The sequence below is a fragment of the Pantoea jilinensis genome (genome assembly GCF_019104105.1).
GTDB lineage: Bacteria > Pseudomonadota > Gammaproteobacteria > Enterobacterales > Enterobacteriaceae > Pantoea > Pantoea eucalypti.
On record NZ_CP077746.1, the window covers coordinates 57,672 to 115,342 of the forward strand.

General features: G+C 54.4%; 44 protein-coding genes, 1 tRNA gene and 3 rRNA genes (1 of these 48 only partly in view). 25 read left to right on the top strand and 23 right to left on the bottom strand.

All coding sequences use genetic code 11. The annotated features are described in order from the left end of the window. Positions 1 to 610 precede the first annotated feature (610 nt). The 7 genes from rsmG to ravA form a co-directional block, all read right to left on the bottom strand. Positions 611 to 1,228, bottom strand: coding sequence for a 16S rRNA (guanine(527)-N(7))-methyltransferase RsmG (gene rsmG / locus KTJ90_RS00270; RefSeq protein ID WP_003849501.1), 618 nt, complete (start codon positions 1,226 to 1,228; stop codon positions 611 to 613). A gap of 47 nt (positions 1,229 to 1,275) precedes the next feature. Continuing rightward, on the bottom strand, positions 1,276 to 3,165 hold the full coding sequence (gene mnmG, locus KTJ90_RS00275; RefSeq protein ID WP_003849500.1) for a tRNA uridine-5-carboxymethylaminomethyl(34) synthesis enzyme MnmG: 1,890 nt from the start codon (positions 3,163 to 3,165) through the stop codon (positions 1,276 to 1,278). 432 nt (positions 3,166 to 3,597) lie between these two features. Next, positions 3,598 to 4,038: an FMN-binding protein MioC gene (mioC, locus tag KTJ90_RS00280; RefSeq protein WP_499025750.1), complete on the bottom strand. Its 441-nt coding sequence runs from the start codon at positions 4,036 to 4,038 to the stop codon at positions 3,598 to 3,600. 154 nt (positions 4,039 to 4,192) lie between these two features. Next, complete coding sequence (gene asnC / locus KTJ90_RS00285) at positions 4,193 to 4,654, bottom strand: transcriptional regulator AsnC (protein ID WP_003849496.1); 462 nt, start codon at positions 4,652 to 4,654, stop codon at positions 4,193 to 4,195. Positions 4,655 to 4,757: 103 nt separating this feature from the next. Continuing rightward, a complete protein-coding gene (ovoA, locus tag KTJ90_RS00290; protein ID WP_499025752.1) occupies positions 4,758 to 6,896 on the bottom strand; it encodes a bifunctional 5-histidylcysteine sulfoxide synthase/4-mercaptohistidine N1-methyltransferase in 2,139 nt (712 codons plus the stop codon). 71 nt (positions 6,897 to 6,967) lie between these two features. After that, positions 6,968 to 8,428: an ATPase RavA stimulator ViaA gene (viaA, locus tag KTJ90_RS00295; RefSeq protein WP_110410895.1), complete on the bottom strand. Its 1,461-nt coding sequence runs from the start codon at positions 8,426 to 8,428 to the stop codon at positions 6,968 to 6,970. After that, on the bottom strand, positions 8,425 to 9,921 hold the full coding sequence (gene ravA / locus KTJ90_RS00300; protein ID WP_033761728.1) for an ATPase RavA: 1,497 nt from the start codon (positions 9,919 to 9,921) through the stop codon (positions 8,425 to 8,427). Before ravA ends, viaA begins: the two co-directional genes overlap by 4 nt. A 291-nt stretch (positions 9,922 to 10,212) precedes the next feature. Here ravA and kup point away from each other — a divergent pair, with 291 nt between their 5' ends. Further along, positions 10,213 to 12,081, top strand: a complete 1,869-nt coding sequence (kup, locus tag KTJ90_RS00305) for a low affinity potassium transporter Kup (protein WP_003849489.1) — start codon at positions 10,213 to 10,215, stop codon at positions 12,079 to 12,081. A 15-nt stretch (positions 12,082 to 12,096) separates the two neighbouring features. Here the strand turns inward: kup and qseC are convergent, their stop codons facing one another. Both qseC and qseB read right to left on the bottom strand, forming a co-directional pair. After that, the gene (gene qseC, locus KTJ90_RS00310; protein WP_499025755.1) at positions 12,097 to 13,452 is read right to left on the bottom strand and encodes a sensor histidine kinase family protein; all 1,356 of its coding nucleotides are present in this window, start codon (positions 13,450 to 13,452) and stop codon (positions 12,097 to 12,099) included. Beyond that, positions 13,440 to 14,111: a quorum sensing response regulator transcription factor QseB gene (gene qseB / locus KTJ90_RS00315; protein ID WP_499025757.1), complete on the bottom strand. Its 672-nt coding sequence runs from the start codon at positions 14,109 to 14,111 to the stop codon at positions 13,440 to 13,442. The genes qseC and qseB overlap by 13 nt, the downstream gene beginning before the upstream one ends. 161 nt (positions 14,112 to 14,272) lie before the next feature. Between qseB and KTJ90_RS00320 the strand changes: the two genes are divergently transcribed. The 7 genes from KTJ90_RS00320 to rbsR all read left to right on the top strand — a co-directional run bounded on the left by KTJ90_RS00320 (position 14,273) and on the right by rbsR (position 20,656). After that, positions 14,273 to 14,680 carry a YgiW/YdeI family stress tolerance OB fold protein gene (locus tag KTJ90_RS00320; protein WP_003849484.1) on the top strand — a complete coding sequence of 136 codons (408 nt, stop codon included), beginning with the start codon at positions 14,273 to 14,275 and terminating at the stop codon, positions 14,678 to 14,680. A 182-nt stretch (positions 14,681 to 14,862) separates the two neighbouring features. Further along, on the top strand, positions 14,863 to 15,282 hold the full coding sequence (gene rbsD / locus KTJ90_RS00325; RefSeq protein WP_003849483.1) for a D-ribose pyranase: 420 nt from the start codon (positions 14,863 to 14,865) through the stop codon (positions 15,280 to 15,282). A 7-nt stretch (positions 15,283 to 15,289) separates the two neighbouring features. Continuing rightward, entirely contained in the window at positions 15,290 to 16,798 is a 1,509-nt protein-coding gene (gene rbsA, locus KTJ90_RS00330) for a ribose ABC transporter ATP-binding protein RbsA (RefSeq protein ID WP_003849481.1), read from the top strand. Then, a complete protein-coding gene (gene rbsC, locus KTJ90_RS00335) occupies positions 16,795 to 17,766 on the top strand; it encodes a ribose ABC transporter permease (RefSeq protein WP_003849479.1) in 972 nt (323 codons plus the stop codon). Before rbsA ends, rbsC begins: the two co-directional genes overlap by 4 nt. A 25-nt stretch (positions 17,767 to 17,791) precedes the next feature. Further along, on the top strand, positions 17,792 to 18,667 hold the full coding sequence (gene rbsB / locus KTJ90_RS00340; RefSeq protein WP_003849477.1) for a ribose ABC transporter substrate-binding protein RbsB: 876 nt from the start codon (positions 17,792 to 17,794) through the stop codon (positions 18,665 to 18,667). A 62-nt stretch (positions 18,668 to 18,729) separates the two neighbouring features. Continuing rightward, a complete protein-coding gene (gene rbsK / locus KTJ90_RS00345) occupies positions 18,730 to 19,659 on the top strand; it encodes a ribokinase (protein ID WP_136197167.1) in 930 nt (309 codons plus the stop codon). Between the two features lie 13 nt (positions 19,660 to 19,672). Beyond that, positions 19,673 to 20,656, top strand: coding sequence for a ribose operon transcriptional repressor RbsR (gene rbsR / locus KTJ90_RS00350; protein ID WP_090966667.1), 984 nt, complete (start codon positions 19,673 to 19,675; stop codon positions 20,654 to 20,656). On the opposite strand, the gene mdtD is transcribed toward rbsR, so the two are convergent. Further along, positions 20,653 to 22,053 (bottom strand): MFS transporter, encoded by a 1,401-nt coding sequence (mdtD, locus tag KTJ90_RS00355; RefSeq protein WP_499025762.1) that lies wholly within the window; start codon positions 22,051 to 22,053, stop codon positions 20,653 to 20,655. The genes rbsR and mdtD overlap by 4 nt on opposite strands. A 534-nt stretch (positions 22,054 to 22,587) precedes the next feature. On the opposite strand from mdtD, the gene KTJ90_RS00360 reads away from it, so the two are divergent. The 4 genes from KTJ90_RS00360 to rrf all read left to right on the top strand — a co-directional run bounded on the left by KTJ90_RS00360 (position 22,588) and on the right by rrf (position 27,639). Then, a 16S ribosomal RNA gene (locus tag KTJ90_RS00360) occupies positions 22,588 to 24,128 on the top strand. 88 nt (positions 24,129 to 24,216) lie between these two features. Continuing rightward, positions 24,217 to 24,291: transfer RNA gene (locus KTJ90_RS00365), tRNA-Glu, on the top strand. 230 nt (positions 24,292 to 24,521) lie between these two features. Next, a 23S ribosomal RNA gene (locus KTJ90_RS00370) occupies positions 24,522 to 27,429 on the top strand. A 94-nt stretch (positions 27,430 to 27,523) separates the two neighbouring features. Next, positions 27,524 to 27,639, top strand: a 5S ribosomal RNA gene (rrf, locus tag KTJ90_RS00375). The 16S, 23S and 5S rRNA genes sit together here with 1 tRNA gene alongside, the layout of an rRNA operon. A gap of 85 nt (positions 27,640 to 27,724) precedes the next feature. Here rrf and mobB read toward each other — a convergent pair. Both mobB and mobA read right to left on the bottom strand, forming a co-directional pair. Continuing rightward, on the bottom strand, positions 27,725 to 28,231 hold the full coding sequence (gene mobB / locus KTJ90_RS00380; protein WP_008926976.1) for a molybdopterin-guanine dinucleotide biosynthesis protein MobB: 507 nt from the start codon (positions 28,229 to 28,231) through the stop codon (positions 27,725 to 27,727). A gap of 1 nt (position 28,232) precedes the next feature. Next, positions 28,233 to 28,799 carry a molybdenum cofactor guanylyltransferase MobA gene (mobA, locus tag KTJ90_RS00385; protein ID WP_375151067.1) on the bottom strand — a complete coding sequence of 189 codons (567 nt, stop codon included), beginning with the start codon at positions 28,797 to 28,799 and terminating at the stop codon, positions 28,233 to 28,235. A gap of 47 nt (positions 28,800 to 28,846) precedes the next feature. On the opposite strand from mobA, the gene KTJ90_RS00390 reads away from it, so the two are divergent. The 5 genes from KTJ90_RS00390 (at position 28,847) to spfP (ending at position 34,306) form a co-directional block, all read left to right on the top strand. Then, the gene (locus KTJ90_RS00390) at positions 28,847 to 29,122 is read left to right on the top strand and encodes a YihD family protein (protein ID WP_003850728.1); all 276 of its coding nucleotides are present in this window, start codon (positions 28,847 to 28,849) and stop codon (positions 29,120 to 29,122) included. 45 nt (positions 29,123 to 29,167) lie between these two features. Then, positions 29,168 to 30,154, top strand: coding sequence for a stress response kinase A (locus KTJ90_RS00395; RefSeq protein WP_499026424.1), 987 nt, complete (start codon positions 29,168 to 29,170; stop codon positions 30,152 to 30,154). 26 nt (positions 30,155 to 30,180) lie between these two features. After that, complete coding sequence (gene dsbA / locus KTJ90_RS00400; protein WP_003850731.1) at positions 30,181 to 30,810, top strand: thiol:disulfide interchange protein DsbA; 630 nt, start codon at positions 30,181 to 30,183, stop codon at positions 30,808 to 30,810. Between the two features lie 377 nt (positions 30,811 to 31,187). After that, a complete protein-coding gene (gene polA, locus KTJ90_RS00405) occupies positions 31,188 to 33,974 on the top strand; it encodes a DNA polymerase I (protein ID WP_499025765.1) in 2,787 nt (928 codons plus the stop codon). A gap of 284 nt (positions 33,975 to 34,258) precedes the next feature. Next, the gene (spfP, locus tag KTJ90_RS00410; protein WP_071892919.1) at positions 34,259 to 34,306 is read left to right on the top strand and encodes a small protein SpfP; all 48 of its coding nucleotides are present in this window, start codon (positions 34,259 to 34,261) and stop codon (positions 34,304 to 34,306) included. An 85-nt stretch (positions 34,307 to 34,391) separates the two neighbouring features. On the opposite strand, the gene yihA is transcribed toward spfP, so the two are convergent. Beyond that, positions 34,392 to 35,027, bottom strand: a complete 636-nt coding sequence (gene yihA / locus KTJ90_RS00415; RefSeq protein WP_039660548.1) for a ribosome biogenesis GTP-binding protein YihA/YsxC — start codon at positions 35,025 to 35,027, stop codon at positions 34,392 to 34,394. Between the two features lie 551 nt (positions 35,028 to 35,578). Between yihA and yihI the strand changes: the two genes are divergently transcribed. Beyond that, a complete protein-coding gene (gene yihI, locus KTJ90_RS00420; RefSeq protein WP_039660549.1) occupies positions 35,579 to 36,103 on the top strand; it encodes a Der GTPase-activating protein YihI in 525 nt (174 codons plus the stop codon). 233 nt (positions 36,104 to 36,336) lie between these two features. Beyond that, positions 36,337 to 37,710: an oxygen-independent coproporphyrinogen III oxidase gene (gene hemN, locus KTJ90_RS00425; protein WP_499025768.1), complete on the top strand. Its 1,374-nt coding sequence runs from the start codon at positions 36,337 to 36,339 to the stop codon at positions 37,708 to 37,710. 41 nt (positions 37,711 to 37,751) lie between these two features. On the opposite strand, the gene glnG is transcribed toward hemN, so the two are convergent. The 3 genes from glnG to glnA form a co-directional block, all read right to left on the bottom strand. Beyond that, entirely contained in the window at positions 37,752 to 39,161 is a 1,410-nt protein-coding gene (gene glnG / locus KTJ90_RS00430; protein ID WP_008926972.1) for a nitrogen regulation protein NR(I), read from the bottom strand. Positions 39,162 to 39,168: 7 nt separating this feature from the next. Continuing rightward, entirely contained in the window at positions 39,169 to 40,218 is a 1,050-nt protein-coding gene (gene glnL / locus KTJ90_RS00435) for a nitrogen regulation protein NR(II) (protein ID WP_008926971.1), read from the bottom strand. Between the two features lie 138 nt (positions 40,219 to 40,356). Beyond that, entirely contained in the window at positions 40,357 to 41,766 is a 1,410-nt protein-coding gene (glnA, locus tag KTJ90_RS00440; RefSeq protein WP_499025770.1) for a type I glutamate--ammonia ligase, read from the bottom strand. Between the two features lie 438 nt (positions 41,767 to 42,204). Between glnA and typA the strand changes: the two genes are divergently transcribed. The 5 genes from typA (at position 42,205) to fabY (ending at position 47,148) form a co-directional block, all read left to right on the top strand. Next, positions 42,205 to 44,028 carry a ribosome-dependent GTPase TypA gene (gene typA, locus KTJ90_RS00445; protein ID WP_003850742.1) on the top strand — a complete coding sequence of 608 codons (1,824 nt, stop codon included), beginning with the start codon at positions 42,205 to 42,207 and terminating at the stop codon, positions 44,026 to 44,028. A 209-nt stretch (positions 44,029 to 44,237) separates the two neighbouring features. Then, positions 44,238 to 44,834, top strand: coding sequence for a glucose-1-phosphatase (gene yihX / locus KTJ90_RS00450; RefSeq protein ID WP_003851357.1), 597 nt, complete (start codon positions 44,238 to 44,240; stop codon positions 44,832 to 44,834). A 3-nt stretch (positions 44,835 to 44,837) separates the two neighbouring features. Beyond that, complete coding sequence (locus KTJ90_RS00455) at positions 44,838 to 45,710, top strand: virulence factor BrkB family protein (protein WP_003851355.1); 873 nt, start codon at positions 44,838 to 44,840, stop codon at positions 45,708 to 45,710. Further along, a complete protein-coding gene (dtd, locus tag KTJ90_RS00460) occupies positions 45,707 to 46,144 on the top strand; it encodes a D-aminoacyl-tRNA deacylase (RefSeq protein ID WP_003851353.1) in 438 nt (145 codons plus the stop codon). Before KTJ90_RS00455 ends, dtd begins: the two co-directional genes overlap by 4 nt. 56 nt (positions 46,145 to 46,200) lie before the next feature. After that, positions 46,201 to 47,148: a fatty acid biosynthesis protein FabY gene (gene fabY / locus KTJ90_RS00465; protein ID WP_003851352.1), complete on the top strand. Its 948-nt coding sequence runs from the start codon at positions 46,201 to 46,203 to the stop codon at positions 47,146 to 47,148. Positions 47,149 to 47,184: 36 nt separating this feature from the next. Here fabY and KTJ90_RS00470 read toward each other — a convergent pair whose 3' ends face one another. From KTJ90_RS00470 to gmk, 7 genes are all read right to left on the bottom strand, one after another. After that, positions 47,185 to 48,864, bottom strand: a complete 1,680-nt coding sequence (locus tag KTJ90_RS00470) for an AsmA family protein (protein WP_499025773.1) — start codon at positions 48,862 to 48,864, stop codon at positions 47,185 to 47,187. A gap of 118 nt (positions 48,865 to 48,982) precedes the next feature. Continuing rightward, positions 48,983 to 50,356 carry a nucleobase:cation symporter-2 family protein gene (locus tag KTJ90_RS00475; protein ID WP_499025775.1) on the bottom strand — a complete coding sequence of 458 codons (1,374 nt, stop codon included), beginning with the start codon at positions 50,354 to 50,356 and terminating at the stop codon, positions 48,983 to 48,985. A 104-nt stretch (positions 50,357 to 50,460) separates the two neighbouring features. Then, a complete protein-coding gene (gene recG / locus KTJ90_RS00480; protein WP_499025777.1) occupies positions 50,461 to 52,539 on the bottom strand; it encodes an ATP-dependent DNA helicase RecG in 2,079 nt (692 codons plus the stop codon). After that, entirely contained in the window at positions 52,536 to 53,234 is a 699-nt protein-coding gene (trmH, locus tag KTJ90_RS00485) for a tRNA (guanosine(18)-2'-O)-methyltransferase TrmH (protein WP_140916510.1), read from the bottom strand. The genes recG and trmH overlap by 4 nt, the downstream gene beginning before the upstream one ends. A gap of 2 nt (positions 53,235 to 53,236) precedes the next feature. Next, positions 53,237 to 55,345, bottom strand: coding sequence for a bifunctional GTP diphosphokinase/guanosine-3',5'-bis pyrophosphate 3'-pyrophosphohydrolase (spoT, locus tag KTJ90_RS00490; RefSeq protein ID WP_003851347.1), 2,109 nt, complete (start codon positions 55,343 to 55,345; stop codon positions 53,237 to 53,239). A 20-nt stretch (positions 55,346 to 55,365) separates the two neighbouring features. Continuing rightward, complete coding sequence (rpoZ, locus tag KTJ90_RS00495; RefSeq protein WP_003851346.1) at positions 55,366 to 55,641, bottom strand: DNA-directed RNA polymerase subunit omega; 276 nt, start codon at positions 55,639 to 55,641, stop codon at positions 55,366 to 55,368. 54 nt (positions 55,642 to 55,695) lie between these two features. Beyond that, positions 55,696 to 56,319, bottom strand: coding sequence for a guanylate kinase (gene gmk, locus KTJ90_RS00500; RefSeq protein WP_033743562.1), 624 nt, complete (start codon positions 56,317 to 56,319; stop codon positions 55,696 to 55,698). A 240-nt stretch (positions 56,320 to 56,559) separates the two neighbouring features. Between gmk and ligB the strand changes: the two genes are divergently transcribed. After that, positions 56,560 to 57,671: the 5' portion of an NAD-dependent DNA ligase LigB gene (ligB, locus tag KTJ90_RS00505; protein ID WP_499025780.1), read on the top strand. The gene runs 640 nt beyond the window's last position; only the first 1,112 of its 1,752 coding nucleotides appear in the window; the start codon lies at positions 56,560 to 56,562; the stop codon falls past the right edge of the window.

Sequence of the window (57,671 nt, forward strand, 5' to 3'; positions counted from 1 at the left end):
AAAGCCGTGCAAATTATACGGGCCGCACCTGCGATTTCAATCGGTAAGTAGCGAAAAGGTGAACAATTATTTAAATTTCTTTCCGGAGGGCTATTTTTCCAAAGATTACCCTGCGGAGATTCGCACTAATCTGACTGAAATTTCACGCGCAACTTGCTTTTAAAGCGTGCTTTAGATCACATAATAAGCACTCACACTACACTGAGTTTTATCTTCAACCTATTTAAGAACAATCTGTAAAACAGATTAAGCCTTAAAAATCATTGTCTTGAAATTATAAAATTGCGTGTGCAAGTCTATTTTCATCAAAAACACGCTATTGACATCGAAGTATGCTTAAGAAACGTGAAATTGATATTACGCACGCAAAGTTATTACCGCGATATATTTTCTGGCGTGACTACTTTTATTCCGCGGCCCACCTATACAAGTGATATTTCTGATAATTAAATGTGAACCAATCGTTAAATGTAACAGAGCTTTTCGGATAATTTCCGTCGCTGTTTTTAACCTTCATTCCGCCAGGGCTTAAACAAAATCTTTTATCGATAGCGCATTATCTGCACTTTTTTCATCAGAACCCTGATAAAAGCCCCTGCTAACTGAAGGGCTACTGATGACGAATGATGACCAGATGACGGTCACCTTCCAGCTGCGGCACCTGCAGCTTAATGACGTCATCAGAAACATAGCCAGCCGGTAATTCCGCAATTTCATCGTCCGGACGCACGCCTTTAAGTGCGAAGAAGCGCCCTTCCCTTCCTGGCAGGTGATGACACCAGTTCACCATATCGGTCAGTGACGCAAATGCACGGCTGATAACGCCATCAAAAGGCGGCTCAGCCGGGAACGCTTCAACCCGACTCTGGACCGGAGTAATGTTAGTGAGTCCTAACTCATGCTGAACCTGACGCAGAAAGCGCACCCGTTTGCCCAGACTGTCGAGCAGCGTAAAGTGCGCATCAGGCATTACGATAGCCAGCGGAATACCCGGCAGTCCGGGACCGGTTCCCACATCAATAAAACGTGAGCCTTTCAGATGCGGTGCCACCACGATGCTATCGAGGATATGACGGACCAGCATCTGCTCAGGATCGCGCACAGATGTCAGATTGTAGGCTTTGTTCCACTTATCCAGCAGGCCGACATAGGCAACCAGCTGCTGTTTTTGTTGATCGGAGAGGGAAATACTGGCTGCCTTTAGCAGCGATGTGAGTGTGTTGATCACAACATAATTCCATTCAGCGGGGGCGTGTCGCCACGCCCCGTTTCAGATCAGGCGCTTTTACGCAGCAGACCCTGTTTTTTCAGATAAATAAGCAGAATTGAGATCGCCGCCGGTGTTATGCCGGAGATACGTGTCGCCTGACCAATTGACACGGGTTTGTGATCGTTCAGTTTGGCGATCACCTCATTCGACAGCCCGTTCACATGGCGGTAGTCGAGCTCCACTGGCAACAGTGTGTTCTCATTACGCAGCTGGCGATCAATCTCTTCCTGCTGACGCGCAATATAACCTTCATATTTGACCTGAATCTCAACCTGCTCAGCGGCCTGCTCATCAGCCAGAGCCGGACCAAAGGCATCCAGTGTCATCAGCTTCAGATAGGTCAGCTCAGGACGGCGCAGCAGATCTTCACCGCTGGCTTCTTTGGTCAGCGGCGCGCTGAGAACCGTGTTCACTTCGGTCACGTGCTCAGACTTTGGATGAACCCAGATATCCCGCAGACGCTGACGCTCCTGTTCAATCGCTTCCAGCTTCTCGTTGAAACGCGCCCAGCGCGCATCATCCACCAGACCCAGTTCACGGCCGGTTTCGGTCAGACGCAGATCGGCGTTGTCTTCGCGCAGCATCAGACGGTATTCAGCACGGGAGGTAAACATCCGGTACGGCTCTTTAGTGCCAAGCGTGCAGAGATCGTCAACCAGCACGCCCAGATAAGCCTGATCGCGACGCGGTGCCCAGCCCTCTTTGTCAGCAGACTGACGAGCCGCGTTCAGACCCGCCAGCATCCCCTGCGCTGCCGCTTCTTCGTAACCGGTCGTGCCGTTGATCTGTCCGGCAAAGAACAGCCCATGAATAAACTTGCTCTCCAGCGTCGGTTTAAGATCGCGCGGATCGAAGAAGTCATACTCGATGGCATACCCCGGGCGCACGATCTTTGCATTCTCCATGCCCTGCATCGATCGGACGATCTGAATTTGTACATCAAACGGCAGACTGGTTGAGATACCGTTCGGGTAGATCTCATTACTGGTCAGCCCTTCCGGCTCCAGGAAGATCTGATGTGAGTTACGATCGGCAAAACGCATGACTTTGTCTTCGATCGACGGGCAGTAGCGTGGGCCGATCCCCTCGATGATCCCGGCATACATCGGGCTGCGATCCAGGTTATTGCGGATCACTTCATGGGTTTTCTCATTGGTGTGCGTGATCCAGCAAGGCACCTGCTGTGGATGCTGAGACGCATTGCCCATGAACGAGAACACCGGCATGGGGTCATCGCCATGCTGCGGGCTAAGCACTGAAAAATCGATGGTGCGCGCATCGATACGCGGTGGCGTACCGGTCTTGAGGCGGTTTACCCGCAGCGGCAGCGCACGCAGTCGTTTTGCCAGCGGAATGGACGGGGGATCGCCAGCGCGACCGCCACTGTAATTGTCCAGACCGATATGAATTTTGCCATCAAGGAAAGTACCGACGGTGAGGACCACCGTTTTGGCACGGAACTTCAGTCCCATTTGCGTGACGGCACCGACCACACGATCGTTTTCCACGATGAGATCGTCAACCGCCTGCTGGAAGATCATCAGATTAGGCTGGTTCTCCAGTGCCGTTCGCACCGCCTGCCGATAGAGCACGCGGTCAGCCTGAGCACGGGTCGCCCGTACCGCCGGGCCTTTGCTGGCGTTTAGTATCCTAAACTGGATACCGGCCTGGTCAATTGCGCTGGCCATCAGACCACCCAGGGCATCCACTTCCTTCACCAGATGTCCTTTGCCAATACCACCAATCGCCGGGTTACAGGACATTTGTCCAAGCGTATCAATGTTATGGGTGAGTAACAGGGTTTGCTGACCCATTCGGGCTGCCGCCATTGCGGCTTCGGTGCCCGCATGACCACCACCAATTACGATGACGTCAAAAGGATCCTGATAAAACATGAAGTGGTACCTCGGTTGATGAACTTGCAGGATCGTCGTCCTGGGGCGTGGATTCTACTCAAATTCCGTCTGGGGTGAAAGCCGCGGGATCGTCCGGTTTTAAAAGAAAGGATCTTAGATCTGTATATGATCTTTCTGTTAGATCTCTTATTAGGATCCCGCTTTTCTGTGGATATGTGCCAGAAGCACCTCAGAAACAACAGGATAGAGAGGATCACTACCTGTGAGTGATCGGTGATCCTGATCCGTATAAGCTGGGATCAAAATGGACTGTTATCCACAGCTCAAAAATCGTTCTCCCGTTGTTATCTGGATAACTACCGGTTATACGCAACAAAACAGGGTAGTTATCCACAAAATAAAAGGAGGGGAAAGGATAAAATCAGCATCTTCCACTGGGGATCGTGACTATTTCGCGATCCCCAGCCCCCTTCAGATCGCGTTTTTCCAGCTTTCCAGCCAGGCTTCTGCGGGATCTTCAGGAATCTCATGCTCCAGCACGTCGATCTCAAGGCGATCGCCGATCTGACAGGCACCCTGAGCAATTAACAGCGCTGTAATCTGGCGGATCGCGCCACAAAAGAGATCATATTCATGATTGCCGAGTCCAACAGCACCAAACCGCACCTGCGAGAGATCGGGTTTGCTTTCCGTGATGGCCTCGAACAGGGGCAGAAGGTTGTCAGGAATATCGCCAGCACCGTGGGTTGAGCAGACCACCAGCCAGATACCCTCGTGCGGCACCTCATCCAGCGCCGGACCATGCAGCATCTGGGTTGAGAAGCCCGCTTCCTGTAATTTTTCTTCGAGATGTTCAGCCACATACTCTGCGCTACCCAGAGTACTGCCACTGATTAAGGTAATATCGGCCATCTTGCTCTCCCGGACATTAAGGCGAGCATTGTACGCTGTGATCAAGCGGTGATCCACCTGTGGACAACAGGGTTAATAGATCAGAAGAAGCGAATGCAGCTGTTGTCAGCCGCCACATTCGTCAGGGATAAGATTATGCACAAGGAATAGAGGATCAGGGCTTGATGGTGCGCATGATCGGGTTTTGCAGGGAGATCAGCGTTTCTGTGGACTGAATTTCATCGATGGTCTGGATCTTATTGATCAGGACCTGCTGCAGGGCGTCAATTGAGCGGCACATCACTTTAATAAAAATGCTGTAGTGGCCGGTGGTGTACCAGGCTTCAACCACTTCATCCAGCGCATCCAGCTTGCTCAGCGCCGCCGGATAGTCACGCGCGCTCTTAAGGATAATGCCAATAAAGCAGCAGACATCAAACCCCAGCTGGCGCGGATCGATATCAACCCGTGTTCCCAGGATGATGCCCGCCTGCTTCATTTTTTCCACGCGCACATGAATGGTGCCCGGGCTGACATTAAACTGTTTTGCCAGCTCGGCGTAAGCGGTGCGCGCATTATCCAGCAGGGCATTCAGAATGCCGCGATCCAGGTTATCGAGCTGCAGATGTTCGGCCATGGCCATCCTCGTTATGGGTCTGCTTAAGTAAACAACGGTGAATGTGCAGCAAAATAACGGTTCAGGCAACTCCCGGCAGCGACGGGCGCCGCTGCCGGTTCACTTAGCGTTTGCGCCAGACAGTGACCTGCGCCAGCGTATGCTGGAACTTGCGGGCCGTTTCACGGATCACAAACGGTTTGTCCTGTGGTTCATCGACCAGGTCGAAGTCGGCCGCCAGCAGACGTTGCAGCGCCTGCAGCGTCGTCAGTGCCTCACCGTTCTCACGTACACCGCCCAGCCAGTTCTCTTTCGGTGTGAAATCTTCCAGCCAGGTATAAGGGGATGAGAGCAGCAGAATACCGCCCTGACGCAGCATCGGCGTGACATCACGCAGGAAGCGCGCAGGCTGGCGCAGACGATCAATCAGGTTGGAGGCAAGTACCAGGTCGTAACGGCCAGGCTGAGGTTTGAGGTTACAGGCATCCCCCTGAACAAACTGAATCCGCTGCGCCAGTTCGCTCTCCAGTGCGAAATCTTTCAGGCGAACCTGACGATACTCCACCAGGTCGCCTTCCTGTGGCAGCAGATAACGGAAGTCTTCGCCGCTGGCCAGCTGCAGCGCCACATCAATGAAGCGCGCCGAGTAGTCCATCCCGGTGACGCGTTCAAAGTGGCGAGCCAGCTCAAAACTGGCGCGTCCGGTGGCACAGCCGATATCAAGGGCTTCGCCACGTGCTGTTGTGTAGTCCAGCGCCAGCTTCACCAGACTTTCGGCATAGTTGTCCACACCGAAATAGCGCGGGCCATACTGGAAGTCGAGGTACTGCGACACCATCGCGTCAGATTCATACGGGTTCGGCGCCATCGTCTCCTGATGGCTGGAAACCACGTAGCGGAAACCGGCATGCTGGAAGAAGTGGCGGCGGAACGCATAGCGGGCTGATTTCAGCGCTTCGTTGCCGGTCGAGATCCAGCTGCCGCCTTTGATCAGCGAATGTTTGCCATCAAAGGTCGGAGTGGAGAAATCATCGTACAGCGGGTGAACGTTGAAGCCTTCAAAGCCATTGGTCGGCGTAGTCGTCCACTGCCAGACGTTACCGACGATATCGAAGAATTCGCCCTGGGCGAAGAGGTCGACCGGCGAGGAGGAAGCCCAGTACGCCAGGTTGATGTTGCCCGGCACCCGATCCCAGTCTGGCTGATCGCCCGCGACCTGTTCGCGTAGCTGAGCCCACTCCGCTTCACAGGGGAGCTGAACACTCATGCCGGTCTGATTCGCTTTCCAGCGGCAGAAGGCCGCCGCTTCCAGCTGATTGACCTCGGCAGGCCAGTCCCATGGCATTGCGACCTCTTCACACATCAGACGCAGTTTAAGCTGATCGGGCATCGCAGGCGTGCCGACCCAGAAGGTGGGCATTTCTGCTTTGGCAAACTGACACCAGCCCCAGCCTTCGTCATCCCACCAGCGGGCATCCTGATAACCGCCAGCCTCAATGAACGCCAGAAATTCCGCGTTGCTGACCAGCATTTTGCTCGCCTGGAACGGCTGCAGCGTAACCTGCTGGCGGCCATATTCGACATCCCAGCCGTAGGTGTCGTCGGTTTTCCCCAGCGTAAGGGTGCCACCGGGCATCGGCAGCAGGGTATTGGCCGGAACAGCCTCGCGCTGGTGGCGTGCCATCCGGCATGCCGGCCACGCGGCCTGTGGTCTGACCCACTCAACGGGTAACTGGCGGATCAGCACGCTGGAGGTTTCCAGATGAATACGCTCATGCTCAATCCCCATCAGGATCACCCACGCCGGGCTCTCCCAGCTGAGTGGCAGCGTGATCGGCATGGTCTGGATCAGATCGCTGACCAGCGCTTTAACGCGCCCGCGGTATGCACGGACTTCCTCAATGGTCGGCCAGTCATAGTGGCTGTCGTTGAGATCATCCCAGCTCATCTCATCAACACCAATCGCCATCATCGCTTCGATGCGATCGTCCAGACGCGCATCAATAAGACGTCCGGCCATCAGCTTATTAATGTAGAAGGTGGCGGTATGACCAAAATAGAAGATCAACGGATGGCGCAGGGGAATAGCTTTAGTAAACCAGGCCTTTGAATCGGCCAGACAGGTGAACAGACTTTCATACTGTTCCCAGGTCTGATGAAAATAGGCCAGCAACTCGGCACGTTTTTGTTCTATGTTCTGGCCGGAGAGCAATAACGTCCGCGTCGGGGCAGGCAAATCGCGGTGAGGTTGAGCAAGCGTCACAGGAAGCTCCAGATTGCTGAGTAAGTGAAACGGTAATTTACTATAGCAAAGAAGCTTTTCTGTCAGATGACTTAACGGCGCCAGTGGCGTAGCAGGCGGCTTTTCATGCCGGTATCGAAGCGCCAGATATGGTCAAAGATGCGCAGAATACCTGGTTTCCCGTGGGTCGACATCGCCACGGCATGAAAACGTTGCTGATTGTGTCGCTGACGCTTTTTAATCGCCCCGATCACCTCTTCCGGCAGACGCTGGGCAATAAAATCGGAGACGATCACCGCATCGGCTTCCTGCCACAGTGCGCCTTCCATTCGGGTGACAACAGAGGATAGACAGGCAGCCAGATCGGTGCCGCCGCGAAAACGTTGACTGAGAAAACGAATCGCCTGTTCCAGCCCGTCATCACCGGTCAGCTCATAGCCAATCACCTCATGGGCAAAGAGCATGATGTAGCAGCGACGACGGTCGGCCAGCGCGACCTTCAGTAGCGCCAGACAAAACGCTTTGGCACAGCGCTCATTGAAGCCACCCATCGAACCGGAGGTATCAACGCAGACGATAAATGGCCCGCGTGGCTGCTCTTCATGTTGCTGGTGGCTGGCCGGACGCATCGTCACCTTTTCATGCCAGGCATCGCCCTGCAGCTTGTAGGTCAGCAGTCGTTTCTCGACCAGCCGCCGATAAAATTCCAGCTCCAGTTCGCTGATGCTCAGCGCCGCTAACTCCGGCGGCAACAGACGCAGTACGTCATCGCTCTGATGAATGCCGCTGACCTCTTCCGGCACGGACGCAGGCTCCTGCACCAGATGGTGAAAAGCTTCCATCGGGGCATCCTGCGACGGCACCGATTTTGCCTCGCGGCTGCGACCCAGCTGCTGGGCCAGTTTCAGCAGCTCCGGCTGCTGAGCCAGAAAGTCACCATATTGCAGCATCAACTGATAGTCGCCAGGCTGCAGTGACGCTTTACTCATGTCCCACAACCGACCCGCGGCAGCTTCATCATCGTCGCCCAGAATCGGTGCCAGCTGGCCGCTCAGTGCCATGCGCTGCTGCAGTTCCGCCAGCAGACGTTCGCGCTGCTGTTCCAGCAACTGCTGATTCAGCGTCAGCGTCTGTAAGGTCAGGCTCAGCCGCCAGCGCTGCAGAAAAAGCTGGTGCTGCGCGCTGCTGAGATGAGCGATATCGGTATGTTGCAGCAGCCGGTTAGCTTCATCCAGAAAGGGGGACGGCAGGCTTTCAAGTGCCTGAAGTGTGGCATTCAGCTGGTGGCTGAAGTCACGATCGCTGAGAAGTTGTACCCGCTGGAACAGCTGAAACTCTTCGGCCAGCGTGGCCGGAACCGGTGTGGCTTTGAGATCGGCTGTGATTTCGGCTCGCCAGCGCGGTACATCGCGCAGCAGCGCTTTCTTCAGCCCGGGAAACTTTTCAAAAAACAGCGCAAGCTGGGGCGACGCCAGCAGAGCAATGATCAGCTCTTCAATCAGTTCGGTTTCCCCCACTGAGAGCAGTGTGCTGAGCGTCTCCACTGAGATCATTTACGCGCCTGTTTCAGCTGTTCCGCCACATCCTGCAGACTGGTTTCAACCCGCGCCAGCCAGTCATCACTGATAAACAGGCAGCGCTGATGCTGACTGAACTGATGTCGCTGCGACCGCAGTTCACTCTCCAGTGCATCCAGCGCGTCGGTGATTTCACCGGGCAGCGGCTCGCTGCTGCTGACGCCTGGCAGTGTCAGGCGCGACGATTGCAGGCTGACATCACGGATAGCCAGACAATGCTGTGCATCCACGTGTAAATCCAGGCTCTGCGCAAAGCCAATCCCATTGAGCTTGCCGCGAACCTCGCCGCCTTTTTGCAGCCACTGATTCAGGGCATCACGCGCGATCACCAGATGACTTACCTGCATGTCATGCAGCATCAGCGGTTTTTGCAGCATCAGCGTCAGTTGCTCATCGGTAAAGCTTTCTGGCAGATCGTAATGGGGTTTGCGGCTGAACATGCCGCTGTGTTTTTCCAGGGTGATTGCCTGCGCGATGCTCTGCTGTTGCTGGAGGGCCATGCGGCGAGCTTTGATCTGCTGCAGTTTCATCAGCATCGGTTGCTGCTGCCAGGCGTGCTGCGTCATTAACAGGTCGATTTCGCGCTCCAGCAGTTGCATGGACGCAACGTCATGCCAGAGACAATCTTTCAGCAGGATCAGGTCTATCGGTGCAATGGTGTTGCGACCGCTATAGAAGGCGCTGGCCTGCAACAGATGAATCGCTTTTTTCCAGCGACGATCGGAAATGTAAGGCGCGGCGGGCTGGCTCTCCAGCTGCTGACGCAGCTGATAAATCAGCTCAAACACCGCATCGGGCAGACTGACCTGGCTGATGCCGAGCTGCCACTGTGCATACTCTTCATCACTGATGCGCAGGGACTCCGCGACCGGATTGGTGTGCTCATCCTGCTGGTGCGTCAGCATGCTGCGGAAGTTCTGTTTCTCATGCACATTATCCAGCCACAGGCGGATCAGCATCCGATCATAGAGCGCTTCAAGACCGCTATCCGCTTCCGGCAGTTCATTGGAGGCGGTGACCAGCAGCCGCATCGGGATGGTCTCTTCGCTGTCGCCATTGCGGAAGCGGCGCTCATTAATAGCTGTCAGCAGCGTATTGAGAATCGCCGGCCCCGCTTTCCAGATCTCATCCAGAAAAACAATCTCGGCGTCGGGCAGATACCCTTTGGTCAGACGCTGATAGCGCCCTTCATCTTTCAGCGCCTGAATGGAGAGCGGACCAAACACCTCTTCCGGTGTGGAGAAACGGGTCATCAGATATTCAAAAGCGCGGGCGTGCTGAAAGGCATATTTGAGGCGACGGGCAATCAGGCTCTTGGCGATGCCTGGCGGTCCCAGCAGGAACACACTTTCACCACTCAGCGCCGCGAGCAGGCAAAGGCGTATGGCATGATGCCGCTCATACAATCCTTTTTCTAACGCATTGCTGAGGCGAGAAATTCTTTCTGCCAAAAGATGGGGTTGAGCCATAATCACTTCACTGTCCTTACGATCGTCGGGCCGCCGCGCTTAAGCAAGCGCTTTACTCTATAGATCATCATGCGTGAAAGCGTTGATAGCTGTCAGCTTTTTTGTTTCAGAAGGTTTGCCTGGATTAAAAGCAACGCTAATTAACGCTTTATCGCCAGAAGTGACCCCGTTACCCTGCCAGCGAGGCGAAGCGGGTATAGGAATTTTCGCTAAACCGTGCATACTGTGCGCTTTTTGATGGCCTGAGCGAGGGGTTTTCGCGCCTCTTAGACTCCAACAAAAGATAACTCTATGAGCTCGGATAATAAGCAGTCACTTCGCGGATTAACGCTGGCCGCCATTGGTGTTGTTTACGGGGATATCGGCACCAGTCCGCTGTATACCTTGCGTGAATGTCTCTCCGGACAGTTTGGCTTCGGCGTTGAGCGGGAAGCGGTGTTTGGCTTTCTGTCGCTGATTTTCTGGCTGCTGGTGCTGGTGGTCTCACTGAAATACATCAGCTATGTGATGCGTGCCGACAACGCCGGTGAAGGCGGGATACTGACACTGATGTCGCTGGCTGGCCGCCATACCGGTGCGCGGGCCACGGCAGTACTGGTGATCATGGGCCTGATTGGAGGCAGCTTCTTCTATGGGGAAGTGGTGATCACGCCAGCCATTTCGGTGATGTCCGCTATTGAAGGCCTGGAGATTGCCGCGCCGTCGCTGGATCCTTTTATCGTGCCGATGTCGATTGCGGTGCTGACGCTGCTGTTTGCGATTCAGAAACATGGCACCGGCATGGTGGGCAAACTCTTCGCGCCGGTGATGCTGGTCTGGTTCCTTGTGCTGGCGATCCTTGGGGTCAGCGGCATCATGAAAAATCCGGAAGTGCTGCATGCGCTGAATCCCGCTTATGCGGTCGAATTCTTCGTGCACTATAAATCTGTCTCATTCTTCGCGCTTGGCGCGGTGGTGCTGGCGATTACCGGGGTTGAAGCGCTCTATGCCGATATGGGGCACTTCGGTAAAGTGCCGATTCGACTGGCCTGGTTCTCGGTGGTACTGCCGTCGCTGGCACTGAACTATTTTGGTCAGGGTGCGCTGTTACTCAGCGACCCTAAAGCGATTAAAAACCCCTTCTTCCTGCTGGCGCCGGAATGGGCGCTGATCCCGATGCTGATTCTGGCGACCCTGGCCACCGTTATCGCCTCGCAGGCGGTGATCTCAGGTGTCTTCTCGCTGACGCGTCAGGCGGTGCGACTGGGCTATCTGCCAGGTATGCGCATCATCCACACCTCTGAGCGTGAATCGGGTCAGATTTATATTCCGGTAATCAACTGGGTGCTCTATTTCGCGGTGCTGATTGTGATTATCAGCTTTGAGCATTCAAGTAATCTGGCTGCCGCCTACGGTATTGCGGTGACTGGCACCATGGTGCTGACGGCGATGCTCTCCTGCACCGTGGCGGTTAAAAACTGGCACTGGAACAAGCTGGCGGTTGCCGTCATCCTGGTATTGATGCTCTGCATTGACGTGCCGCTGTTTACCGCCAACCTGGTGAAAATCTTCTCCGGTGGCTGGTTGCCGCTCTGTCTCGGCCTGGTGATGTTTATCATTATGACGACGTGGAAAAGCGAGCGTTTCCGCCTGCTGCGCCGTATGCACGAACATGGCAACTCCCTGGAGGCAATGATCGCGTCACTGGAGAAATCGCCGCCGGTTCGCGTACCGGGCACGGCGGTCTATATGTCACGTGCACTGAATGTGATTCCATTTGCCATGCTGCATAACCTCAAGCATAACAAAGTGTTGCATGAGCGGGTGGTGCTGCTGACGTTGCGAACTGAAGATGCGCCTTACGTGCACAACGTGCGTCGCGTCACTATTGAGCAGCTGTCGCCGACTTTCTGGCGCGTGGTGGCGAGCTACGGCTGGCGCGAAACGCCAAACGTCGAGGAGATTTTCCACCGCTGCGGTCTGGAAGGTCTTAACTGCCGCATGATGGAGACGTCGTTCTTCATGTCACATGAATCGCTGATCATCGGCAAACGTCCGTGGTATCTGCGCCTGCGCGGCAAACTCTTCCTGGCGCTGCAGCGCAATGCGCTCCGTGCGCCAGACCAGTTTGAGATCCCCCCAAACCGGGTGATCGAGCTGGGCACTCAGGTCGAGATTTGATCTGCAGCGTCCGCCTTACGGGGCGGGCGCTGACCAGCGCAGCGTGACGCATAATCCGCCGCCGGATCGCTGGCTGAAGGTGACGTTCATCCCGTGCAGCTGGGCAATGTTGCGGACTATCGATAATCCCAGCCCGCTACCACTCTTCTCCTGGCCCGGCGGTCTCCAGAAACGTTCTCCGAGCCGTTGCAGATCCGCTGCACTCAGACCCTCGCCATTATCCTCCACCGACAGGCTGTTTGCCTGCAACCGCACATCAACTTCACTGCCTGCTGGCGTGTAGCGAATGGCGTTATCCAGCAGATTCCGCACCAGCAGTGACAGTAACAGCGGATGCCCCTGAATCAGCGGATCGACCTCTGCGAGAAGGCGCAGCGTCACACCGTTTTTGTCCGCCAGAGGCAGCTGTGCGGCGAGCGTGTCCTGCACCGTGCGTTTCAGCGACACAGGTTCGAAGGCGCTGCGCACATCATCGGCTTCAACCCGCGAGAGCGTCAGCAACTGATCCACCAGCCGCGTTGCGCGGACAATCCCGGCATCCAGCTGCTGCAGCGCATGGGTTCGCATGACTTCGTCATCTGCAGTCAGCTGGATCACTTCGCTTTGCACCTGCAGCGCGGCCAGCGGACTGCGCAGTTCATGCGCGGCATCGGAGGTAAAGCGGCGTTCACGCTGCATCATGGCGCTAATGCGGCTGAACAGACCATTGAGCGCGACCATCAGCGGTTGCACCTCTTTTGGCACGCGGTCTGCCTGTAGCGGCGTATCATCATCGGCCGAACGCTGCGCCAGTTGTTTTGCCAGCGTCTTCAGCGGCCGCAGTTCAGACCAGACCAGACCGATAAGCAGAAGCAACATTAAAGGCAGCGCGATTAGCCAGGGCAACATGCTGGCCTTCATCAGATCCCGCGTCATGTCATCGCGGTATTCCGACTCCTGGCCCACCACCACCCGGAACTGCTTATCAGGCGTGGTCAGCCAGACGAATCGCCAGCGATCGTCGTCATTGGTGAGCTGCCCTTCATGAAATCCCTGATGCTCCGCCTCAAACGGCAGATAACGGCCGTTGTCGCCATCATTCATCACCTGCCTGCCGTCACGCGTGAAGACAGCAAAGGCCAGTGCATCATCATCCTGTTCGCCACGATGGTGGCGCAGCATCTCTTTGGTTCTGGGCAGTGTGGTATTGTCCAGCGAGGAGAAATCCAGCGTCAGCAGACGCTTAGCCAGTAGCATCTGCTGGGTATCAAAGAGCTCATCCAGGGTTTCACGCGTCTGATGCCAGGCACTCAGGCTGGCACTGGCCCAGCAGAGGCCGAGCAGCAGCACAAAACCGATGCCCAGCCGCAGAAACAGACTCATTGATCGCATTCGGCGGCCCCCAGCGTATAACCGACGCCATGCAGCGTGCGGATAAATGTGCTGCCCAGCTTTTTACGCAGATGATGGATATGCACTTCCACCGCATTGCTGGAGACGTCGGCGTCCCAGCTGTAGAGCTTCTCTTCCAGCTGGCTACGCGTCAGCACCCGGCCTGGATTGCGCATAAAGAGTTCCAGCAGCGCCAGTTCACGACTTTTCAACGCAATCGTCTCACCCTCGCGCATCACACTGTGGCTGCCGTGGATCAGCACCACGTTACCGTGACGGAGTTCGGGCTGCAGCTGGCCGTGACGGCGGCGGATCAGCGCCTGTAAGCGAGCGGCCACTTCGGTTAAGGCAAAAGGCTTGCATAGATAGTCATCAGCGCCCAGCTGCAGGCCTTTGACCCGCTGATCGAGCGCATCGCGGGCGGTCAGTATCAGTACCGGCACATCGTTGCCCTGCTGTCGCCACTCCCGCAGGATATCGAGTCCATCCCGCTCGGGCAGTGAAAGATCCAGAATCACCGCATCCCAGGGTGCGGCCTCCAGCGCGTTAAAGCCGGACTCACCAGACATAAACCAGTCAACGCTAAAGCCCAGCTTACTTAGCCCCGCTTTGATACCGTCGCCAATTAAGCGATCGTCTTCAATCAGTAAAATACGCATCACGTCTCCCTGTTCCGATAGCGCTTTATACGAAGCAACTTCCCTGGTGTACAGCTGATTTCGGCGAAAATCGCTTATTTTTAACGCTTAAGAAGCTGTTAAGAACTCTGTGGTCAACTGGGCGTATTCAAACCGAAAACACCACTGAAAAGAGGTACACCATGAAAAAGCATGCTGCAATTCTGGCCGTCGTTATGCTGGCTTCCGCCCCGGTTTTCGCTGCGCAGCAGGGCGGATTTGTTGATCCCAGCGCGCCAGCCACACAGACACAGTCAGCAGCCGGACAGGGTGGCTTTAGTGCAGACCACACCAGTGTGGTGACCGTGAAGCAGGCTGAAGAGATGAAAGATGACAGCTGGATCACCGTGCGCGGCAAGCTGGAGAAACAGACCGGCAAAGAAGATTATCTGTTCCGCGACCAGACCGGCACCATGAAAGTCGAAATCGACCACAAGCACTGGAACGGCCAGACAATCACGCCCAAAGATAACGTAGAGCTCACGGGTGAACTGGATAAAGATTTCAACAGCATTGAGATGGACGTTAAGCAGGTTAAAAAGCTGCCTTAATCTTTTGCTTCAGGGTCGCATTTGCGGCCCTTTTTTCTGCCCGTTCCCCGCCTTAATGCAAATTTCCCCTCGCGTGAGCGAAACGTTTCGATGGCGATCACAGATTTCTTCTTTGCCCGTTGAGTTGATGGCGGCTTTTCATACACTCCCATCAGCGAAACGTTTCGCTGTGGAGTGAAAAGATGAAAAAAGGTCGCCTGTTAAACGCTGAACTCTCTCATGTGATTGCCCGCCTGGGACACACGGATACGCTGACGATTGCCGATGCAGGCTTGCCGATTCCGGCAGGACCGCAGCGTATCGACTTAGCGCTCACGCCGGGTACGCCCGATTTTATGCAGGTGGTGAATGCTGTCGCACTGGAGATGCAGGTAGAGAGCGCCCTGATCGCGGAAGAGATTAAGCAGCATAATCCGCAACTTCATAGTGCGCTTGTCGCTGTGCTCGAAGCCTTGCAACAGCACCAGGGGAATATCATCACCATCAGCTACACCAGTCATGAACAATTCAAACAACAAACGCAGCGTAGTCAGGCGGTCATTCGCAGCGGAGAGTGTTCTCCGTTTGCGAATGTCATCCTCAGCGCCGGTGTGACCTTCTGAGGCCGCTATGCAACCTTTACTGCAACTCGACGGCATTGAAAAATCCTTTCCGGGTGTGAAAGCCCTCAAGGGTGCATCGCTGAATGTTCGGGCAGGACGCGTGATGGCGCTGGTGGGCGAGAATGGCGCAGGCAAGTCCACCATGATGAAAGTGCTGACCGGGATCTATCAATATGATGCCGGTACGCTGCGCTGGCTCGGCAAAGAGACCCGTTTCAGTGGACCGAAAGCGTCTCAGGAAGCGGGCATTGGCATCATCCATCAGGAACTGAACCTGATCCCTCAGTTAACCGTGGCGGAGAATATCTTTCTCGGTCGCGAATATGTAGGTCGTTTTGGCCGTATTCAGTGGCCGCGTATGTATGCCGAAGCGGATGCGCTGCTTAAACGTCTTAATCTGCGCTTCAACAGCCACAAGCTGGTCGGGGATCTGTCGATTGGCGATCAGCAAATGGTCGAAATCGCCAAAGTCCTGAGCTTCGAATCACAGGTCATCATTATGGATGAACCGACCGATGCGCTGACCGATACCGAGACGCTGTCTCTATTCCGCGTGATCAACGAACTGAAAGCGCAGGGCTGCGGCATCGTCTATATCTCGCATCGCATGAAAGAGATCTTTGAGATCTGCGATGACGTCACGGTGTTCCGCGACGGCCAGTTTATTGCTGAACGTCCGGTCAGCGAGCTGACCGAAGAGAGCCTCATCGAGATGATGGTCGGACGTAAGCTGGAAGATCAATATCCTCATATCGATCAGGCGCCAGGCGATGTGCGACTGAAAGTGGAGAACGTGAGCGGACCAGGTGTAGAGAACGTCAGCTTCAGCCTGCGCAAAGGTGAAATCCTCGGCGTTTCTGGCCTGATGGGTGCGGGGCGTACCGAACTGATGAAGGTGCTGTACGGCGCATTGCCGCGTCGCGAAGGCAATCTGTGGCTCAATGGCCGGGAAGTCGTGACGCGTTCTCCGCAGGATGGACTGGCGAATGGCATCGTCTATATCTCCGAAGATCGTAAGCGTGATGGCCTGGTGTTGGGCATGTCAGTAAAAGAGAACATGTCTCTGACGGCCTTGCGCTATTTCAGTCACGGCAGCGGCACGCTGAAACATGCAGCAGAGCAGCTGGCGGTGGGCGATTTTATCCGTCTGTTCAATGTTAAAACGCCGTCTATGGAGCAGCCGATTGGCCTGCTTTCGGGCGGCAACCAGCAGAAAGTGGCGATTGCCCGCGGTCTGATGACCCGGCCCAACGTGCTGATTCTGGATGAACCGACACGCGGTGTGGATGTCGGTGCGAAGAAAGAGATCTACCAACTGATTAACCAGTTTAAAGCCGAAGGGCTGAGCATCATCCTGGTCTCCTCGGAAATGCCGGAAGTGCTGGGCATGAGCGATCGGATTCTGGTGATGCATGAAGGCCGTATCAGCGGCGAATTTACCCGAGAAGAGGCCACTCAGGAAAGCCTGATGGCAGCCGCCGTAGGCAAGCAACACAGCGAGGATTTAGTGGTATGACGACCCAAACTTTACCGGCCAGCCGTCGCTGGTTTAGCAAAAGCTGGCTGCTGGAACAGAAGTCACTGATTGCGCTGATGGTGCTGATCGCCGTGGTGGCCAGCCAGAGTCCGAACTTCTTTACCGTGGCGAACCTGTTCAACATTCTGCAGCAGACCTCGGTTAACGCCATTATGGCCGTCGGGATGACGCTGGTGATCCTGACCTCAGGCATTGACCTCTCTGTGGGTTCTTTGCTGGCCCTGACGGGCGCAGTGGGTGCATCGCTGGTGGGCATGGAAGTCAATGCGCTGGTCGCGGTGGCGGCTTCGCTGGCACTGGGCGCGGCAATCGGTGGCCTGACCGGCACCATTGTGGCACGCGGCAAGGTACAGGCCTTTATCGCCACGCTGGTCATGATGTTATTGCTGCGCGGTGTGACCATGGTCTACACCGACGGCAGCCCGATTAACACCGGCTTCAGTGCCAATGCCGATCTGCTGGGCTGGTTTGGTATTGGTCGCCCACTGGGTATCCCTGCGCCGGTCTGGCTGATGGCGCTGGTCTTTATTGCCGCATGGTACATGCTGCAACACACCCGCCTGGGCCGCTATATCTATGCACTGGGTGGTAATGAAGCGGCAACGCGTCTCTCTGGCATCAATGTGAATCGCGTCAAAATTATCGTCTATTCACTGAGTGGCATGCTGGCTGCGCTGGCGGGCACCATTGAAGTTGCGCGCCTCTCTTCAGCACAGCCGACAGCGGGCACCGGCTATGAACTGGATGCAATTGCTGCGGTCGTGCTGGGCGGAACCAGCCTGGCCGGCGGTAAAGGCCGTATTTTCGGCACCCTGATTGGCGCGCTGATTCTCGGCTTCCTGAACAACGGCCTGAACCTGATGGGCGTCTCTTCCTACTACCAGATGATCGTTAAAGCGGTAGTCATCCTGCTGGCGGTGCTGGTGGATAATAAAAGCAGTAAATAACTCTGACCTTACACAGGATAACAAGATGAAAAAGTTAACCGCACTGGCCATGATCCTCGGCGCAACGCTCAGTACCAGCGCTATGGCAAAAGATACCATCGCGCTGGTGGTCTCAACCCTGAACAACCCGTTCTTTGTTTCGCTGAAAGAGGGTGCACAGAAAGAAGCCGATAAACTGGGCTACAACCTGGTGGTGCTGGATTCACAGAATAACCCGGCGAAAGAGCTGGCGAACGTGCAGGATCTGACCGTTCGCGGCACGAAGCTGCTGCTGATCAACCCGACCGACTCTGATGCCGTGGGTAACGCCGTGAAGATGGCTAACCAGGCGAAGATTCCGGTTATCACCCTGGATCGTGTTGCAGCTCAGGGCACCGTTGTCAGCCATGTCGCTTCTGACAACCGCTTCGGCGGCAAAATGGCCGGTGACTTTATCGCCAAAAAAGTGGGCGAAAACGCCAAAATTATCGAACTGCAGGGCATTGCCGGCACATCTGCTGCCCGTGAACGTGGCGAAGGCTTCAAACAGGCCGCTGATGCGCATAAATTCCAGATCCTTGCCAGCCAGCCTGCTGACTTTGACCGTACTAAAGGTCTGAACGTAATGCAGAACCTGCTGCAGGCACACCCGGATGTTCAGGCGGTATTCGCGCAGAACGACGAAATGGCACTGGGTGCACTGCGTGCACTGCAGACCGCCGGAAAAACGGGTGTGATCGTGGTGGGTTTTGACGGCACGGCTGATGGCGTTAAAGCCGTAGAAGCTGGCAAACTGTCTGCGACTGTGGCACAGATGCCAGAAAAAATTGGCATGATCGGCGTGGATACCGCTGATAAAGTGCTGAAGGGTGAAAAAGTGCAGGCGGTCAATCCGGTCGACCTGAAGCTGGTCACTCAATAACTCAAAGAAAAGCAGGGCACCGCGCCACCCTCCCGGTGGCGCACTTATTCCGGACTCCCCTAATGAGCAAAAACGCAAAACTGGCCGTTCTTGGCAGCATCAACGCTGACCACATCCTTAATCTGGCGCACTTTCCTCGTCCCGGTGAAACGGTGATCGGGCAGAATTATCAGATTGCGTTTGGCGGTAAAGGTGCAAATCAGGCGGTAGCCGCTGGTCGTGCCGGTGCCGATATCGCATTTATCGCCTGTGTGGGCGCTGACGACATTGGCGAACGTATTCGTGAGCAGCTCACACAGGACAATATTGATACCTCGCCGGTCGAGGTTGTCGGGGGTGAGTCGACCGGTGTGGCGATGATTTTCGTCAACGGTGACGGTGAAAACAACATCGGCATCTACTCCGGTGCAAACGCGGCGTTAACTCCCGATTGCGTAACGCGTCATCAGCAGGTTATCGCCGATGCCGATGCACTATTAATGCAGCTGGAATCGCCGCTGGAAAGCGTGCTGGCCGCCGCGACCTTCGCCCGACAGCATCAGACGCAGGTTATTCTCAATCCGGCACCCGCTACCCGTCTCTCAGATGAGCTGCTGGCGCTGATCGACATTATTACGCCGAATGAGACCGAAGCCGAGAGTCTGACCGGCATTGCGGTCAACAACGATGAAGATGCGGCTCGCGCTGCGGAAGTGCTGCATGCCAAAGGCATCGGCACGGTACTGATTACGCTCGGTCGCCGCGGTGTCTGGCTGAGCGAGCAGGGTGAAGGTCAGCGCATCGCGGGCTTCAGCGTTAAAGCTATCGACACTATCGCGGCGGGTGACACCTTTAACGGTGCCTTTATTACCGCGCGACTGGAGCAGAAGCCAATGTACGACGCGGTGCGATTTGCCCATGCCGCCGCCGCTATTGCCGTTACCCGCTCGGGTGCGCAGCCCTCCGTGCCGTGGCGCGCGGAGATCGATGATTTTTTGCAGCAGCAGGGCTAAGCACTTGAGCACCATGAAAGATGTCGCTCGCCTGGCGGGCGTCTCTACCTCCACTGTCTCGCACGTGATCAATAACAATCGCTTTGTCAGTGAAGGCGTACGGGAAAAAGTTGAGCAGGCCATCCGCCACCTTAACTACGCCCCTTCTGCGCTGGCGCGCAGTCTGAAAATCAATCAGACGCACACCATCGGTATGCTGCTGACCACCAGTAGTAACCCCTTTTATGCCGAAGTGGTGCGGGGTGTGGAGGAGAGCTGCTATCAGCGTGGCTATAGCCTGATTCTCTGTAACACGGCGGGTGATGAGGAGCGGATGAATCGCAGCCTGGAGACGCTGATGCAGAAGCGCGTCGATGGTTTGCTGATCATGTGCACTGAAAGTCACCTGCCCTCGGCAGATATTCTGAACCGTTATCCTTCTATACCTACGGTGATGATGGACTGGGCGCCCTTTGAAGGCCGCGGTGACATTATTCAGGATAACGCGCTGCTGGGCGGAGAGCTGGCGACGCAGCACCTTATCGACAGCGGTTACACTCGCATCGCCTGTATCGCCGGTCCGCAGGATAAAACCCCGGCACGTATGCGCCTGGAAGGTTATCGCAACGCCATGACAAAGAGTGGCCTGGAGATTCTGCCCGGCTATGTGGTGAATGGTGACTTTGAATTTCAGGGAGGCTATAACGGGATGGTCGAGTTGCTGGCGCTGGAAACGCCGCCGGAAGCCGTATTCACCAGTAACGATGCGATGGCGGTCGGCGTTTATCACGCTCTCTATCAGGCCGGTATGCGGGTTCCGCAACAGATGGCGGTCATGGGATATGACGATATCGAACTGGCGCGTTATCTCACTCCGCCACTCAGTACCATCCATCAGCCTAAAGATGCGCTGGGTGAACTGGCGATAGACACCTTAATTCATCGTCTCAGCGATCCCGACGCCAGCCAGCAAACGCTGGTGCTGACGCCGGAACTGGTGGTGCGGGGTTCAGTTTAGCGCTTCTTCTTCTTGTCGCGATTACTGATCAGATTACGGCCATCCCCGTTTTTCAGCAGCATAAAGGTCAGCGCCGAAAGCACGGTAACGACACCCATGGTCAGAAACGTGGCGTGGAACTGTGAAATGGTGCTGGTTTCAAACTCCTGATAGAAGCGCAGCACCGCAGCGCTGACGGCCACACCAAAGCTGATTGCTAACTGCTGTGTCACGGCCAGCACGCTGTTACCCCCGCTGGCGTTATCATCATCCAGGTCGGCCAGAGTAATGGTGTTCATGGCGGTGAACTGTGTAGACATCGCCATGCCGAGGATAAACAGCGGAAGCAACAGTACAAAGATGCTTTCGGCGGGTGACTGCAGAGAGAAGCTGGCGATCAGAATGCCAATAATGGCGGTAATGCCGACCAGCAGACGGCGATAGCCCAGCCAGCGCAGCAGTTGTGTCACCGTCGACTTCGCCAGTATCGAACCAAGGGCGGTTGGCGCCATCATGCAGCCTGCGATAATTGCGGAAAAGCCAAACCCAACCTGCAACATGAGCGGCATTAAAAAGGGCACACAGCCGGTGCCGAGACGCGAGGCAATGTTGCCGACGATGCCGACTGAGAATGTCCGGGTTTTAAACATCGGCAAATTGATCAGCGGTGAAGGGTGATTTCGGGCATGCACTATATAGAGGAGTAAAAGCACGATCCCGCTGAGTAATATCCCGCCGGCTAGCCAGGCAGAAACAATCCGCTCACCGAACAGCTCAATCCCAATCGAGATCATCACCAGTCCAGCCCCGAATAATATGAAGCCGAAAAAGTCGAAGCGGCGCTTAGGTGTGGTGAAGTCCGGCATATATTTGCGTGCGTAGATAATGCCGAGAATGCCAATCGGGATATTAATCAGGAAGATCCAGTGCCAGGTTGCGTAAGTGACGAGTACGCCACCCAGCATCGGGCCCAGTATCGGCCCGACTAAACCTGGCATGGTCACAAAGTTGAGTACCGGCAGCAGTTCACTGCGTGGATAGGCACGTAACAGTGCCAGTCGCGCGACCGGCATCATCATTGCGCCACCGACGCCCTGTACGATGCGCGATATGACCAGCACCGAAAGCGTCGGTGAGAGTGCACAAGCCAGTGAGCCAAGGGTGAACAGCGATACCGCCACAATAAACACTTTGCGCGTGCCGAAGCGATCGGCGAGCCAGCCGCTGACCGGAATCAGCATAGCGACAGTCAGGGTGTAACTGATGACGGCGGATTGCATGGCAAGGGGAGAACGGTCGAGGCTGGTGGCGATAGCGGGCAGGGCAGTGTTCAGTATGGTGGCGTCGAGTGACTGCATGAAAAAGGCCATAGCAGCTATCCATGGCAAACCAGCCATGCTGCGCGCGGATTTTATCATTGAGTGTCCTTCCTGGGGTTATCCTGCGAGAAGAAGCAAAATAATAGCACCCGCAATCGGCAACGGCAGGTCTCTTTACAACGTTTCGTTGCCACTTTTGTGCGTTATTCGGCCATGAAACGTCTCTTTTTAAGCCGTTCGTTTAAAAAAGAGGCGCTCAGTAAATTAATTCGAAGAAACACTTGTCAGCCTGAGGAAACTCCCTATAATGCGCCTCCATCGACACGGAACACCGGCAACGGGAAACGGGCTGAGAGGCACAGGAGACTGAGCCGCCGGAGAAAAACTTCTGAAATAGAGGTTGACTCTGCAGGAGGAAAGCGTAATATACGCCACCTCGCGACAGGACGCTAACGCACTGTTCGCACTGCTCTTTAACAATTTATCAGACAATCTGTGTGGGCACTCGCAGGATTGATATCAGCGTCTTAGGACGCAACAAAATATCAAAGCCTCACGAGTGAACACATAATGAAATTCATTATGACGTTTTACAGATGAGCACCGCTTAACTTGTTTAAGCAAATCAAACTTAAATTGAAGAGTTTGATCATGGCTCAGATTGAACGCTGGCGGCAGGCCTAACACATGCAAGTCGGACGGTAGCACAGAGAGCTTGCTCTTGGGTGACGAGTGGCGGACGGGTGAGTAATGTCTGGGGATCTGCCCGATAGAGGGGGATAACCACTGGAAACGGTGGCTAATACCGCATAACGTCGCAAGACCAAAGAGGGGGACCTTCGGGCCTCTCACTATCGGATGAACCCAGATGGGATTAGCTAGTAGGCGGGGTAATGGCCCACCTAGGCGACGATCCCTAGCTGGTCTGAGAGGATGACCAGCCACACTGGAACTGAGACACGGTCCAGACTCCTACGGGAGGCAGCAGTGGGGAATATTGCACAATGGGCGCAAGCCTGATGCAGCCATGCCGCGTGTATGAAGAAGGCCTTCGGGTTGTAAAGTACTTTCAGCGGGGAGGAAGGCGATGTGGTTAATAACCGCATCGATTGACGTTACCCGCAGAAGAAGCACCGGCTAACTCCGTGCCAGCAGCCGCGGTAATACGGAGGGTGCAAGCGTTAATCGGAATTACTGGGCGTAAAGCGCACGCAGGCGGTCTGTTAAGTCAGATGTGAAATCCCCGGGCTTAACCTGGGAACTGCATTTGAAACTGGCAGGCTTGAGTCTTGTAGAGGGGGGTAGAATTCCAGGTGTAGCGGTGAAATGCGTAGAGATCTGGAGGAATACCGGTGGCGAAGGCGGCCCCCTGGACAAAGACTGACGCTCAGGTGCGAAAGCGTGGGGAGCAAACAGGATTAGATACCCTGGTAGTCCACGCCGTAAACGATGTCGACTTGGAGGTTGTTCCCTTGAGGAGTGGCTTCCGGAGCTAACGCGTTAAGTCGACCGCCTGGGGAGTACGGCCGCAAGGTTAAAACTCAAATGAATTGACGGGGGCCCGCACAAGCGGTGGAGCATGTGGTTTAATTCGATGCAACGCGAAGAACCTTACCTACTCTTGACATCCAGAGAACTTTCCAGAGATGGATTGGTGCCTTCGGGAACTCTGAGACAGGTGCTGCATGGCTGTCGTCAGCTCGTGTTGTGAAATGTTGGGTTAAGTCCCGCAACGAGCGCAACCCTTATCCTTTGTTGCCAGCGCGTGATGGCGGGAACTCAAAGGAGACTGCCGGTGATAAACCGGAGGAAGGTGGGGATGACGTCAAGTCATCATGGCCCTTACGAGTAGGGCTACACACGTGCTACAATGGCGCATACAAAGAGAAGCGACCTCGCGAGAGCAAGCGGACCTCACAAAGTGCGTCGTAGTCCGGATCGGAGTCTGCAACTCGACTCCGTGAAGTCGGAATCGCTAGTAATCGTGGATCAGAATGCCACGGTGAATACGTTCCCGGGCCTTGTACACACCGCCCGTCACACCATGGGAGTGGGTTGCAAAAGAAGTAGGTAGCTTAACCTTCGGGAGGGCGCTTACCACTTTGTGATTCATGACTGGGGTGAAGTCGTAACAAGGTAACCGTAGGGGAACCTGCGGTTGGATCACCTCCTTACCTGAAGATACCTTCCCGCGCAGTGTCCACACAGATTGTCTGATAAAAAGTAATGAGCAGGACGGCTGCGAAGTCGTGACACTATCGTGTCCCCTTCGTCTAGCGGTTAGGACTCCGCCCTTTCACGGCGGCAACAGGGGTTCGAATCCCCTAGGGGACGCCACCTGCTTGGTGACAGGTGAAAGATGTCTCCATACAGTATCTCAAAACCGTTCTGGTTGCGTAAGCAGCCGTGGCGCGTTTGAGATATTTGCTCTTTAACAATCCGGAACAAGCTGAAAATTGAAACGACGTGTCGTTTTCATTCTCCGTAATAAGAATGAAAAGCGCGACACGTTCGAGTCTCTCAAATGCTTGCAGCTCGCAGCGTTGTAAAACGCCTGTGGGTTGTGAGGTTAAGCGACTAAGCGTACACGGTGGATGCCCAGGCAGTCAGAGGCGATGAAGGACGTGCTAATCTGCGTAAAGCGACGGTAAGGTGATATGAACCGCTACAGCCGTCGATGTCCGAATGGGGAAACCCGGTGCACTCTGTGCATCATTGCAGCATGAATACATAGTGCTGCAAGGCGAACCGGGGGAACTGAAACATCTAAGTACCCCGAGGAAAAGAAATCAACCGAGATTCCCCCAGTAGCGGCGAGCGAACGGGGAGCAGCCCAGAGCCTGAATCAGCATGTGTGTTAGTGGAAGCGTCTGGAAAGTCGCAGGGTACAGGGTGATACTCCCGTACACAAAAGCGCATATGCTGTGAGCTCGATGAGTAAGGCGGGACACGTGGTATCCTGTCTGAATATGGGGGGACCATCCTCCAAGGCTAAATACTCCTGACTGACCGATAGTGAACCAGTACCGTGAGGGAAAGGCGAAAAGAACCCCGGCGAGGGGAGTGAAACAGAACCTGAAACCGTGTACGTACAAGCAGTGGGAGCCTTCTTTATGGGGGTGACTGCGTACCTTTTGTATAATGGGTCAGCGACTTATATTCTGTAGCAAGGTTAACCGTATAGGGGAGCCGCAGGGAAACCGAGTCTTAACTGGGCGTTAAGTTGCAGGGTATAGACCCGAAACCCGGTGATCTAGCCATGGGCAGGTTGAAGGTTGGGTAACACTAACTGGAGGACCGAACCGACTAATGTTGAAAAATTAGCGGATGACCTGTGGCTGGGGGTGAAAGGCCAATCAAACCGGGAGATAGCTGGTTCTCCCCGAAAGCTATTTAGGTAGCGCCTCGTGAACTCATCTCCGGGGGTAGAGCACTGTTTCGGCTAGGGGGCCATCCCGGCTTACCAACCCGATGCAAACTGCGAATACCGGAGAATGTTATCACGGGAGACACACGGCGGGTGCTAACGTCCGTCGTGAAGAGGGAAACAACCCAGACCGCCAGCTAAGGTCCCAAAGTCATGGTTAAGTGGGAAACGATGTGGGAAGGCACAGACAGCCAGGATGTTGGCTTAGAAGCAGCCATCATTTAAAGAAAGCGTAATAGCTCACTGGTCGAGTCGGCCTGCGCGGAAGATGTAACGGGGCTAAACCATGCACCGAAGCTGCGGCAGCGACACTATGTGTTGTTGGGTAGGGGAGCGTTCTGTAAGCCGTCGAAGGTGTGCTGTGAGGCATGCTGGAGGTATCAGAAGTGCGAATGCTGACATAAGTAACGATAAAGCGGGTGAAAAGCCCGCTCGCCGGAAGACCAAGGGTTCCTGTTCAACGTTAATCGGAGCAGGGTGAGTCGACCCCTAAGGCGAGGCCGAAAGGCGTAGTCGATGGGAAACAGGTTAATATTCCTGTACTCGGTGTTACTGCGAAGGGGGGACGGAGAAGGCTATATCAGCCGGGCGACGGTTGTCCCGGTTTAAGCGTGTAGGCGGAGGGTCCAGGTAAATCCGGTCCCTTATCAACGCTGAGGCGTGACGACGAGGCACTACGGTGCTGAAGTGATAAATGCCCAGCTTCCAGGAAAAGCCTCTAAGCATCAGGTAACACAGAATCGTACCCCAAACCGACACAGGTGGTCAGGTAGAGAATACCAAGGCGCTTGAGAGAACTCGGGTGAAGGAACTAGGCAAAATGGTGCCGTAACTTCGGGAGAAGGCACGCTGGCGCGTAGGTGGAGGGACTTGCTCCCCGAGCCGAAGCCAGTCGAAGATACCAGCTGGCTGCAACTGTTTATTAAAAACACAGCACTGTGCAAACACGAAAGTGGACGTATACGGTGTGACGCCTGCCCGGTGCCGGAAGGTTAATTGATGGGGTTATCCGTAAGGAGAAGCTCTTGATCGAAGCCCCGGTAAACGGCGGCCGTAACTATAACGGTCCTAAGGTAGCGAAATTCCTTGTCGGGTAAGTTCCGACCTGCACGAATGGCGTAATGATGGCCAGGCTGTCTCCACCCGAGACTCAGTGAAATTGAACTCGCTGTGAAGATGCAGTGTACCCGCGGCAAGACGGAAAGACCCCGTGAACCTTTACTACAGCTTGACACTGAACATTGAGCCTTGATGTGTAGGATAGGTGGGAGGCTTTGAAGCGCGGACGCCAGTTCGCGTGGAGCCAACCTTGAAATACCACCCTTTAATGTTTGATGTTCTAACGTAGGCCCGTGATCCGGGCTGCGGACAGTGTCTGGTGGGTAGTTTGACTGGGGCGGTCTCCTCCTAAAGAGTAACGGAGGAGCACGAAGGTCAGCTAATCACGGTCGGACATCGTGAGGTTAGTGCAATGGCATAAGCTGGCTTGACTGCGAGAGTGACGGCTCGAGCAGGTGCGAAAGCAGGTCATAGTGATCCGGTGGTTCTGAATGGAAGGGCCATCGCTCAACGGATAAAAGGTACTCCGGGGATAACAGGCTGATACCGCCCAAGAGTTCATATCGACGGCGGTGTTTGGCACCTCGATGTCGGCTCATCACATCCTGGGGCTGAAGTAGGTCCCAAGGGTACGGCTGTTCGCCGTTTAAAGTGGTACGCGAGCTGGGTTTAGAACGTCGTGAGACAGTTCGGTCCCTATCTGCCGTGGGCGCTGGAGAATTGAGGGGGGTTGCTCCTAGTACGAGAGGACCGGAGTGAACGCACCACTGGTGTTCGGGTTGTCATGCCAATGGCATTGCCCGGTAGCTAAGTGCGGAAAAGATAAGTGCTGAAAGCATCTAAGCACGAAACTTGCCCCGAGATGAGTTCTCCCTGACTCCTTGAGAGTCCTGAAGGGACGTTGAAGACTACGACGTTGATAGGCCGGGTGTGTAAGCGCAGCGATGCGTTGAGCTAACCGGTACTAATGACCCGTGAGGCTTAACCTTACAACGCCAGAGGCGTTTTTGAGAGACACGATTTTCAGCTTGTTACCGGATATATCTGCGCGGCCTTCACGGGCGGCGCGGAGAACAGAATCTGCCTGGCGGCTTTAGCGCGGTGGTCCCACCTGACCCCATGCCGAACTCAGAAGTGAAACGCCGTAGCGCCGATGGTAGTGTGGGGTCTCCCCATGCGAGAGTAGGGAACTGCCAGGCATTATATAAGTGAAGAAGCCCCGCACGAGAGTGCGGGGCTTTTTTACGTCTGCAGATCGTGAAAAACACGCTGAATTTACCGGCTTCAGCACTTTCCCATCCAATCCACAATGAAATCTGCAACGCTATTTGGGCAATTTATATCCAGAACCGGCACGTGCAGGGCCAGTTTCTGGTCGCTGGCGACAGCGATCACATGCTCATCAAGCAGTTCATCAATTCCGCCCTTGATCCCTGCACGCCATAAAATAATTTTAGGTACGGATTCCTCTTTAAAGCCCTCAACCAGCACGATCTCCAGCGCAGAGTGATCCATACGGCTGAGCAGATAAGGCAGATCAATCGACGGCTTTTCCGGTGTTTCACACATCAATGCCCATCTCTCCGAACTGGCCACCATCACCTGATGGGCACCCGCTTTTCTGAGCAGGTAGCTGTCTTTACCTGGCGTGTCCACATCCATCTGATGATGTGTGTGCTTAATCAGCCCGGCACGAATCCCTTTACTGCTGAGAATGGGTATCACCTGCTGTAACAGCGTCGTTTTACCGGTTCCACTCCAGCCCGCAATCGCAAGCAAGGGTAAGGACATATCAACCTCTCTCATTGAGATCGTCAGGCGTATTAATATTGCGAAAAGCAGACTCATCGTCAGCCAGCAGTACTGCATGACCACCGTGATCGCGCAGGAAGTGCATAAGACGTCGTTCACCAGCCTGCAGATAGGCATAAAGAGGTGCAGCCATATCACGATGAATCAGAGCCAGTGTGGGGTGATCGCGCGACTGTGAGCGAACCCAGACGGCTGGCGCGTCTCCACGTTGCTCAACCAGTTTTTCCACGACGTTAAGCGGCACTGCAGGTGTATCACAGGAGCAAAAAGCGGCCCATTCACCGTCAATGGCGATCAACGCACTGTAGATACCGGCCAGTGGACCCGGATAATCATCAAAAACATCCTGAACAACCCGACACCCGCTTAACTGATAGCGATCAATATTGCGATTGGCATTAATCATGACAATGTCCACTTGTGGCCTGAGCCGTTCAAGCACATGCTGATAAAGTGGCCTGCCATTCAGGTGCACTAATCCTTTGTCCTGACCACCCATGCGGCGGCCCTGACCACCGGCCAGAATGACGCCGGTTAATATTGTCATGAGAGTGTCCTCGCTAATGACGCACTGTGAATACGGGAGAATCCTGAATGAAATGCCATCGTTTAAACGAGCTGATCGCGTTGCTGCAACCCGCCTGGCAAAAAGAACCTGACCTTAATCTGGTCACATTTTTGCAGAAACTGGCTCAGGAATCTGGATTCCGTGGCCCGTTAAGTGAATTAACCGACGATGTATTAATTTACCATCTTAAAATGCGTGACTCTGCCAGCGATGATGAAATTCCCGGCCTTAAAAAAGACTATGAAGTTGATTTCAAAACAGCACTGCTCCGCGCACGGGGTGTCATTAAACAGGACGAGTAGTGTTATCCTTGGCAGTTAAATGTAAGGGTGACTACAGGTAACATGATGAGCGACGCTGCTTTTAACTTCCAGACCTTGAATCCCGATGTGCTGCTTGATGCGCTTTGGGAGACAGGAATTCGCGTCGAGTCGGGTCTGACAGCCCTGAACAGCTATGAGAACCGGGTTTATCAGTTCAGCGATGATGAAAAACGACGCTATGTAGCGAAGTTTTATCGTCCACAGCGCTGGCGTGCCGAACAGATTGCTGAAGAGCATCAGTATGCACTCGATCTGCTGGCTGACGAGGTACCCATCGCAGCACCACTGCGGTTAAAGGGTGAAACACTGCACAGCCACGCTGGCTTCTTCTTTGCCGTCTTTCCCAGCCTGGGCGGACGACAATATGAGACAGACAATGAAGACCAGATGGAATGGGTAGGCCGCTTCCTGGGGCGCATTCATCAGACCGGGCGCAAAACATTATTCAGCAATCGACCGACCATAGGCCTGGATGAATATCTGCATGAACCCCGTCAGGTTCTGGAACAATCACTCTTAGTGCCTGCATCACTTAAGGCCGCACTGCTGCAGGCGCTTGATAAGCTGGGCAATACGCTGCAGCAACGGTGGCACACTACGTGGCAGCCGCTACGATTACATGGCGACTGCCATCCGGGTAATATTCTGTGGCGTGACGGACCGCTGTTTGTCGATCTGGATGATGCCCGTAATGGCCCGGCAGTACAGGATCTGTGGATGCTGATTAGCGGCGATCGACAGGAACAACGTATTCAGTGGGATATTCTGCTGGAGGCTTACAGTGAATTCAGTGATTTTGATATTAATGAATTGTCACTGATTGAGCCTTTACGCGCTATGCGCATGGTTTATTATCTGGCCTGGGTTGTCCGACGCTGGCAGGATCCCGCTTTTCCTCGCGCTTTCCCCTGGATGACAGATGAAGATTTCTGGCGCAGGCAAATTTCACTCTTTACCGAGCAGGAGAAGCTGTTGCAGGAACCTCCTCTGCAGCTGACACCGCAATATTAATGACGTAGTCAGGAGAATTTTTCACGATGAAAAAAATTTGGTTTGCTCTGATGGGTTTAGTGCTGGCATTCAGCGCGTCCGCTGCCCAGTTCACTGAAGGTAAACAATATGTCAGTCTGCCGAAACCCGTGGCCGGCGAACCTCAGGTGATGGAGTTCTTCTCCTTCTTCTGCCCGCACTGCTATCAGTTTGAACGTATTTATCACGTCAATGACGCGGTGAAAAAGAATCTGCCTGCTGACACTAAACTGGTGAAATACCACGTCGATTTCCTTGGTGGCGATCTGGGACCGGTTGTGACCCAGGCCTGGGCTGTGGCGATGGCGCTGGGCGTTGAAGATAAGGTGACAGTACCGATCTTTGATGGCATCCAGAAAACACAGACCATCACCGATCCTGCCAGTCTGAAAGAGACGTTTGTCAAAGCGGCCGGTATCTCCGCTGCTGACTATGATGCTGCATGGAACAGCTTCGCCGTAAAAGCGCTGGTTGCACAACAGCAGAAAGCGGCTGCGGATGTTGATCTGCGCGGTGTACCAGCGATGTTCGTTAATGGCAAATATATGGTGAACAACGGCGGCCTTGATACCAGCTCTATGGACAATTTCGTTGCTGACTACGCGAACGTGGTTAAATTCCTTGTAAGCCAGAAGTAACAGGCTTTGTCATCTCATTCAACGCCAGCTCAGCTGGCGTTTTTTTATGCTATTGAACAGAGACATAAATTTTGTCCATCTCCAGAGCATAAATTTAATATCCACACAAGGGATCACGTAATTAAAATTGCCGATCGGGTCACGGAAATTAAATAAGTCTATGAAATAGATGGTTTTTATTTGAGGTTTAATCATTTAAGATCCTGAAAAACAGCGCGTTATAATTTTTACGCACAAAGTTATCCACAGAATGATCGTTGCGATCTTATCTCCAGAACCGTCAAAAACGCGACATATCCTACGCCTTAGTTCACCCTTTCTGCCAGGTTGTGGCATCCTTATAGACCAACCCATAGCAACGAAGACAACACAGACTTATGGCGCAAATAGCAGAAAATCCCCTCATTCTGGTTGATGGCTCATCCTATCTTTATCGCGCGTATCACGCGTTTCCGCCGCTGACCAATAGTGCAGGTGAACCCACTGGTGCCATGTACGGTGTGCTCAACATGCTGAAAAGCCTGCTGGCGCAATACAATCCGAGTCATGTTGCTGTGGTGTTTGATGCCAAAGGCAAAACGTTCCGGGACGAGCTGTTTGAACACTACAAGTCTCATCGTCCACCGATGCCTGATGACTTACGTGCGCAAATCGAGCCGTTGCATGAGATGGTACGGGCGATGGGGCTGCCGTTACTGGCGGTGAGCGGCGTTGAAGCTGATGATGTCATCGGTACGCTGGCGCTGGAAGCAGAGAAAAAAGGCCTCTCAGTGCTGATTAGCACCGGCGACAAAGATATGGCGCAACTGGTCACCCCAGCTATCACGCTGATAAATACCATGAGCAACACCATTCTGGGCCCCGAAGAGGTTGAGCAAAAATATGGTGTGCCGCCCGCCTTAATCATCGATTTTCTGGCTATGATGGGCGACAGCTCAGATAACATCCCAGGCGTGCCGGGTGTGGGTGAAAAAACCGCGCAGGCTCTGGTGCAGGGACTGGGCAGCATGCAGACGATCTATGACAATCTGGACAAGGTGGCCGATCTCGGCTTTCGGGGTGCCAAAACCATGGCGACCAAACTTGAGCAGAATCGTGATGTAGCGTTTCTTTCCTATCAGCTGGCGACCATCAAGACGGACGTTGAGCTGGCGCTGCCCTGTGAAGAGCTCAACGTTACTGAACCTGATGTCGAGGCACTGCAGACCCTGTTCAGTCGCTATGAGTTCAAACGCTGGCTGAGTGACCTGCAGGACGGTAAATGGCTGCAGGGCAAGAAGAACAATACTCAGGCGCAAAAAGCGTTGGCTGATGAGCCAGCTGTGGTCGTTGAAACCAGCAGCGTATTGCCGAGCGAAGGTTATGTCACAATCCTGGATCAGGAACACTTTGATAGCTGGCTGGAGAAGCTGAAAAACAGCGAAGTGTTTGCCTTTGATCTGGAGACCGACGCGCTGGATACCCTGAGCGCTAACATCGTGGGTATCAGCTTCGCAGTAGCGCCCGGTAAAGCCGCCTATCTGCCGGTTGCTCATGACTATCTTGATGCGCCTGATCAACTGGATCGTGCAGCCGTTCTGGCACAGCTCAAGCCTCTGCTTGAGGATGAAAACGCCTGGAAAGTGGGCCAGAACCTGAAATACGATCGTGGCGTACTGAAGAACTACGATATTGAACTGGCCGGTATCAAATTCGACACCATGCTTGAGTCCTATATTCTCAACAGCGTGGTGGGTAAACATGACATGGATAGCCTGGCCGCTCGCTGGCTTAACCATAAAACGGTCACCTTCCAGGAGATCGCCGGTAAAGGCAAAAATCAGCTGACGTTCAATCAAATCGCGTTAGAGCAGGCCGCTCATTATGCTGCCGAAGATGCCGATGTGACTCTGCAGTTGCATCTGAAGATGTGGCCAGAGCTGGAGAAAGAAGCGGGCCCGAAAAAAGTGTTCGAACAGATTGAGATGCCGTTACTGACCGTCATCTCCCGGATAGAACGCAATGGCGTGCTAATCGATCAATCGATCCTGGCGCAACACTCCAAAGAGCTGACTGCCCGACTGGCTGAGCTTGAGTTGAAAGCGCATGAGCTGGCGGGAGAGCCTTTTAACCTCTCATCCACCAAACAGCTTCAGGTGATCCTGTTTGAAAAACAGGGCATTAAACCTACAAAGAAAACACCAGGCGGTGCGCCGTCAACCAGCGAAGAGGTGTTAGCTGAGCTGGCACTCGACTATCCACTTCCAAAAGTGATCCTGGAGCATCGCGGTTTATCCAAACTTAAGTCGACTTATACGGATAAATTACCGCTGATGATTAATCCGATAAGCGGGCGCGTGCATACCTCTTATCATCAGGCTGTTACCGCTACCGGACGCTTATCTTCTGCCGATCCGAATCTGCAAAACATCCCGGTGCGTAATGACGAAGGACGCCGGATCCGCCAGGCATTTGTCGCGGCCAAAGGCCATCGCATTGTGGCGGCAGACTATTCACAAATTGAACTGCGTATCATGGCGCATCTCTCTCAGGATAAAGGATTGCTGGACGCGTTTGCCCAGGGCGAAGATATTCACCGTGCCACGGCATCCGAAGTGTTTGGTGTGGCGCTGGATAAGGTCAGCGGCGAACAGCGTCGCAGTGCCAAAGCGATCAACTTTGGTCTGATTTATGGTATGAGCGCCTTTGGCCTGTCGCGTCAGCTGAATATCGGTGCGGGCGAAGCGAAAAAGTATATGGATCTCTACTTTGAACGTTATCCGGGCGTACTGCGCTATATGGAGAACACCCGTCAGCTGGCGGCGAGTAACGGCTATGTTGAAACGCTGGAAGGTCGTCGGCTGTGGCTGCCAGATATTAAATCCAGCAACGCCATTCGCCGGAAAGCCGCAGAACGCGCCGCGATCAATGCGCCAATGCAGGGAACCGCAGCGGATATTATCAAGCGGGCAATGATTGCGGTGGATGAATGGCTTGAACAGCAAAACGACAATGCCGTCAGAATGATCATGCAGGTTCACGATGAACTGGTATTCGAAGTGAAAGCGGAGGCCGTTGAAGAGGCCAGCCAGAAAATCCGTGCGCTAATGGAAGGTAGCGTGCAGCTCGACGTGCCTTTACTGGTTGAAGTCGGAGTGGGTAATAACTGGGATGAAGCCCACTGATTCAGCGTCTGAGGCCGGTTCCGTAAAATGGAATTGGCCTGTCATCAGGCATAAGTAAATCGTTTAGTTAACGGGCTCAGCGCGGTCAATGCTGGTACTGAGATAAAGCGTTTTTCTAACTGCTTATCGGCTAAACACTTTTTCCGTCATTTAACTACATTGCAACGTTGTTTTTGTGACGCACGTGGTAAAAAAAGCCTTGTTTGATGTAAGTAAGCAACAAAAAAGCCTTTGTCACGCACAGAAAATCAGGTAAAGTTCGTCGCGTAGGGTACAGAGGTAAGATGTTCTATCTTTCAGACCTTTTACTTCACGTAATCGGATTTGGCTGAATTTAGCCGCCCCAGTCATTCTGTGACTGGGGCGTTTTTTATTGGGCTTTTTGCACCGCCGGTTTCAGCGGCACAGGGCTGCCACTCACTCTTCCGCGTCCTGATCCACCTCTGCCGGTTCAAACGTTGTGAACCAGCTGTCCAGTTTCTGACGAACCTTATCTACGCCGATTTTCTTAAGCGATGAGAAAAGTTCTACCTGCACATCACCCACAAATTCGAGTGCAGCTTCACGCACAACATTAAGCTGTGCTTTACGCGCACCTGAGGCGAGCTTGTCTGCCTTGGTGAGGAGCAACAGCACCGGAATGCCGCTTTCAACGGACCAGTTAATCATCTGTCGATCGAGATCTTTCAGCGGATGACGGATATCCATCAGGATCACCAGGCCTTTCAGCGCCTGACGTTTTTGCAGGTATTCACCTAACGCACGCTGCCACTTCAGCTTCATCTCTTCCGGGACTTCGGCATAACCGTAACCGGGCAGGTCGACCAGACGCTTACCTTCTTTCACTTCAAACAGGTTAATCAGCTGCGTACGTCCCGGCGTTTTACTGGTACGCGCCAGACCCTTCTGATTGGTTAACGTATTCAGCGCACTCGATTTTCCCGCGTTCGAGCGGCCAGCAAAAGCCACTTCAATTCCGGTATCGGCAGGCAGATGGCGGATATCCGGCGCGCTCATGACAAAGTGGGTAACGTGATAATTCAATTCAGACAAGGTGACACTCCAGAAAACGCATTAAGGCAATGCGGCCGATTATACGCGTTATGGCGCGAAAGTGCTCAACCGCGTCTGATTAGTCAGATTTGTAAGAGATTTGCCATTACCACTGCGAGTTATTTCGCTTTTTACTTTAATTACTAAAAATAAAAAATCTTATTATTTAATATCTTATCTAGAATGGTTCTTTTTTTGAACTAACTATTTGTGGCGCTGACTTGAGGCTTTTACCAGATGGTCTACATTATTGTGCAGTGCACGGCAGCACCCATCAGGATGATGCGCTCAGGGATACCAGGAGGGTAGAGAGCGATGGAGTGGAAATGAGTCAGGGATACGCTCAGACAGGGATAAGGAAAAGCTCAGGAGCTGAGCAGGCGCGGGATTGACCGGGATGTTACGAGCCGAAAAGGATTTAAAACATGATTCCTTCTTATGAAGGTATGAAATAAGGCGACAGCTTGAGCTGTCGCCTTTTTTCTTTGTCTGGTTTCTGCTAGATTTCGCCGCAATTGTATACTGAATAAAAAAAGCCGGGACCGAATACTATGAAGCAACCTGCACGAGCTGTTCACGGCAAACCTGCCGCCAAAGCCAAACGCAAATCGCGTGATGATATCAACAACGAAGCACGCGATCGCAAACGTGATAAAAAGCATCGTGGACATGCTTCTGGCAGCCGTGCTAATCCAGCGGCGTCCGAAAGCAATGGCGGGAGTCAGGCTAATAACGTGAAAGATCCGCGCATCGGCAGTAAAAAGCCGGTGGCCCTGATCGCTGACGGAAAAACCGCAGCCGTTAAGCCAAAGAAAAGCGTGGAAAAACCTGCAGCTGAGAAAAAAGCACGCCTGACGCCAGAAGAAGAGCTGGCAAAGCTGGAAAATGATGAGCGTCTTGATGCGCTGCTGGATCGACTGGAAAATGGCGAAACCCTGTCGGCTGAAGATCAGGGCTGGCTGGATGCCTCGCTGGACCGTATCGACGAACTGATGGAGCAGTTAGGCATTGTGATGGATGATGCTGAAGATGAGCAGGCTGAAGAAGATATGTACCGTCTGCTGAAGGGCAACTAAGCAAATTTGATCGGCATGCGGTCTCCGCATGTCGCGCTTATCAGGTAAACGACAATGTTTTGGCCTGGATCAATTTTCGCGCTGCTGGCGACATGTTATCTGCTGTGGTTATTGTTTAAACTACGACGCCTGTCGCGGCTGAAGCAACGTTTACGTCGGGTCTCAACCCGCTCACCTTTCATCTCCTCTTCTTCGCGACCTTCTCTCAGACGCCGTCACCGGAAGGAGTGAGCATGCCATCGCAGCAGATTGAGTGGGATCAGGCGTTAATTGAAAAGTACAATTACGCTGGCCCGCGTTATACCTCTTATCCCACCGCGCTGGAGTTCAGCGAGCAGTACGCGGAAACTGATTTCCAGCGTGCCGTCGCGCGTTATCCTGATCGTCCGCTGTCGCTCTATGTTCATATTCCCTTCTGCCATCGTCTCTGCTACTTCTGCGGCTGCAATAAGATCGTGACGCGTCAGCGCCACAAAGCGGACCGCTATCTGGACGTGCTTGAGCAGGAAATCATTCAGCGCGCGCCGCTGTTTCGCGAGCGTAAAGTCACGCAGCTTCACTGGGGCGGCGGCACGCCAACCTTTTTCGACAATACGCAGATTTCACGGCTGGTGGGTTTACTGAAGCAGCACTTCAGCGTGGCTGAGGACGCCGAAATGTCGATCGAGGTTGATCCGCGGGAAATTGAGCTGGATGTGATTGATCACCTGCGATCGCTGGGATTCAATCGTCTGAGCATGGGCGTACAGGATTTTAATAAATCGGTGCAGGAACGGGTTAATCGGGTGCAGGATGAAGAGGTGATTTTCGGCCTGATGGCGCGCGCCCGTGAGCAGGGCTTCAGCTCTGTCAGCATCGATCTGATCTATGGCTTACCCCTGCAAACGCCCGCCAGCTTTGCCTGGACGCTGGAGCGGGTACTGGCACTGAGCCCGGACCGGCTTAGTGTATTTAACTATGCGCATCTGCCAGCGATGTTCGCGGCTCAGCGTAAAATTAAAGAGGATGAACTGCCTTCCGCGCAGCAAAAGCTGGATATCCTGCAACAGACCATTGCGACGCTGACTCAGCAGGGCTACCAGTTTATCGGGATGGATCACTTTGCAAAGCCGCAGGATGAGCTGGCCATCGCGCAGCGTGAAGGGCAGTTGCATCGCAATTTCCAGGGATACACGACGCAGGGCGACAGTGACTTACTGGGGCTTGGCGTCTCAGCCATCAGCATGATTGGCGACAGTTATGCGCAGAATCAGAAAGACCTCAACACCTGGTATGCATGTGTGGAACAGCAGGGAAATGGCCTGTGGCGCGGCATCGCCTTAACCGACGATGATTGCCTGCGGCGTGACGTGATTAAAACGCTGATTTGTAACTTCTCGCTGGATTTTGCCGCGACTGAAGCGCGATGGGGCATTCGCTTTAGCGACTATTTTGCTGAGGACATGGCGCTGCTGAAACCGTTAATTGCTGACGGGCTGGTGGTACAAACTGCTAAAGGGCTTGAGGTGACCGGCATTGGCCGGTTACTGATCCGCAATATCTGCATGTGCTTTGATCGCTATCTGCGTCAGAAAGTGCGTCAGCAGCAATTCTCCCGCGTTATCTGACGAAACGGGCTGGCATGACATGCCAGCCCGCACCGAAACGCTTATTCCATGCCAAGCTCTTTCAGCTTGCGTGTCAGCGTGTTTCGTCCCCAGCCCAGCAAACGAGCGGCTTCCTGTTTGTGGCCTTGCGTATGACGTAGCGCAGTGGTGAGCAGCGTTCGCTCCATCTCCGGTTGTGCTTCCGACAGCAGATTCTGATGACCGGAACGCAGTGCGCGGTCGGCCCACTGTGCCAGCAGCGTAGCCCAGCTGTCAGGCAGCGACTGAACCGGATTTTCCGGGGTGCTGGACTCAAACAGTTCGCTGGGCAGATCCTGAATCAGCACTTCCTGACCCGCAGCCATGACCGTCAGCCAGCGACAGGTGTTTTCCAGCTGACGTACGTTACCGGACCAGTGCAGCCGGGTTAAGGCTGTTTCGGTTTCCGGGTGCAGAATCTTCGCTTCCACACCCAGCTCACGAGCTGCCACCTGCAGGAAATAACGCGCCAGACGTGGGATATCCTCACGACGCTCACGCAGCGGCGGCAGATGCACACGAATCACATTCAGGCGGTGGAACAGGTCCTCACGGAACTTGCCTTCCTGCACACGCAATTCCAGGTTCTGGTGGGTTGCCGCAATAATACGCACATCCACTTTGACGGGTGCATAACCACCGACGCGATAGAACTGACCATCGGCCAGCACGCGCAGCAGTCGGGTCTGCACATCCAGCGGCATATCACCGATCTCATCCAGAAACAGCGTGCCGCCATCCGCCTGCTCAAAACGGCCCTGACGGATCTGGTTCGCGCCGGTAAAGGCCCCTTTCTCGTGACCAAACAGCTCTGACTCAATCAAATCTTTGGGTATTGCAGCCATGTTCAGTGCGATAAAGGGCGCTTTGGTGCGTGGGCTGTGGCGATGTAGCGCATGGGCCACCAGCTCTTTACCGGTTCCGGACTCACCGTTAATCAGCACGCTTATCGAAGAGCGCGATAAGCGCCCGATGATACGAAACACATCCTGCATCGCAGGCGCTTCACCAATAATATCGGTAGTTGGTCCGCTGACCGGCTGATTACGTGGCTGCTGCTGTTCCTGATAGTGGCTGATCGCTCGCTCTACCAGTGCAACGGCTTCGTCAATATCAAACGGCTTAGGCAGGTAATCAAATGCGCCCTGCTGATAGGCGCTGACGGCAGCATCCAGATCCGAATGCGCCGTCATTATGATGACCGGAAGCATGGGATGACGCTGTTTAATCTGCTTCAGTAGCGCCAGGCCATCCATACCGGGCATGCGAATGTCTGACAGTAAAACGTCCGGGGTCTTGGTTGAGAGGGCATCCAGCACCTCGCTTGCGCTGTCAAAAGTCGCGCAGCTCAAACCGGCTCCAGTGAGCGCGCGTTCAAGCACCCAGCGGATGGAGCTATCGTCATCGACGATCCAGACTATCCCTCGTTGCATAGAAACCTCACTGGCGAATAGGCAGGTAAACCGAAAATTCGGTGTGTCCCGGCCAACTGTTAAATTCTATTTTTCCTGAATGTTGATCAATCAGGCTACGGGCGATGGAGAGGCCTAAACCGGTTCCGCCTTCACGTCCGCTGACCATCGGATAAAACAGCGTATCCTGCAGCTGGGCCGGAATGCCGGGGCCATCATCTTCAATATCAATACGTGCTACCAGGCGATAACGCGTGCCGTGCAGCGTGAGCTGGAAAGCGGTGCGGGTGCGGATAATGATGGTGCCGCCATCGTCTCCCAGCGCCTGAAGCGCATTGCGCACCACGTTAAGCAGTACCTGTTCAATCTGATCGGGGTCGTGCGGCAGTTCCGGCAGGCTGGGGTCATAATCCCGTACCAGCGAGACATTCTCCGGCAGCTCCATCGAGACCAGATTAACTACGCGTTCAGCCACCTGATGAATGCTCTGCGTGATGTGCATACCCGGCTGCTGCGGCCCTAACAGACGATCCACCAGATTCCGCAACCGGTCGGCCTGTTCAATAATGACTTTGGTGTATTCGTTCAGCGAGGGATCGGGCAGGGCGCGGGATAAAAGCTGTGCCGCGCCGCGCAACCCTCCCAGCGGATTTTTAATCTCATGAGCCAGACCACGAACCAGATCGCGAGCGGCCACCTGCTGAGCGTGCTGTAACTGCTCCTGACTGAGCCGACGCTGATTATCCATCGGCGCCATTTCCATCAGAATTAAGCCATCGGGTAATCGCTGGGCGGTCAGCGACATAATGTGTGCACGACCATCAACGACCAGCGTAACCTCACTGTCAGTGAATCCCTGGCCAGCCTCAAGACTCTCGCGCATCACCTCAATATTCAGCGAAAAGTAGCCGGTCAATTCCGGTAACGGCGTGCCGAACAGCTTGCGTGAGCTTTGCGCCAGTAATTGCTGCGCCGCCGGGTTGGCGTAATGGATAACCAGATCGTTATCCACCAACAAAATACTGTTGATTAAAGCATTGAGAATCTGCCCTGCATCGGGCAGAGAGCCAGTTGCCATAAAACGTACCTCTGCACCAATCAGGTGCATTTTAGTCTTAAAGCCGTAAGGAGGGCGAATGAACGGTAAATTCGCGGAGAAAAAAGCCCATCCGAAGATGGGCTAAAAGTTTCCACGGCAACAAAATCGTTTGACCAGTTAAACGCTGTAGTAAAGCTCGAACTCAACCGGGTGTGGCGTCATGCGAACGCGATCCATCTCTGCTTTACGCAGTTCGATGTAAGCATCGATCGATTCGTCAGTGAATACACCGCCGCGGGTCAGGAACTCGCGATCATCGTTCAGTGAATTCAGCGCTTCTTCCAGAGAGCCCGCAACTTTTGGAATCTCAGCTTCTTCTTCCGGTGGCAGGTCATACAGGTTCTTGTCCATCGCATCACCAGGATGGATTTTGTTGATGATGCCATCCAGGCCAGCCATCAGCAGTGCGGTGAACGCCAGGTATGGGTTAGCCGCTGGGTCCGGGAAGCGCGCTTCGATACGACGGGCTTTCGGGCTGGCAACCACCGGAATACGGATTGACGCTGAACGGTTACGGGCAGAGTAAGCCAGCATAACCGGTGCTTCATAACCCGGAACCAGACGCTTGTAAGAGTTCGTGGTCGGGTTCGCCAGTGCGTTAATTGCTTTAGCGTGCTTGATGATGCCGCCGATGTAGAACAGCGCCATTTCAGACAGGCCGCCGTACTTATCGCCGGCAAACAGGTTCTGGCCACCTTTAGAGAGTGACATATGGCAGTGCATGCCTGAACCGTTGTCGCCAAACATTGGCTTCGGCATAAAGGTCGCGGTTTTGCCGTAAGCATGAGCAACGTTGTGGACGACATATTTGTAGATCTGAATTTCGTCAGCTTTTTTGGTCATGGTATTGAAGCGGGTAGCCACTTCGTTCTGACCCGCAGTCGCCACTTCGTGGTGATGCGCTTCAACAACCAAGCCCATCTGCTCCATGGTCAGACACATGGCAGAACGGATGTCCTGTGATGAGTCGACTGGTGGAACCGGGAAGTAGCCGCCTTTCAGACCTGGACGGTGACCTTTGTTACCGCCTTCGTACTCTTTACCGGTGTTCCATGCCGCTTCGATATCGTCGATAGCCACATGTGAACCGGAAGTCGATGAACCGAAACGGATGTCATCGAACAGGAAGAATTCTGGTTCTGGTCCAAACAGCACGGTATCCGCGATGCCGGAAGAGCGCAGGTAATCTTCAGCGCGTTTTGCGATAGAACGTGGATCGCGGTCGTAGCCCTGCATAGTGCCTGGCTCAAGGATGTCACAACGGATAATGAGCGTAGAATCTTCGAAGAAAGGATCCATGACTGCCGTGGTAGCGTCAGGCATCAGCACCATGTCTGATTCGTTAATGCCTTTCCAGCCGCCAATAGACGAACCATCGAACATTTTGCCTTCTTCGAAGAAGTCAGCGTTAACCTGGTGAGCAGGGATAGTAACGTGCTGTTCTTTACCTTTGGTATCGGTAAAACGCAGGTCAACAAACTTAACTTCATGCTCGTTCATCATCGAGAGAACGTGTTCAGCGGACATACTCAACTCTCCTGGAAATGGTCTTTCATTATCTACATGGCGAGGAAACGTCTTTTCCGGAATTCGCAGCGGGAAAACAACTCCCTGACTACCCGCTTCCGGCACGCTCTTCAACCGACATCTGACTGGCGATTACGCTTGATTTAGATAAAGCGAATTCTGTGCCAACTTTTCTGATGCTGCTTAAATCGCCTTGTGATGCACCTTTTTGTCATAAAGCACCTGCACCAGGATGGTCCTGATGCACTAAAGTGGTGCTTTGTGACGATTTATTAGCACCATTTTGGTGCATAAGACCAACTTAGTGCATTTTCTGCACCGGGAACAGGGCAAATTTGCACCTATCTAATAAACTTTCAGTGAAAAGTGTGATGGTGTTCAGTCTTCCGCTTAATCAGTGTACAATAACGCGCTATTTCTAATGCCTGAGGCAAAGCTGTGATCGAAAATTTGCGTAACATCGCCATCATCGCGCACGTTGACCATGGAAAGACCACCCTGGTTGACAAACTGCTGCAACAATCCGGTACTTTTGATGCCCGTACCGAAGCAACAGAGCGCGTGATGGACTCCAATGATTTGGAGAAAGAGCGTGGGATTACCATCCTCGCAAAAAACACCGCCATTAAGTGGAATGACTACCGTATCAACATCGTTGATACCCCAGGACACGCCGACTTCGGTGGTGAAGTTGAGCGCGTCATGTCCATGGTGGACTCGGTGCTGCTGGTTGTAGATGCGATGGATGGCCCTATGCCGCAAACCCGCTTCGTGACCAAAAAAGCGTTCGCGCATGGTCTGAAGCCGATTGTGGTTATCAACAAAGTAGATCGCCCTGGTGCGCGTCCGGATTGGGTTGTGGATCAGGTATTTGACCTGTTCGTTAACCTGGATGCGACTGACGAGCAGCTCGACTTCCCTATCATTTTCGCCTCTGCGCTGAATGGTATCGCGGGTCTTGAGCACACCGACATGGCTGACGATATGACCCCGCTGTATCAGGCAATCGTTGACCACGTTGCGCCTCCGCAGGTTGAGGCTGATGCGCCACTGCAGATGCAGATCTCTCAGCTGGACTACAACAACTACCTGGGCGTGATCGGCATTGGCCGCATCAAGCGCGGTAAAGTTAAGCCGAACCAGCAAGTCACTATCGTTGATAGCGAAGGCAAAACCCGTAACGGTAAAGTCGGTAAAGTCCTGACTCACCTGGGTCTTGAGCGTATCGACAGCGATCTGGCTGAAGCGGGCGATATCATTGCTATCACCGGTCTGGGCGAGCTGAACATCTCTGACACCATCTGTGATCCACAGAATGTGCAGGCGCTGCCAGCACTGAGCGTTGATGAGCCAACCGTAACCATGTTCTTTAACGTCAACACCTCACCGTTCTGCGGTAAAGAAGGTAAGTACGTGACTTCACGTCAGATCCTTGAGCGTCTGAACAAAGAACTGGTTCACAACGTGGCTCTGCGCGTTGAAGAAACCGAAGATTCTGATGCGTTCCGCGTGTCAGGTCGTGGTGAGCTTCACCTGTCAGTTCTGATCGAAAACATGCGTCGTGAAGGTTTCGAACTGGCGGTATCCCGTCCGAAAGTTATCTTCCGCGAGATCGATGGCCGTAAACAAGAGCCATTCGAGAACGTTACGCTGGATATCGAAGAGACGCATCAGGGTTCCGTTATGCAAGCCATGGGTGAGCGTAAAGGCGATCTGAAAAACATGGATCCGGATGGCAAAGGCCGCGTACGTCTCGACTACGTGATTCCTAGCCGTGGCCTGATTGGCTTCCGTAACGAATTCATGACGATGACTTCCGGTACCGGTCTGCTCTACTCTACATTCAGCCACTACGACGATATCCGTCCAGGCGAAGTGGGCCAGCGTCAGAACGGCGTTCTGATCTCTAACGGTCAGGGCAAAGCTGTAGCGTTCGCTCTGTTCGGTCTGCAGGATCGCGGTAAGCTGTTCCTGGGTCATGGTGCAGAAGTCTATGAAGGCCAGATCATCGGTATTCACAGCCGTTCTAACGACCTGACCGTAAACTGTCTGACTGGTAAGAAGCTGACCAACATGCGTGCTTCAGGTACTGATGAAGCAACGACACTGGTACCACCGCAGAAAATGACGCTGGAACAGGCGATCGAGTTCATCGATGATGACGAACTGGTCGAAGTGACTCCACTGTCAGTGCGTATCCGTAAGCGTCACCTGACTGAAAACGACCGTAAACGTGCTTCACGTGGTCCTAAAGACGCATAATTGCGCCTTTAAAGAATAAAAAGCCCCGCATGCGGGGCTTTTTTTTGCCTGAAATTCGGATTTACTCAGCCGGACCAGCGAATATTTGTGCGAATGATGTCGCGCTTTACTCACCTTCTGGCGTTTACGCTTTTCTCTCAGCCCGTGCCTGTTCAGCCTGCACTTTTGCCGCTAGAGTGAATACTCCAGGGAACAGAAGGAGACACACCATGCTGTATATCTTTGATTTGGGCAATGTGATTATTGATATCGACTTCAACCGCGTGCTGGGTGTCTGGAGTGACTTTAGTCGTGTACCGCTGGCTTCGCTACAAGGCCATTTCCAGATGGACGAAGCGTTTGAGCAACACGAACGTGGCGAGATCAGTGATGAAGATTTCGCACTGGCGCTGTGCGAAAAGCTGGAGATCGCACTGAGCTATGAGCAGTTTGCGGCTGGCTGGCAGGCGGTCTTCGTTGACGTGCGTCCGGAAACCCTGGCGCTAATGAACCGGCTGCGGCTGGAAGGTCATCGGGTGGTAATCCTCTCTAACACGAACAAGCTACATTGCGAATTCTGGCCAACGCAGTATCCGGACGTGCAGCAGGCAGCGGATAAAATCTACCTGTCACAGGAGATAGGTATGCGCAAACCGGAAGCGCGGATTTATCAGCATGTGCTGGATGCAGAAGGTGTGACTGCCGATCAGGCGGTGTTCTTTGATGATAATCCAGAGAACATTGAGGCGGCCCGTGCCCTGGGTATTGAAAGTGTACTGGTTACTGACAGTAAAACGGTACCCAACTGGTTTGCGGGTCTACAGTAACTCATGATGTCACGTAAATTTCGCCCCAGGCTGCATGCGTTCTGGTTGTGGCTCAGGCTGTTATGGAAACGCATTGATGAGGATGGCATGACGACCCAGGCCGGTAATCTGGCTTATGTCTCATTACTGGCGTTAGTGCCGCTTATTGCAGTGGTCTTTGCCCTGTTTGCGGCGTTTCCGGTTTTCTCTGACATCAGCGTGCAGTTAAAACAGTTTGTCTTCAACAATCTGATGCCTGCTGCAGGTAACACGTTGCAACGCTATCTTGAACAGTTTGTTGCTAACGTAAACCGGATGACGGCGGTCGGGGCAGTCGGTCTTATCGTGACCGCCTTACTGCTGATGCATTCGGTCGATACGGCGTTAAACACCATCTGGCGCAGCAACAAAAAGCGACCGATGGTTTACTCCTTTGCCGTCTACTGGATGATCCTGACGCTCGGTCCGCTGCTGGCCGGTGCCAGCCTGGCAATCAGCTCTTATCTGCTTTCCCTGCGCTGGATTAATGCCACTGGCGTAACCAGTCTGGTCGATCAGATGCTGCGTATTTTCCCGCTTCTGCTGTCGTGGTTCGCCTTCTGGTTACTCTACAGCATTGTTCCCACTCAACGGGTGCCACCGCGTGATGCGCTGATTGGCGCGCTGGTTGCCGGGGCGTTGTTTGAGCTGGGTAAAAAGGGCTTTGCGCTCTATGTTACTATGTTCCCTTCATATCAGTTGATCTACGGCGTACTGGCCGTGATCCCCATTCTGTTTCTCTGGGTCTACTGGACCTGGTGTATTGTGTTGCTGGGCGCTGAAATAACCGTCGCGTTAGCTGACTATCGGCAGTTGAAGCAGCAACACCAACAAGAAGAGCAACGCGAGGAAACATGATTGCATTGATTCAGCGCGTGCAGCGCGCCAGCGTCAGCGTCGATCAGGAAGTGACCGGTGAAATCGGCGCGGGTTTACTGGTTCTGCTGGGCGTAGAAAAAGGCGATGACAACGCGCGAGCGGAACGTCTCGCAGAACGTGTACTGGGCTATCGCATCTTTAGCGATGAGCAGGGCAAGATGAACCTGAGTGTCCGCCAGGCGGGCGGAAGTGTGCTGGTGGTGTCGCAGTTTACGCTGGCCGCAGATACGCAAAAAGGGATGCGCCCCTCGTTTTCGGGTGGCGCTGAACCTGCTGAAGCCGAACGTCTGTATGAATACTTCAGCGACTGCTGTCGCCAGCAGGGGATTACTACGGCGAATGGCCGTTTTGCTGCAGATATGCAGGTCTCGCTGGTGAATGATGGTCCTGTAACGTTCTGGTTGCAGGTGTGAGATCGTCAGCTGAGCGGCAGGGAACAGGCCATACATCCGAGCGGGAGAAACATTACATGTATCACCTTCGCGTGCCACAGACGGCGGAAGAGCTGGATATCTATTATCAGTTCCGCTGGGAGATGTTACGTAAACCTCTGCGTCAACCGCAGGGGTCAGAACGTGACGCCTGGGATGCCCTGGCACATCATCAGATGGTGGTTGATGAACAGGGAAATCCGGTCGCTATCGGCCGTCTCTACATTAATGCCGACAATGAGGCCGCTATCCGCTTCATGGCCGTTCATCCTTCGGTGCAGGGTAAAGGGCTGGGAACGCTAATGGCGATGACGCTGGAGTCGGTAGCGCGTCAGGAAGGGGCTAAGCGGGTAACCTGTAGTGCCCGCGAAGATGCTGTCGCATTCTTCGCTAAGCTCGGCTACGTCAACCAGGGCGAGATTACCGCGCCCCAGACGACGCCAGTTCGCCACTTTCTGATGATCAAGCCTGTCGTTACGCTCGATGATATCCTGCATCGTGCCGACTGGTGCGGACAGCTGCAGCAGGCCTGGTATGATCATATTCCGCTCAGCGAGAAGATGGGTGTCCGTATTCTGCAGTTTACCGGGCAGAAATTTATCACCACCATGCCGGAAGCGGGCAATCAGAATCCACATCAGACGTTGTTTGCTGGCAGTCTGTTCTCGCTGGCCACGCTGACCGGCTGGGGATTGATCTGGTTACTGCTGCGCGAGCGCCATCTGGGCGGCACCATTATTCTGGCGGATGCGCACATTCGCTACAGCCACCCGATTAGTGGCCGGCCTGGCGCGATTGCTGACCTCGGCTCATTAAGCGGCGATCTCGACCGTCTGGCGCGCGGACGTAAAGCACGTGTGCAGCTTGAAGTTGAGCTTTTTGGCGACGATGAGTGTGGCGCGGTGTTTGAGGGGGTCTATATTGTTCTGCCTGCCGATCCTGACGGGCCGCTGGAAGAGGGCGGTTCCGGCGCACGTATCAACTAATCATAAGGGCCGCCTCCGCGGCCCTTATTGATCCTGTTAACGCACCTGACCGGCCTGCATTGTCTGCTGTAACTGTTGACTGTCCGTCGTCACCGACAGAGTGCCATTCACGGTCGGGCGCAGTGGCTGGCCTGCGGGTAATGCACCGCTTAGTTGCAGCTGCATATTACTGTCACCGGTTAACGGCAATACGGGCCATCCCCAGTTCTGCAACACATTCACCGACACTGCCCGACCCGTCAGTTGCAGTGTCAGAGGACGCGCTGGCTGCTGACCTACGGTGGCGGTTCCTTCGAGCAGGCCCTTGTTACTGAACGCACTCAGTTCAGTAACCTGAATCTGCTGCGGGTCAGCACTTAGCGCAATCGACGGATGACGCAGATCGGTGCGGTTAAAGGTCGATTCTGCCGCGTTCAGGCTGAGCTTACCCGACCAGATCCCCCACTGATGCTGCTGAGCCAGCAGCAGGTTTTCGCCAGCGCCATCCAGTGAAGTCAGTTGGAAGGGAAACGCCGGATTAATATCGATAATCAGGTTACGGTTAGAGGTGAAACGCGTTACCTCTACACTCTCCAGCCACGCGGGCAGTGTCGCCTGCCAGCGGTCACGCCAGTCCTGCGGCAGCGTGTATTCCAGTCCGGCAACGGCCAGATTTTTCAGCGTCAGGCGCTTATTGCTGCGCGACCAGTCACCGTCAGCCCGAATCACCCCGTTCGCCCAGCGTGAACTGAATTGTGTCAGCGCCACACCCTGCGGTGAGAAATCCAGGTTAAGGATAGGGTCATTAAGCTCAAATCCACCGTCGATAAAATTGCTGGCATTCAGCGCCAGTGAACCGTCGTTACTCTGCCAGTCATCTCCCTGCCAGTTAACGTTTCTCAGCGTCAGATCCAGATCTGTCACCGCCCAGTCAGGCCCCTGCAGACGGGCATCGGTCATGTCGAGGCGGGTAATGGCAATTGACGGAACAACCTGCAGGGTATGCAGGAAATCTTTCAGGCTGCTGGTAGTCTGCAGACGGATGTCGTTCAGTCGCAGCTGATTAATTTTCCAGTTGCCCTGGGCATCGCGCTCACCGTTACCGGTCATGGAGCCACGCGCCAGGTCGGCACCAATATTGTCAAAGCGCATCCGACCCTGGGAAACACTGCCCTGAATCAGGACGTTTTCACCCGGCACATTATTCAGCGTCATGCTGCCTGCGCTCATCTGGAAGCGGGCATCGCGACCCAGCATATCCAGCCCCGTGGGCTTCCACGGCAGGATGCCGCCATTAACCTGCTGAGCAAACAGCGGTAATGCGCTCTTGGGACTGTCGATACGCATATTATTGAGTTGCAGGCGATCGGCCTGAATCGGCAGCGTGCTGCCCTGCGCCAGATTAGCCAGATTCACTTCCCCATCGCGCAGCTCAAGGCTGCTGAAATGCAGCGGATCGCTGAACTGAATCAGCGCCAGGCCGAGATCAACCCGTTTCGCGACCAGCACCGCAGGCTGACCATCGTGACCAAAGCTGAAGTCATCCAGAATGATATGAGAGGGAGAAGAGAAATTGTGTTCAATTTTACTCAGGGAGAGATGCCATTCGGTTTTGTCGCTCACCCAACGGCTAAACCAGCCTGCACCCCACTGTGTCTGCAGCAGTACATAGATCACGACCAGGGTAAAAAGCAGCAGTAAAAGTAAGGTGAGGAAAAACTTTCCAATAAATTTCATAGCATCCTTCCCGAGTTAAATCCGGTGAGAGGTTGTTATGCCTGAATTACCGTTACAGCTCAACAGCCTGGATGTAAATCCGAATAATTAGCAGGCAGGCCGAAGCCTGCCTGTGGCCTTACTTCTCTGGCGGAAAAATCAGGTTGAGCACGATTGCGGTAATACCGCCTGCGGCAATGCCGGAAGAGAGCAGCGTTTTCAGCCAGTCGGGGGCAAACTGCAGGATCAGTGGCTGCTGAGACACGCCCAGACCCACCGCCAGCGACAGCGCGATAATCATGATGGCGCGACGATTAAGCGGCTCGCGTGACACGATGCGAACACCTGAGGCGGCAATGGTGCCGAACATCACAATGGTTGCGCCGCCGAGTACCGGCTCAGGGATCATCTGCACCAGACCGCTGACCGCCGGGAACAGCCCCAGCACGATCAGCATCAGTGCGACAACAAAGCCCACGTAGCGGCTGGCCACGCCGGTCAACTGAATCACACCGTTGTTCTGACCGAAGCAGGAGTTAGGGAAGGTGTTAAACAGCGCGGAGACAAAGGAGTTGAGGCCATTCGCCAGCACACCGCCTTTCAGGCGCTTCATATAGAGCGGGCCGCTGACCGGCTGTTCCGACACATCCGAGGTGGCTGTGATATCGCCGATGGTCTCCAGGGAGGTCACCATAAACACCAGCATCAGCGGAACGAGCAGGTTCCAGTCGAAGCCCAGCCCGTAATAGAGCGGGGTCGGCACCACGATCAGCGGCTGATCAGCAGGGATGCCCGCTGCCGGCAGCATGCCCATCGCCCAGGCCAGCAGATAGCCCACGGCCATCGCAATCACCAGGGAGGCGACGCGCAAATAGGGGTTTTTCTGCCGGTTAAGCAGCACGATCACCAGCAGCACGGCACCGGCCAGCATCAGATTCTTTGGCGCGCCAAAGGTATGGGCACTCATCGCGCTGAAACCGCCGCCAATCGAAGTCACTCCTACCTGAATCAGCGACAGCCCAATAATCATCACCACGATACCGGAAACCAGCGGCGTGATAATCCGGCGAGCCAGATGCAATACGCGTGACAGCACCATTTCGGTACAGGAGGCCACCATCAGCGTGCCAAATAGCGCCGCCATCATGGTGGGCACATCAGCGCCGCCATTTTTCAGCGCCATCCCGCCCATGATCAAAGGCGTCACAAAGTTAAAGCTGGTGCCCTGAATCGACAGCAGACCCGAACCCACCGGTCCCCAGGTTTTGATTTGTAGCAGCGATGCCACACCTGAAGCAAACAACGACATGCTGATAACGTGCCGGGTATCTTCTGCGGGCAGGCCCAGCGCCTGACAGATCAGAATGGCGGGTGTGATGACCGCGACAAACATCGCCAGCAGATGCTGACCAGCGGCAAACAGCGTTTGCGGCAGAGGTGGACGATCTTCAAGACGATAAATCAGTTCGCTTTGCGTGGCGGAAGGCTGGTCTGGCTGAGGATTGGTGGACATCTTCTGTTCTTCCCAAAAAATAATGTGGCGATTGTAATCATCCGCCGGGCAAAAGCAATCGTTTGCCCGGCGTGGATATAAAAGCCGACTTGAAGGGGTCTCATTCAGACGTTGGTAAAACGGGTGTTCTCTGGCAGCCAGCGTTCAATCAGGGCGCTGGCCTGCTCGGGATAGTGCTGGTGGATGTGGCGCGCCACACGCTGAACTTCGGGCACCATCGCTGCATCGCGCAGCAGGTCAGCCACTTTAAATTCGGCGTTGCCGGTCTGACGTGTGCCCAGCAGTTCACCCGGTCCGCGAATCTCCAGATCGAACTGGGCAATAACAAAGCCGTCATTACTGTCGCGTAGTACCTGTAAACGCTTCTGCGCCGTCTTGCTCAGCGGCGCTTTATAGAGCAGTACGCAGTGTGATGCCACGGCACCACGACCCACACGGCCTCGCAACTGATGCAGCTGTGCCAGCCCTAACCGCTCAGGGTTTTCGATAATCATCAGGCTGGCATTCGGCACGTCCACGCCGACCTCAATGACGGTCGTCGCTACCAGCAGCTGGAGTTCATTCGCTTTAAACGCCTGCATGACCGCCTGTTTTTCAGCGGGTTTCATGCGGCCATGCACCAGTCCGATATTTAAGTCGGGCAGCGCGGTTTTCAGGGATTCCCAGCTGGCTTCTGCCGCCTGTGCTTCCAGCAGCTCTGACTCTTCAACCAGCGTGCATACCCAGTAGGCCTGACGTCCCTCCCGGCAGGCATGCTCAACCCGCGCCACAATCTCCTCGCGTCGCGTATCGGGGATAGCCACGGTGGTCACCGGGGTACGTCCCGGCGGCAGTTCGTCGATGGTTGAGGTATCGAGATCGGCATACGCGGTCATCGCCAGGGTGCGCGGAATCGGTGTGGCGGTCATGATCAGCTGATGCGGATGGAAACCCTGCTCCTCACCTTTTTCCCACAAGGCCAGACGCTGGTGGACGCCGAAGCGGTGCTGCTCATCAATAATGACCAGCGCCAGACCATTGAACTGCACCTGCTCCTGAAACAGAGCGTGTGTGCCCACGACCATTGCTACCTGACCGCTGGCTATCGCCTCCTGCTGTGCCTGGCGGGCTTTGCCTTTCTGTTTTCCGGCCAGCCAGCCGACTTCAATCCCCAGCGGCGCAAACCACTGGCGGAAGTTACTGGCGTGCTGTTCAGCCAGCAGTTCGGTCGGTGCCATCAGCGCAACCTGCTTGCCATGGGCGATAACGTTCAGCGCAGAGAGCGCAGCCACCAGTGTCTTACCCGAGCCGACGTCGCCCTGCACCAGCCGCATCATCGGGAAATCATTGGCCAGATCTTTCTCTATCTCCGCCACCACGCGCTTTTGCGCATTGGTCGGCGAGAAAGGCAGCGCGGCCAGCAGCTGGTCACTGAGATTGTGTCGCGGCGGCATCGGTAACGCGTAATAGCGCTGAGCGCCTGCGCGCACTGCCAGCATGCTGAGATTATGCGCCAGCAGCTCTTCAAGAATTAATCTGCGTTGTGCCGGATGACGGCCACTTTCCAGCTCGCTGAGCCGTAGATCGGGTGGCGGACGATGCAGTGTGCACAGCGCATCTGGCAGGCTGATTAAGCCGCCGCTTAACTCTTTCGGCAACAGCTCGGCAATCGGGCAGCTTTCCAGCAGCGTCAGTGCCTGGTCAGTGAGATTACGCAGCGTGGCCTGTCGAATGCCTTCGGTCGTGGGATAAACCGGTGTTAAGGTCTCTTCCAGCGTCACATTGCTCTGCTCGCCCTGGATGCGGTACTCGGGATGAATAATCTCAGCGCCGCGCTGACCGCGCTTAATTTCACCATAAGCGGTAACACGCCGTCCCGGCGACAGATTGTTCTTCATCCCGGCATTAAAATTGAAGAAGCGCATTGTCAGCACGCCACTGCCATCGCTGATCTGACACACCATCATCCGGCGACGACCAAAAGTGATATCTGTGTGCAGCACTTCGCCTTCTACTGTGGCCCAGATACCGGGAAGCAGATCATTGATAGCATAGAGTTGGGTGCGGTCTTCGTAGCGCAGCGGAAGATGAAGCAGGAGATCCTGAACGGTGTGCAGGTCAATTTTGGCCAGTTTTGCTGCCTGGCTGGCACCGACGCCGGTCAGTGTACTGAGCGGAATGGCATCCAGCAGACGGCCTTTCATCGTCTTTTACCGGTCGTCTGCATGGTTGCCCACCAGCTGGGATCGGCGTCGACTTCGCCCTGCGCATTGATGCGCGGATAGGGTAGACCTTTCTGCTTTGCGACCCGCGCGAGCACCGGGAATCCGCCTTCGAACAGCAGGCGTTGCTGCTCATCCTCGTCCAGCAGGCTGTAATCGCGCAGGTAAAGACCGGCGTTCTGCCGCTGTCGCTGGGCTTCATAGAGGATAAGCGCGCAGGCGACCGAGACATTCAGCGACTGCACCATACCCACCATGGGGATCACGATCTGACGATCAGCCAGCGCCAGCGCTTCTTCGGTGATGCCGGTTTTTTCCTGCCCCATCAGAATGCAGGTGGGAAGGGTATAATCGATCTCACGAAAATCCACCGCATCGGCGGAGAGATGGGTCGCTAAAACCTGCATCTTCTGCTGTTTGAGCTGTTTTACGGCATCGCCGATGGTGGGATGGGTGACCACTTTCACCCAGCTGTTGCTGCCGGCAGACGCGGAAGCCTGCGTGCGCATCCGCTGGCTCGGCCAGACGGCATGCACTTCGTGGATGCCAACGGCGTCGGCCGTGCGGATCACCGCTGAAACATTGTGTGGTTTATGCACCTGCTCCATGCAGACCGTCAGGTCGTGCTGGCGCAGTGCCAGCATCGCCTGAATCCGGGCAAAACGTTGATCGTTCATGCCTAATTACGGTTACGGTGGACTTTGATCACATCCGGCATCACGCGAATTTTACGCATGATATTCGCCAGATGAACGCGGTCACGTGCGGTGAGGCGGATAAAGGCGCTATAGACGCGACCATCACGCTCTTCGGTATTCAGGCTCTGAATATTCGAACCCGCCGTGTTGATGGCCGCCGTCAGGTTAGCCAGCGCACCCTGATGGTTAAACATGTCGACTTTGATTTCTGCTACGAACTCCTGCTCGGTGACTTTATCCCACTCAACCGGCATGAATTTTTCCGGCTCTTTCTGGTAGCCACGAATGTTTCGGCAGGATTCATGATGCACCACCAGCCCTTTGCCAGGACTGACATGGGCAACAATCGGGTCACCAGGAATCGGTCGGCAGCATTTGGCGAAGGTAATCAACACGCCATCTGCGCCTTTAATCGGCAGTTTACCGCGCTTGCTGGTGCTGGTGATGGCCTTGCTGTCAGCCTGCAGCAGGTTCTTCGCCACGACCACGCTCATCGCATTGCCGAGGCCAATTTCCGCCAGCAGATCATCAAGGGACGTCAGCTTCATGCGGTCCAGTTCCTGTCTGATATTCTCAGCCGGGATTTCAGCCAGTTTACGGCTACCGCCCAGCGCATGGCTGAGCAGGCGGCGACCCAGATTAACCGAGTCTTCGCGCTTGAGGTTCTTCAGGAGCTGACGAATTTTGGCGCGGGCTTTGGAACTGACGACAAAATTGAGCCAGGCGGCGTTTGGACGAGCGCCTGGCGCGGTGATGATCTCAATCGTCTGACCGCTGGTCAGGGTTTGCGACAGCGGATAAGGCTGGCGGTCAACGCGTGCGCCGACGCAGGCGTGGCCGATATCGGTGTGCACCGCATAGGCAAAATCTACCGGCGTCGCGCCGGTTGGCAACTCAACAATGCGGCCTTCAGGCGTAAAGACGTAGATCTCATCAGGGAAAAGATCGGACTTCACGCTTTCAATAAATTCAAATGAACTGCCCGCACTCTGCTGCAGCTCGAGCAGGCTTTGCAACCAGCGCTGCGCGCGAATCTGTGCAGTGGTGCCACTTTCGCCCGCCTGTTTATAAGCCCAGTGCGCAGCGACCCCCATTTCTGCCATCTGATCCATATCCTCGGTGCGAATCTGCACTTCAACCGGCACGCCGTGCGGGCCGATCATGGAGGTATGGAGCGACTGATAGCCGTTGGCTTTGGGGATGGCGATATAATCTTTAACGCGGCCCGGACGCGGCTTATATAAGCTGTGCATCTGGCCCAGAACGCGATAGCAGGTATCCAGATCTTTCACGATGACGCGAAAGGCATAGATATCCATGATCGAGTGAAAACGCTGCTCTTTCAGCGTCATTTTGCGGTAAATCGAGTAAAGATGCTTTTCGCGACCGCTGACGCGGCAGGGAATGCCCGCTTCCTGTAAACGGCCATCAATCTCAGAAAGAATCTTCTGGATCATCTCTTTACGATTACCACGCGCAGCTTTCACCACCTCTTTAATCACCCGATAACGGTTCGGGTAAAGTGCTTCAAAACCGAGCTCTTCCAGCTCTGTTTTAAGGTGATGAATACCCAGGCGGTGTGCCAGCGGACTATAAATCTCTAACGTTTCCAGCGCGATGCGGCGACGTTTGTCCGGGCGTAAAGACCCAAGGGTGCGCATATTATGGGTGCGGTCAGCCAGCTTGATGAGAATGACGCGGATATCCTGCACCATCGCCATAATCATCTTGCGGAAGTTCTCAGCCTGCGCTTCTTTCTTATCGCGGAATTTCAGCTTATCCAGCTTAGAAACGCCTTCGACCAGCTCCGCCACGCTTTTACCGAACAGCTGTTCCATATCCTGGTAAGTGGCGGGCGTATCTTCGATCACGTCATGCAGCAGCGCGGCCATGAGCGTTTCATGGTCGAGCTTCATTTCCGCCAGAATACAGGCCACGGCAACCGGATGGGTGATATAAGGCTCACCACTGGAGCGTGTCTGTCCCTCGTGGGCATCACGTGCGACAAGGTAGGCTTGCTGGAGGCGCTTGATCTGCTCCTCTGGCAAGTATTTTTCAATCAGTTGATTGAGACTTTCAAACAGATACAAGGGCGACCTGCAGGTGGCTGTTAACGACGACCTTCAGCGATAGCGGTAACGGCCTGTAACTCAGCGGCTTCCTGCTCTTGCTGTTCCTGACGATCACGCACATCTAAAATCTGATTGGTGACCAAACCTTCTTCGATTTCGCGCAGGGCGATAACGGTAGGTTTATCGTTCTCTTCCGGAACCAGCGGATCTTTGCCGCCAACCTGCATCTGACGTGCACGACGTGCAGCGACCAACACCAGGTCAAAACGATTACCAACTTTTTCTACTGCGTCCTGAACGGTTACGCGTGCCATAGGTGTGCTACTCCACAGATGAAGAAATGACTGCGCATCATACTGAAACTGTATTCAGACTGCCAACAGTTTGCTGATTAAAGCATCGTGACGCGCCTTCTGACGCGCCATACGCAGACGTTCTGCGCGAATAATGGTTTTCAGATCGGACAGCGCCAGATCAAAATCATCATTCACAATTAAATAGTCATACTCGGCGTAGTGGCTCATTTCCGCTACTGCCTGAGCCATGCGACGTGTGATCACCTCTTCGCTGTCCTGACCACGACCGCGCAGACGGCGATCGAGCTCTTCTTTCGAAGGCGGCAAAACAAAGATGCTGCGTGCGCCAGGCATTTTAGCGCGGATTTGCTGCGCGCCCTGCCAGTCGATGTCGAGGAACACGTCAACGCCGGTTGCCAGCACCTGCTCAATGGCATGGCGTGACGTACCGTAGTAGTTGTCAAAAACCCGGGCATGTTCGAGGAAAGCATCTTCCGCGATCATCTGCTCAAATTCATGTTTCTCAACAAAAAAGTAATGTTCGCCATGGGTTTCACCCGGACGCATACCGCGCGTCGTGTGCGAAACAGAGACCTGCGTGTCATACAACGGCTGGGTCTTTAACAGTGCCTGAATCAGGCTGGATTTCCCTGCACCGCTGGGAGCAGAAACAATATAGAGCGTGCCTTGAGCCATGGTTTTCTTGAATTGATTAAAAGCGGAGTCGATTTCCTGCACAGTATACACAGCTTCCCGTTGCCACGCAGCGTTTGCGCAGCGAGAACACCCAATCTTTTGCGCATCTGCGCGCAAATCTCTGTCGGGCAGCTGTAATGGTTCACGGATTACCCTGGCATCTCTTCCGGAACGAAACCTCGCCTCTGGCTGACGCTAATGCATTGCTGTTGAATGCCACAAAACGTCAGAGGAAAGAGTATGAAAGGATTCGGCTGGCCGCTATCTGCGATTATTCTGTGGTTCGCCCTATGGCCTGCGCACAGTGCCGTGTGTCCGGTCTGGACACCCGTACGGGCGACTGAAGAGATCGGCCGTTTGCAACAGCAACTGCAACACTGGGATGACGCTTATTATCGCCAGGGGCAGAGTCTGGTGGCTGACACGGATTACGATGCGCTGCAGCAGCGGCTTGTTACCTGGCAACACTGCTTTAGCGCTTCTCAGCCCACTTATTCGCCGCAACTGCCGGGCAAAGGTGAGCACCTGCATCCGGTCGCCCATACTGGCGTAAAAAAGATGCGCGACAAGCTGGCACTGGCTTACTGGATACAGGGGCGACGCGATCTCTGGGTGCAGCCAAAAGTTGATGGCATCGCCGTTTCACTGGTGTATCGCCATGGCAGGCTGGTCTCGTTGTTAAGTCGTGGCGATGGATTGCGCGGTGAAGAGTGGCTGGCTAAAACCGCCTGGATCCCGGCAATTCCGCTGCGTATCGAGACCCCTCTCGACGAGGTTGTACTGCAGGGCGAGCTGTTTTTGTTGATGAACGGTCATCAGCAGGCGATTGATGGCGGCAAAAATGCGCGCTCACTGGTGGCCGGCGCGATGATGAGCAGGCAGCGGACTCCGCTGCTGGATTCGCTCGGTGTTTTCATCTGGGCATGGCCAGATGGTCCCGCCACAATGACGGAGCGCCATGAGCAACTCAGCCGCTGGGGGCTGGGCATTTCAGCAGAATGGAGCCACAACGTTAAAGATGAAGAGGACGTAGCCATCTGGCGTGAGCGCTGGTTTCATGCTGCGCTGCCTTTTGTCACAGACGGCGTGGTGGTTCATCAGAGTCTGCGGCCTGCAGGCAAAAACTGGCTGCCAGGCGAGGGTATATGGGCGGTTGCCTGGAAATATCAGCCTCCTGAAGTCAGTGCTGAAGTGCTCTCCGTCGATTTCCCCATTGGCCGAACCGGAAAAATAGCGGCGGTACTTAATCTTCAGCCAGTGCAACTGGATGATAAAACGGTCAGGCGGGTTAATGTCGGATCGCTACGTCGCTGGCAGGAGAGCGATATCGTCGCGGGCGATGTGGTCACGCT

Excerpts from the sequence above, each read along its gene's own strand:
- mnmG (WP_003849500.1), bottom strand. The coding sequence starts at position 3,165 with ATGTTTTATCAGGATCCTTTTGACGTCATCGTAATTGGTGGTGGTCAT.
- mioC (WP_499025750.1), bottom strand. The coding sequence starts at position 4,038 with ATGGCCGATATTACCTTAATCAGTGGCAGTACTCTGGGTAGCGCAGAG.
- asnC (WP_003849496.1), bottom strand. The coding sequence starts at position 4,654 with ATGGCCGAACATCTGCAGCTCGATAACCTGGATCGCGGCATTCTGAAT.
- viaA (WP_110410895.1), bottom strand. The coding sequence starts at position 8,428 with ATGATCTCAGTGGAGACGCTCAGCACACTGCTCTCAGTGGGGGAAACC.
- ravA (WP_033761728.1), bottom strand. The coding sequence starts at position 9,921 with ATGGCTCAACCCCATCTTTTGGCAGAAAGAATTTCTCGCCTCAGCAAT.
- kup (WP_003849489.1), top strand. The coding sequence starts at position 10,213 with ATGAGCTCGGATAATAAGCAGTCACTTCGCGGATTAACGCTGGCCGCC.
- qseC (WP_499025755.1), bottom strand. The coding sequence starts at position 13,452 with ATGCGATCAATGAGTCTGTTTCTGCGGCTGGGCATCGGTTTTGTGCTG.
- qseB (WP_499025757.1), bottom strand. The coding sequence starts at position 14,111 with ATGCGTATTTTACTGATTGAAGACGATCGCTTAATTGGCGACGGTATC.
- KTJ90_RS00320 (WP_003849484.1), top strand. The coding sequence starts at position 14,273 with ATGAAAAAGCATGCTGCAATTCTGGCCGTCGTTATGCTGGCTTCCGCC.
- rbsD (WP_003849483.1), top strand. The coding sequence starts at position 14,863 with ATGAAAAAAGGTCGCCTGTTAAACGCTGAACTCTCTCATGTGATTGCC.
- rbsA (WP_003849481.1), top strand. The coding sequence starts at position 15,290 with ATGCAACCTTTACTGCAACTCGACGGCATTGAAAAATCCTTTCCGGGT.
- rbsC (WP_003849479.1), top strand. The coding sequence starts at position 16,795 with ATGACGACCCAAACTTTACCGGCCAGCCGTCGCTGGTTTAGCAAAAGC.
- rbsB (WP_003849477.1), top strand. The coding sequence starts at position 17,792 with ATGAAAAAGTTAACCGCACTGGCCATGATCCTCGGCGCAACGCTCAGT.
- rbsK (WP_136197167.1), top strand. The coding sequence starts at position 18,730 with ATGAGCAAAAACGCAAAACTGGCCGTTCTTGGCAGCATCAACGCTGAC.
- rbsR (WP_090966667.1), top strand. The coding sequence starts at position 19,673 with ATGAAAGATGTCGCTCGCCTGGCGGGCGTCTCTACCTCCACTGTCTCG.
- mdtD (WP_499025762.1), bottom strand. The coding sequence starts at position 22,053 with ATGATAAAATCCGCGCGCAGCATGGCTGGTTTGCCATGGATAGCTGCT.
- mobB (WP_008926976.1), bottom strand. The coding sequence starts at position 28,231 with ATGTCCTTACCCTTGCTTGCGATTGCGGGCTGGAGTGGAACCGGTAAA.
- mobA (WP_375151067.1), bottom strand. The coding sequence starts at position 28,799 with ATGACAATATTAACCGGCGTCATTCTGGCCGGTGGTCAGGGCCGCCGC.
- KTJ90_RS00390 (WP_003850728.1), top strand. The coding sequence starts at position 28,847 with ATGAAATGCCATCGTTTAAACGAGCTGATCGCGTTGCTGCAACCCGCC.
- KTJ90_RS00395 (WP_499026424.1), top strand. The coding sequence starts at position 29,168 with ATGAGCGACGCTGCTTTTAACTTCCAGACCTTGAATCCCGATGTGCTG.
- dsbA (WP_003850731.1), top strand. The coding sequence starts at position 30,181 with ATGAAAAAAATTTGGTTTGCTCTGATGGGTTTAGTGCTGGCATTCAGC.
- polA (WP_499025765.1), top strand. The coding sequence starts at position 31,188 with ATGGCGCAAATAGCAGAAAATCCCCTCATTCTGGTTGATGGCTCATCC.
- yihI (WP_039660549.1), top strand. The coding sequence starts at position 35,579 with ATGAAGCAACCTGCACGAGCTGTTCACGGCAAACCTGCCGCCAAAGCC.
- hemN (WP_499025768.1), top strand. The coding sequence starts at position 36,337 with ATGCCATCGCAGCAGATTGAGTGGGATCAGGCGTTAATTGAAAAGTAC.
- glnG (WP_008926972.1), bottom strand. The coding sequence starts at position 39,161 with ATGCAACGAGGGATAGTCTGGATCGTCGATGACGATAGCTCCATCCGC.
- glnL (WP_008926971.1), bottom strand. The coding sequence starts at position 40,218 with ATGGCAACTGGCTCTCTGCCCGATGCAGGGCAGATTCTCAATGCTTTA.
- glnA (WP_499025770.1), bottom strand. The coding sequence starts at position 41,766 with ATGTCCGCTGAACACGTTCTCTCGATGATGAACGAGCATGAAGTTAAG.
- yihX (WP_003851357.1), top strand. The coding sequence starts at position 44,238 with ATGCTGTATATCTTTGATTTGGGCAATGTGATTATTGATATCGACTTC.
- KTJ90_RS00455 (WP_003851355.1), top strand. The coding sequence starts at position 44,838 with ATGATGTCACGTAAATTTCGCCCCAGGCTGCATGCGTTCTGGTTGTGG.
- dtd (WP_003851353.1), top strand. The coding sequence starts at position 45,707 with ATGATTGCATTGATTCAGCGCGTGCAGCGCGCCAGCGTCAGCGTCGAT.
- fabY (WP_003851352.1), top strand. The coding sequence starts at position 46,201 with ATGTATCACCTTCGCGTGCCACAGACGGCGGAAGAGCTGGATATCTAT.
- KTJ90_RS00470 (WP_499025773.1), bottom strand. The coding sequence starts at position 48,864 with ATGAAATTTATTGGAAAGTTTTTCCTCACCTTACTTTTACTGCTGCTT.
- KTJ90_RS00475 (WP_499025775.1), bottom strand. The coding sequence starts at position 50,356 with ATGTCCACCAATCCTCAGCCAGACCAGCCTTCCGCCACGCAAAGCGAA.
- recG (WP_499025777.1), bottom strand. The coding sequence starts at position 52,539 with ATGAAAGGCCGTCTGCTGGATGCCATTCCGCTCAGTACACTGACCGGC.
- trmH (WP_140916510.1), bottom strand. The coding sequence starts at position 53,234 with ATGAACGATCAACGTTTTGCCCGGATTCAGGCGATGCTGGCACTGCGC.
- rpoZ (WP_003851346.1), bottom strand. The coding sequence starts at position 55,641 with ATGGCACGCGTAACCGTTCAGGACGCAGTAGAAAAAGTTGGTAATCGT.
- gmk (WP_033743562.1), bottom strand. The coding sequence starts at position 56,319 with ATGGCTCAAGGCACGCTCTATATTGTTTCTGCTCCCAGCGGTGCAGGG.